Source organism: Faecalibacterium sp. Marseille-Q0746 (assembly GCF_017377595.1).
GTDB lineage: Bacteria > Bacillota > Clostridia > Oscillospirales > Ruminococcaceae > Faecalibacterium > Faecalibacterium duncaniae.
On record NZ_JAFREI010000009.1, the window covers coordinates 57672 to 113351 of the forward strand.

Here is a 55680-nt window from a genome sequence, read left to right on the forward strand (position 1 = left end):
GGTCCAGCAGGCAGCCCAGCCGGGCGCGCTCGCCCCGGATGTGGGCCTGGGTGATCTCAGGCATCAGCAGCACCGAAAGGCTTCCCAGCAGCCCAAAGGGAAAGGTGAGCAGAGGCAGGGCCATCCCCTTCAGGCTGCCGTACTGGGCCACCGCGGCACTGCGGCCCCCGGCATCCAGCAGGCAGACCGTCAGGCAGGCGGGCACCAGCATGTTCTCCGCCGTGTGCAGGGCGCTGGCAAGGCACCGCCCGCCCTCCACCGGCCACAGAATCTCCCAGAGCCGCCGGGCAGGGTCGGCAGGCCGTCGGGCCTTTTCTGCGCCGAACGCACGCACCGCCTCCCCACGGTAAAACAGCAGCAGGATGCAGGCCGACACCGCTTCGCTCACCGCCGTGGCGGCCAGCACCGCCGTGCAGCGGGCGCTCACGTCCTGCGCGTTCCCCCATTCCAGCGCGTACCAGATGATCCCGATGCGCACGCTCTGCTCCACCAGCTGGCTCAGCACGTTGGGTTCCACCCGCCGCCGGGCGATAAAGAACCCCCGCAGCACAGCCGAGAGGGCCATCCAGGGCATCCCGAAGGCCGACACCCGCAGTGCGCCCGCCGCCCGCACATCTCCCAGCCACCACCGGGCAGCGGCCCCGGCCAGCCCGTACTGCGCCGCCATGGCCGCCGCGCCCAGCAGCAGCCCCGTGCCCGCCAGCCGCACCAGCATCCCCCGCGCCTGTGCTCGGCCCCTGGCCAGTTCCTCAGCCATCAGCCGGGTGGCCGCCACCGAGACCCCCGCCGTTGCCAGCGTGACAAAGAGCGCGTAGACCGCCAGCACCAGCTGGTACAGCCCCATCCCCTCGCCGCCCAGGGCGTTGGCCAGATAGATGCGCAGGCCCATCCCGGCCAGCCGCAGCAGGACATCCGCCCCGGTCAGGAGGGCGGCGTTTTTCAGGTAGCTCTGCCCCATGGTATTCCTCCTTCCCCCGCACAGGCGTTCGGTTCAGTGTATGCGGCCTTTCCCGGGCAATATGCACTCTTGTGAAGATGAGCGCCCCTGTGGGTTGTTTCCCACCCGTTTTTATGGTATGATATGGAATGGTCAAGACGATCTGTCTAATTAAGATAAAGGAGAAAAGGTTAGAGTATGAGCGAAGAATGTACCCATGACTGTTCCACCTGCGGGGCAGCATGTTCTTCCCGCACCGCCGCACCTGAGCACGATGCCCCCAACCCCAACAGCAGCGTGAAAAAGGTCATCGGCGTTGTTTCGGGCAAAGGCGGTGTCGGCAAGAGCATGACCAGTGCCCTGCTGGCCTGCGCCATGGCCCGCCGTGGCTACCACTGCGGCATCCTGGATGCCGACATCACCGGCCCGTCCATCCCCAAGCTGTTCGGCATCCATGGCCGTGCCATGGCCGATGAAAAGGGCTGCTGGCCTATCCAGAGCCGGATGGGCATTGATGTGATGAGCATCAACCTGCTGGTTGAGAACGAGGAGGACCCCGTTGTATGGCGCGGCCCCGTGATCGCCGGTGCGGTCAAGCAGTTCTGGACCGATGTGGTCTGGAAGGACGTGGACTTCCTGTTTGTGGACATGCCTCCGGGAACCGGCGACGTGCCCCTGACCGTGTTCCAGAGCCTGCCCGTGGACGGCATCGTGGTCGTTGCCAGCCCTCAGGAGCTGGTCAGCATGATCGTGGCCAAGGCCGTGAACATGGCTGAGATGATGAAGGTACCCATGCTGGGCATCGTGGAGAACATGAGCTACATCGTCTGCCCCGACTGCGGCAAGAAGATCAGCGTGTTCGGCGAGAGCCATGTGGATGAGGTGGCCGCAAAGCACGGCCTGCCCGTGCTGGCCAAGTGCCCCATCGACCCCCAGCTGGCTGCCTGCTCCGATGCCGGCATGATCGAGGCCTACCCCGGCCAGTACCTTGAGGGTGCCGCCGATGCCTGCGAGAAGCTGCTGAAGAAGTAAATCATGCACCTGTCCCCCGCCAGCGCCAGCCGCCTGCGGGGGATTTTTGTTTGCATTTCCGGCATTCTATGGTACAATATTGGTAGAGAATTTCCGATTGGAGGTGTCCGCATGAACACGCTTTCCCGCACTGAGATCGAGCAGGTCATCCGGGAGCTGCTGCACAAATATCACGCCGAGTACGCCCTGCTGTTCGGCTCCTATGCCCGGGGAGAAGCCACTGCCGCTTCGGATATCGATGTGATCGTGGTGGGCGGTGCCAACTTCCGGCCAAGGGACATCTTTGCTTTTGGGGAGGAGCTGCGCCAGCGCACCCAGAAGGACGTGGATGCCTTTGAGATCCGGGAGGTCAACACCGGCACTCCCTTCTATGAAAGCATCATGCGGGAGGGGGTCAAGATCGCATGAAGAGATCGGACAAGGAGCGCCTGAAAAAGATCGTTGCCACATGGGAAAGCCTGAAAGCCGAGATGCACAAGCGCGGCATTACGCCGGAGCTTCTGCTCGAGGACGAGTTTTCCCAGTGGGCCGTCACGACCCCGCTCTATAACATCGGGGAACAGGTCTACCAGCTTAGTCCGGAGTTCAAGGCCTCTTATCCGGAGCAGCCCTGGAATATGGTCGCCGGGCTGCGCCATCGGCTGGTGCATGACTACGACGGTATCAACTGGAGCATCATCGTCGAAGTCCTGTTTGAGGATATGGAGCCCTTTGTGACTGCCGTGAATGCCATTTTAGCTGGAATGTAAAGGAGAACGCAAATGCCGAATGAACTCAAGATCGGCCGGGTGTACCGGCACTTCAAAGGCGACTTTTATCTGGTAGAGGCCATTGCCAACGATTCCGAAACGGGGGAGCCTTTTGTGGTCTACCGCAAGCTCTACGGGGACGGCGGGCTCTGGCTGCGGCCCCTTGCCATGTTCCTCAGCCCCGTGGACAGGGCAAAATACCCCGATGCCGCGCAGGAATATCGCTTTGAATTACAGGAGATCCCCAGCGCCGCCGGGCACTGACGCTGTGAAGCGGATTCATTTTTATTTTGGCTTCACTGAAACATTTTCCGATTTCCTCTATTGTAAATCGCTGCACAAAGCTTTATAATGATAAAGCGCTCTGTGATAGTGGGCAGAGCGAGTGTAAATAATGGGAAAAGGAGTATTCTATTATGCTGACGAATGAATACCTGAAGCGCGTTTACGATGGCCTTGCACAGCGCAATGCCAATGAGCCTGAGTTCCTGCAGGCTGTCCGCGAGGTGCTGGAGAGCATCCAGCCCGTGGTGGAGAAGCATCCCGAGTACGAGAAGGCTGGCCTGATCGAGCGTCTGGTCGAGCCCGAGCGCATCATCACCTTCCGTGTGCCCTGGGTCGATGATCAGGGCAAGGTCCAGGTGAACCGCGGCTACCGCGTCCAGTTCAACAGCGCCATCGGCCCCTACAAGGGCGGCCTGCGCTTCCATCCCTCTGTCAACCAGGGCATCCTGAAGTTCCTGGGCTTTGAGCAGACCTTCAAGAACAGCCTGACCACCCTGCCCATGGGCGGCGGCAAGGGCGGCTCTGACTTTGACCCCCATGGCAAGAGCGACATGGAAGTCATGCGCTTCTGCCAGAGCTTTATGACCGAGCTGTACCGCCACATCGGCCAGTTCGTGGACTGCCCCGCCGGTGATATCGGTGTCGGCGGCCGCGAGGTTGGCTACATGTTCGGCCAGTACAAGCGCCTGACCAACAGCTTCCAGGGCGGTATGCTCACCGGCAAGGGCCTGACCTTCGGCGGCTCTCTGGCCCGTACCGAGGCCACCGGCTACGGCCTGTGCTACTTCACCGCCGAGGCTCTGAAGTGTATGCGCAACGACAGCTTTGAGGGCAAGACCGTGGTCATCTCTGGTTCCGGCAATGTTGCCATCTATGCCTGCCAGAAGGCTCAGTCTCTGGGCGCAAAGGTCGTTACCATGTCCGATTCCAACGGCTACGTCTACGACCCCAACGGCATTGATCTGGCTTACGTCAAGGAGCTGAAGGAAGTCCGCCGCGGCCGCATCAAGGAGTATGCCGAGACCCACGCCGGTGTAACCTATGTTGCCGACTGCTCCAAGGTCTGGACTGTCCCCTGCGACATCGCCCTGCCCTGCGCGACCCAGAACGAGATCAACAAGGAGTCCGCTGAGGCTCTGGTCAAGAACGGCTGCACCGTTGTCTGCGAGGGCGCAAACATGCCCAGCACGCCCGAGGCCATCGAGGTCTACCTGTCCAACGGTGTCCTGTACGGACCCGCAAAGGCTGCCAACGCCGGCGGTGTGGCCACCTCCGGCCTGGAGATGAGCCAGAACTCCGAGCGTCTGAGCTGGAGCTTTGAGGAAGTGGATGCCAAGCTGAAGGGCATCATGGAGGGCATCTTCCACGCTTCCTATGACGCTTCCGTTGCCGCTGGTTCCGAGGGCAACCTGATGGTCGGTGCAAACTGCGCCGGTTTCCTGAAGGTGGCCACCGCCATGATGGCACAGGGCATCACCTACTAATTGTTCCAAAGCATTTTCAAGAGCTGCGTTCGCAAGAGCGCGGCTCTTTTTGTATCTATTCGCTGGCCGCATCTCCGGGAGCTTTTCCCGGCGGGTCAACGGACATTCCATGCCCGCCCCGCAAGCGGGGCCCCACCTCGGATACTCGCCGAGAAAACGCCCCTCGTGCGGCCTGTATAAAGTCCCGCCAACCCGTCCATACTGACCACATCAAGCGAAGAGAGGGTTCTGAAATGGACGAACAGATGTTTTGTTTTCAATGCGAGCAGGCGGCGCACTGCACTGCCTGTACCGGTAAGGCCGGTGTCTGCGGCAAAAGCGCGGACACGGCAGCGGCGCAGGACCGCCTGACCGGCGCACTCATCTCCTACGCCAGCCAGCTCATCGGCGAGGGGCGGGCCCCCGCCCCGGAACAGGCACTTCTGCTGATGGAAGGGCTGTTCACCACCATCACCAACGTGAACTTCGACCCGCAGACCGTGGACCAGCTGACCGAGAGCATCCATGCGGCCTGCCCCGGCATCGGGTTCGACTACGACATGGCAAACCTCTGGCACGAGCCGGACGAGGACATCCGCAGTCTGAAATCGTTCGTCCTGTTCAGCCTGCGCGGCATGGCAGCGTACAATTACCATGCGCGGGTGCTGGGCCGCATCGACCCGGAGCTGGACCGCTTCTTCTGCGAAGCATTGCAGGCCGTTGGCAGCGAATGCTCCATCGACACCCTCTGGACACTGGTGCAGAAGACCGGCAAGGCCAGCTACCGCTGCATGGAGCTGCTGGACGCCGCTAACACCGGGGCCTTCGGCCAGCCGGAGCCGGTGGAGGTGCCGCTCGTCATCGAGAAAGGGCCGTTCATCGTCATTTCCGGCCACGACCTCTACGACATGAAGTGCCTGCTGGAGCAGACGGCGGGCAAAGGCATCCACGTCTACACCCACTCAGAAATGCTCCCCGCCCACGGCTACCCGGAGCTGAAGCAGAAGTACCCGCATCTGAAGGGCAACTTCGGCACAGCCTGGCAGAACCAGCAGCGGGAGTTTGAGGACATCCCGGCCCCGATCCTCTTCACCACCAACTGCATCATGCCCCTGCGGGAGAGCTACGCCGACCGGGTGTTCACCACCTCGGTGGTGTCCTATCCCGGCGTCCCGCACATCGGGCCAGAGCGGGATTTCTCCCCCGTCATTGCCAAAGCACTGGAACTAGGGGGCTACCCGGAAGACACCGCCATGCCCGGCATCAACGGCGGGCGCAGCGTCGTGACCGGCTTTGCGCGGAGCGCTGTGCTCTCCCACGCCAATGAGATCGTTGCGGCCGTGAAAAGCGGGCAGATCCGCCATTTCTTCCTGGTGGGCGGCTGTGACGGCACCCGGCCTTCCCGCCGCTACTACACCGAGTTCGCCAAGCTCACCCCGCCCGACACCGTGATCCTGACGCTGGCCTGCGGCAAATTCCGCCTGAACGACCTGGATCTCGGCACCGTGGCGGGCCTGCCCCGCATCCTCGATGTGGGCCAGTGCAACGACGCATACAGCGCCATTCAGATCGCGCTGGCGCTGGCCGATGCGTTCCAGTGCAGCGTCAACGACCTGCCGCTCTCGCTGGTGCTCTGCTGGTTCGAGCAGAAGGCCGTCTGCATCCTCATCGCCCTGCTGGCGCTGGGCATCCAGAACATCCGGCTCGGCCCTACCCTGCCCGCCTTCCTCTCGCCGGGCGTGGTGCGCGTTTTGCAGGAAAAGTACAATCTGATGGCCGTCACGACACCGGAGCAGGACCTGAAAGCGATTTTGGGCGAAGGATGAATCCGTTTCATCTCATCATCAAACCGCACAAGAAGTTCAGGCTTTGGTGTACTAAAGTTTGTTGCACCTCCCACTTGAACAATCTTCACGAATCATTATAATAAAGCTAACGGAACAAAGGCGTTCCAGAAGGGTGAAGTCTACCCTTCTGGGGCGCTTTTTTTGTTTTCTGTGCAAGATTGGCTGCGGATCGTGCCGCGGCCCAGAGGATATTTTGAGAGATAAGGATGGGAAAGGCAATGGATCAATTTACGGAAAACGCCACGCCTCTTGGCCTGTATGACCCTCAGTTCGAACACGATGCCTGCGGCATCGGCGCTGTGGTGGACATCAAGGGCCGCAAGAGCCATCAGACGGTCAGCGATGCCCTGAGCATCGTGGAGCGTCTGGAGCACCGCGCCGGTAAGGATGCCGAGGGCAAGACCGGCGACGGCGTGGGCATCATGCTGCAGATCAGCCACAAGTTCTTCTCCAAGGTGGCCGACGAGCTGAATATCAGCCTGGGCAACGAGCGGGAATACGGTGTCGGCATGTTCTTCTTCCCCCAGAACGAGCACCTGCGGGCACAGGCCATGAAGCTGTTTGAGCTGGTCACCCGCAAGGAGGGGCTTGAGTTTCTGGCATGGCGCAGGGTGCCGGTAGACCCCGATGCCGTGGGCCAGAAGGCCCGGGACTGCATGCCCTCCATCTGGCAGTGCTTCATCAAAAAGCCTGCCCGTGTGAGCAAGGGCATTGATTTTGACCGCAGGCTCTACATCATCCGCCGGGTGTTCGAGCAGGCCAGCAACGGCACCTATGTGCCCAGCCTGTCCAGCCGCACCATCGTCTACAAGGGCATGTTCCTGGTGCACGATCTGCGCCTGTTCTACCTTGACCTGCAGGACGAGGATTACGAATCCGCCATCGGCATGGTGCACAGCCGCTTCTCCACCAACACCAACCCCAGCTGGATGCGTGCCCACCCCAACCGGTTCATCCTGCACAACGGCGAGATCAACACCATCAAGGGCAACACCGATGCCATGCTGGCCCGTGAGGAGAGCATCGAGAGCCCCATCCTGCAGGACGACATGAACAAGATCCTGCCCATCATCAACACCTCCGGCTCGGACTCCGCCATGCTGGACAACGCGCTGGAGTTCATGGTGATGAACGGCATGGATCTGCCCCTGGCGGTGATGATCACCATCCCCGAGCCCTGGGAGAACAACAAGAACATCAGCCAGAAAAAGCGCGATTTCTACCAGTATTACGCCACCATGCTGGAGCCCTGGGACGGCCCCGCCGCCATCCTCTTCTCCGACGGCGACGTGGTGGGCGCGGTGCTGGACCGCAACGGTCTGCGCCCCAGCCGCTACTATATCACCAAGGATGGCCGGATGATCCTGTCCTCTGAGGTGGGCGTGCTGCCCTGCGCACCCGACAACATCCTGATGAAAGACCGCCTGCGCCCCGGCAAGATGCTGCTGGTGGATACCGTCAAGGGCGAGGTCGTGGATGACGAGAAGCTGAAGGAATACTACGCCAGCCGCGAGCCCTACGGCGAGTGGATCGACCGGAATCTGGTCCGGCTGAAGGACCTGAAGATCCCCAACATCAAGGTCCCCAGCTACACCGGCGAGGAGCTGACCCGCCTGCAGAAGGTCTTTGGCTACAAATACGAGGAGATCAAGGAGCTGATCCTGCCCATGGCCCGGGCCGGTGCCGAGCCTTCCGGGGCCATGGGCACCGACACCCCGCTGGCTGTCCTGAGCGACCAGCATCCCCCGCTGTTCAACTACTTCAAGCAGCGGTTCGCACAGGTCACCAACCCGCCCATCGATGCCATCCGTGAGAAGGTGGTCACCTCCACCAGCGTCTATGTGGGTGCCCACGGCAACCTGCTGGAGGACAAGCCCGAGAACTGCAAGGTGCTCAAGGTGCAGAACCCCATCCTGACCAGCACGGATCTGCTCAAGATCAAGCACATGAACGTGCCCGGCTTCAAGACCGCCACGGTGTCCATCAATTACTATAAGAACACCAGCCTGGAAAAGGCCATCGACCGCGTGTTCCTGGAGGTGGACCGTGCCTACAAGGACGGTGCCAACATCATCATCCTCTCTGACCGCGACATCGACGAGTACCACGTCTCCATCCCCAGCCTGCTGGCTGTTTCTGCCGTGTCCCAGTACCTCATCCGCACCAAGAAGAGCACGGCCATGGCCCTCATCCTTGAGAGCGCCGAGCCCCACGAGGTGCACCACTTTGCCACCCTGCTGGGCTACGGTGCCTGCGCCGTCAACCCCTATCTGGCCCACGATACCATTGCCCAGCTCATCGACGAGGGTCTGCTGGACAAGGATTACTACGCCGCCGTGGATGACTACAACAAGGCTGTGCTGAACGGCATCGTGAAGATCGCCTCCAAGATGGGCATCTCCACCATCCAGAGCTACCAGAGCAGCCAGATCTTTGAGGCGGTCGGCATCTCCAAGGATGTCATCGACAAGTACTTCACCGGCACGGTCAGCCGTGTGGGCGGCATCGGCCTGGAGGACATTCAGGCGGATGTGGAAGCTGCCCACAACGCCGCCTTTGACCCGCTGGGTCTGGACATCAACATGGAGCTGGCCGACGGCGGTGCCCACAAGTTCCGCAGCGGCAAGGAAGAGCACCTCTTCACCCCGCAGACCATCCATCTGTTCCAGAAAGCCTGCTTCACGGGCGACTACAAGGCCTTCAAAGACTTCACCCGCACCGTGGACAACATGGGTGCCGAGGGCATGCACCTGCGCAGCCTGCTGGACTTCAGCTATGACCCCAACGGCGGCATCCCCCTTGAGGAGGTGGAGCCTGTCAGCTCCATCGTCAAGCGGTTCAAAGCCGCTGCCATGAGCTACGGTGCCCTGAGCAGCGAGGCCCACGAGACCATCGCCATCGCCCTGAATCGTCTGGGCGGCCGGAGCAACACCGGCGAGGGCGGTGAGCCCGAGGAGCGCTACCAGAGCGAGAGCAATTCCAAAATCAAGCAGGTAGCCTCGGCCCGCTTCGGCGTGACCAGCAAATATCTGGTCTCCGCCGAAGAGATCCAGATCAAGCTGGCACAGGGCGCAAAGCCCGGCGAGGGCGGCAACCTGCCCGGTGCCAAGGTCTACCCCTGGATCGCCAAGACCCGCCACAGCACCACCGGCGTGGGCCTGATCTCTCCCCCACCCCACCACGACATCTACTCCATCGAGGATCTGGCCGAGCTGATCTATGACCTGAAGAACGCCAACCGCCACGCCAACATCAACGTGAAGCTGGTCAGCGAGGCCGGTGTCGGCACCATTGCCGCCGGTGTTGCCAAGGGCGGCGCGCAGGTCATCCTCGTCTCCGGTTACGACGGCGGCACCGGTGCAGCCCCCCGCACCTCCATCAAGAATGCGGGCCTGCCCTGGGAGCTGGGCATCGCCGAGACCCACCAGACCCTGATCCTGAACGGCCTGCGCAGCCGCGTCCGCATTGAGAGCGACTCCAAGCTGCTCTCCGGCCGCGATGTTGCCATCAGCTGTATGCTGGGCGCTGAGGAGTTCGGCTTCGGCACCTCCCTGCTGATGTGCGAAGGCTGCGTGATGATGCGTGTCTGCAACCTGGACACCTGCCCCATGGGCATCTGCACCCAGAACCCCGAGCTGCGCAAGCGGTTCAAGGGCAAGCCCGAGTATATCATCAACTACCTGACCTTTGTGGCGCAGGAGCTGCGGGAGTACATGGCCAAGCTGGGCGTGCGCACCATCGACGAGCTGGTGGGCCGCACCGACCTGCTCCATGTCAAGCCTAGTGCTGCCGGCAGCCGTGCCGCCAAGATGAATCTGGACTGCATCCTGCACAACCCGGCCATTGCAAACAGCAACGTCCACTTTGTGCCTGCCGACACCTATGACTTCCACCTTGAGAACACCCTCGACATGAAGGTGCTGATGAAGAAGTTCAAGCTGGGCAGCAAGGCACCCCAGAGCGTCCGGCTGGAGGTCTCCAACACCGACCGCGCCCTGGGTGCCATCTTTGGCAGCGAGATCACCCGCAAGTACGGCAGCTCCCTGCCAGACGATGTCTACACCGCCGAGTGCATCGGCGCAGGCGGCCAGAGCTTTGGCGCGTTCATCCCCAAGGGCCTGACCCTCAGCCTGACCGGCGACTGCAACGACTACATGGGCAAGGGCCTGTCCGGCGGCAAGATCATCGTCCGCCCGCCCGAGGGCATCGGCTACAAGCCCGAGGAAAACATCATCACCGGCAATGTGGCCCTTTACGGTGCCACCAGCGGCAAGGCCTTCGTCTCCGGCGTGGCCGGTGAGCGCTTCTGCGTCCGCAACAGCGGCGCGACCGCCGTTGTCGAGGGCGTGGGCGACCACGGCTGTGAGTACATGACCGGCGGCACTGTCGTGGTCCTGGGCCAGACCGGCAAGAACTTCGCAGCCGGCATGACCGGCGGCGTGGCCTACGTTCTGGACGAGAACTGGGATTTCTACCAGCGGGTCAACAAGGAGACCGTGAGCCTGGAGCCTGTGGAGCACAAGTACGATGTTGCCGCCCTGAAGGAGCTCATCCGTGAGCATGTAGAAGCCACCGGCTCCCCCCGCGGCAAGGAGATCCTGGACAACTTCAGCGAGTACCTGCCCAAGTTCAAGAAAGTCCTCCCCTACGATTACGACCGGATGCTCCGGGTCATCGCTTCCATGGAGGAGCGCGGCCTGGACGGCGAACAGGCACAGATCGAAGCATTCTACGCTGTGCAGAAGAAGAAGTAAGGAGGGCTGGATCATGGGCAAGATCACTGGATTTATGGATTACACGCGCAAGACCAGCACGGATGTCCCGCCGCTGGAGCGCATTGAAAATTTCAACGAGTTTCACGTCTGGCTCTCCCGCGAGGAGCAGCAGACCCAGGCCGCCCGCTGCATGGACTGCGGCGTGCCCTTCTGCCAGGCCGGCATGATGATCGGCGGCATGGCATCGGGCTGTCCGCTGAATAACCTGATCCCCGAGTGGAACGACCTGGTCTATCAGGGCAAGTGGGAGCTGGCGCTCCACCGCCTGCGCGCCACCAACCGCTTCCCGGAGTTCACCAGCCGGGTCTGCCCCGCCCTGTGCGAGGCCGCCTGCACCTGCGGTGATGTGACCGGCAGCAGCGTGACCGTGCGCGAGAACGAGCACGCCATCGTGGAAACAGGCTACGCCAAGGGCTGGCTCCACGCCGCCCCTCCCCCGGCCCGCACCGGCAAGAGCGTGGCCGTCATCGGCAGCGGCCCGGCCGGTCTTTCGGTGGCCGAGTACCTGAACATCCGGGGCCACGCCGTCACCGTGTTTGAGCGCGCCGACCGCGTGGGCGGCCTGCTGATGTACGGCATCCCCAACATGAAGCTGGACAAAGCCGTCATCGAGCGCCGCATCAGGATCATGCAGGCCGAGGGCGTGGAGTTCCGCACCAGCATGGATGTGGGCGGTGCCGTGGATGCCGAGAGCATCCTGAACAGCTACGATGCCGTGGTGCTCTGCTGCGGTGCCAAACAGGCCCGTGACCTGAACGTTCCGGGCCGGGATGCCAACGGCGTGCACTTTGCCGTGGATTACCTCACTAGCGTGACAAAGAGCCTGCTGGACAGCAAATTTGCCGACGGCAGGGCCATTGATGCCAAGGGCAAGAACGTTCTGGTCATCGGCGGCGGCGACACCGGCAACGACTGCCAGGGCACGGCCCTGCGGCAGGGCTGCACTGATCTGGTGGCGCTGGAAATGATGCCGCAGCCCCCCAGGGAGCGTGCCGCCAGCAACCCCTGGCCTGAGTGGCCCCGGGTGCTCAAGGTGGACTACGGCCAGACCGAGTGCATGGCAAAGTTCGGCAAGGACCCCCGTGTCTACCAGACCACGGTCAAAGAATTCCTCAAGGACGATGCAGGCAACCTGACCGCTGCCGTCATCTCCTACCTCAAACCCGAGCGTGACCCCGAGACCGGCCGCACCAACATGGTGCCCACCGGCGAGGAGTTCACCTACAACTGCGAGCTGGCCTTCATTGCCGCCGGTTTCGTGGGCTGTGAGAGCTATGTGGCCGATGCCTTCGGTGTCAGCCTGACCGGCCGCGGCTGTGTGGACACCGACCACTTCCGCACCAATGTGGACAAGGTGTTCGCCTGCGGCGATATGCGCCGGGGCCAGAGCCTTGTGGTCTGGGGCCTGCGCGAGGGCCGCGACTGCGCCGCCGAGGTAGACCGCTACCTCATGGGCTACACCAACCTGTAAGCCCGCATCCCGGCCATTACTGAACCATTCTCTTTCCTATCCTAAACAAGCAGAAAGCCCCATCGGTATTTTTCGTACCGATGGGGCTTTCTGCGTTATTTTCTTGGGTTTTCTCTCTTCGTGAAGGGGAGCGGGCGAACCCTCTCCGGGCAGTTGCCTTGCCCTCTCAGTCAAAGCCTAACAGCTTTGCCAACTCCCCTAGTAGGGGAGCTGTCGCCGCAGGCGACTGAGAGGTTGTACGAAGGATCACTTCATCTCTTTCACCCTATTCCACCCCCGGATCACTTCCCACCGACCCACAGAAGCGTCTGCGGGCTTATCGGCGGAGATGAGCTGGCTTTCAACAGCCCAAGTCAGAGCCTTCTGCTCGTCGGTGGCATCCTCAGCCATCACAGCGGCAGGGGCGGGTTTGCCAGCTTCGGTCCAGAGGAGTTTTGCCAGTTCGGTGGTGTTCTGGGGGATAGCTGCACCGGCAGGCAGGACAGTGTTCAGGTACAGTTCCGTGCCGATCATGTAACCGGTATAACCCAGCACAGCCGTACCGGCACCGGCAACACCGATCATGGCAGCGGTACCCAGCACGCCGGGACCTTCGCTTTCAATGGTGGCATCCTGCGTCATGGCCTCGATGGTCACAGCCTGTGCAGGCATCTTGAAGGTCAGGGGGTTCTCCTTGACGTTCACATCCAGCTTCGCATCACTGTTAATGCTCCACAGGTCAAACACAATCGCATCGGTGGGGGCGGTGTATTTCACCGTCACTTCGGCATTTTCGGGAACTTTAGCCGTCAGGGTGCCATCCTCGGCCTTGGTAAATTCCACTGCCTTGCCGTCAGCATCCTTCACGGTCACTTCGGCGTTCTTGACGGTCAGGTCGTACCGCTTGACAACAGGAGCAACCGGTTCGGTATCTTCCTTCTTGTCATTGTCCTTGTTGGTGTCATCCGGCTTGTTGTCGCCCGGCTTCGGGGGCAGGGTGCCGCCGTTGTTGGTCAGCTTGCTTTCGTCAAACTTGCCGCCGGAGATCACACCGGCTTTCTCATTGGTCACAGCACCGGTAAAGTTGCCGTTGCCAATGGTTCCGTTGTTTGTCACCTTGCCGGAAAACGTACCATCGTTAATTGCGCCATTATTGGTCACTTCGCCGGAAAACGTACCATTCTCAATTTTACCATCGCTCTCGTTTGTCACGCCTCCAGAGAATTGGGTCGCCTTTTCTCCGGTCGTTGTGATTGTGCCCTTATTGGTCACTTCACCAGTTACGGTACCGCCGTTGGCGTTCAGGGTTCCGTCGTTTTCAATGGGAATGTTCAGGGTACCACCCGTACCACTGTCAATCAATGTCAGATTACCATAATTGATGATTTTCTTTTCGGCGTTTTCTCCAGCAACCTGCTTGCCCGTCAGATCAACAGTAACTGTAACGCCTTCGGGGATGGTCAATGTATTAGTCATGGCGTTCGGTGCCACATAGCTCAGGAATTTGAGCTGAGCATTCCCATGCGCTTTGTCTTGAATCGCTCTTAAGGTTGATTCATCCGGCCAACTGTAGTCAATCAGTTTGACATACGCCTCATATTCTACCTCATTGCGTACACCAGCAGTGGAAGCATCTTCAATTCTTTTGAATTTTCCGCTTTTAATCTCTCCCGCAGACTCATTTACGACTGTTCCGGTAAACTCAGCACTCCCCTCTCCGGTAATCGTGCCAAAGTTTCGGATTTTTCCGCTGACCGTAGCATTATCTACATGCAGCTGAACACCCTTATGAATGACCATATCATAGCTTTCACTGTTTGTAATGGTGCCGCCATTCAGTAAGATCTCTGTATTGCTACGAGCGGAAGTCCATAAACCATATCCTTTGTTGTTGTCGATGGTTCCTCCACTCATTGTGAACTTGGACGTTCCACTCGAAGCAATCGAAACACCATCATTGCTGCAATTTTTGATTTCAGCCGAGTCGCTCATGATAAAAGTACAGGTGTTCCCAGAGTCAGGATACATTTTTACGCCTGCACCTTCTGGTGCTGTACAATTTTCAATTGCGCCTCCGGTCATGTTGAAGGTGCCATCTCTCATGTACACACCGCCACCGCTTATGCTTGCGGTAAAGCCCTGAATGGTGCCGCCACTGATCGTCAGGGCACTGCCGGAGCCTTCCATATAGATTGCTCCGCCGTGACCTGTTACCGTACCATTGCCCTGAATGATACCTTTGCCCACACTATCCTTGATTTCCAGCGTGCCGCCATTCGAGATGTTAAACGCTCTCTGGTTATTTGCCGCTGTAATGGTGTGACCGTTCAGATCAATGCTCAGTTTTTTATTATTGATAGAGAGAGTGCCTGTTAACGCAATATCGCCGCTCAACTGGACATTTCCGCCGTCTCTAGCAGCATCTCTCAGCCCCGTCAAATCTGAAACCAGTGTAGCTGTACCGCTCGAAGTGCCGCCCGTTGCGTCCGACAGCGTTATCGCATCATCTCCCGGGGTTGTACCCCCCCTACTGTTGCCAGAGCGGGTGCAGGCATCATGCTGACTGCCATACTGACTGCCAGTGCCATACTAATCAATCGTTTTTTCATCTGCAAAAGCCCCCTTATAAAAATATGTTCCGCAGATCTGCCCCGGCAGGAAAGCCGGACACATCCGTTGCTTTTTTGTCCACGGTGGGCAAATCATCGGCATCATTATAACAAATTTTGGAGCATTTGGCAATGTTTTAAGGCAAATTGTCGAATATCCGGTAAAATGGCCTTTCAGCCTGCATTTCGTCCCGAGGAAGGCGGTGATTCTGTCAAGCCACTTGCAAATGACAAACCCACACAGAAACAGCAACAGCGGCCTGCCCTCTCCGGCAGGCCGCTTTGCGTCAATCTTCTCTCTTCAATTCTTCTTGCAGCAGCCGTTTGAACAAAACCGGGTAATTACTTGCACCATGCACGATATGGTAGACGAACACAGTATCCACAATCAGCCGATAGACGCAGAGATACTGCCCGGCGATCACATAGCGATAGCCGCTTTTCAGCAGTTCGGCATCTCTTGGAAGCGAACCCGACAGCGGGAAACGTTCCAACCGCGAAAGAGAATCCAAGATTCGATCCGTGATTTTTCGGGCAGAATTCGGCCCTACCAGATTCATGTGAAGCTCTGCGATTGCTTCCAGTTCCCGCTGTGCCGACTCCAGAATTTCGATCTTAGCCACGACGATAGATCTCCTCCAGCCGTTTTCTGGAATCCTCCAGTGTGTAAGCCGGAGCACCAGCAAGCCTTCCCTGTTCCGCTGCTTCCAGCTTTGCCCGGAGTTTCAACGCCTCTTCCCGCTGTTCAAATGCTTCAATGCTCATTACAACAAGGTCGCCCTCTCCATTCTTTGTAATGTAGATCGGCTCACCCGCTCCGTGCGCCAGATTTGAAATGGAACCGTAGTCATTGCGAAGCGCTGTAGACGACTTGATGATCATAGTGCACACCCCCATAAATGATTCTAATATAATTCTATCAGAATCATTCATTTTCTTCAAGCGTTCTCATCAAAAAAGCGGCCTGCCCTCTCCGGCAGGCCGCTTTGCGTTCAATCCGTATCGTATTCGGTACCGGCCCCACCGGTCGGCGGCTCCGTCTGCGCGGCAGACGGTGTGGCACCGGCAGAAGGGGTCGTGGTCTCGGGCGGGGTGGCGGGCACCTCGGCCTCGACCTCTGCCGCCATATAGACGATGATGGTCGAGCCGACCTCCACCATGGCACCGGGCTCCTCGCTGCAATAGGCCACACAGCCCGAGACATAGGAGCCATCGTTATAGATGGGATAAAAGCTCGCATTCAGCCCCACCTGCGCCAGCTGCTGCTCCGCGCCATCCCGGGTAAAGCCTGCCACGTTGGGCATCTCCACCATCTGCGGGCCGCGGCTGACCACCAGATCGATGGTGCTGCCCTTTTCGATGACCTCTCCGGCTTCGGGGGTCTGACGGATGATCTTGCCCTTTTCCACGGTATCACTGTATTCCATGGTCACATAGAACAGGTAATCCCCGGCATAGCTGTTGTTGTTGCGCACCTGCGAATCGTAGTCCATCCCCACAAAGTCAGGGGCCAGATTCACCGGCTCTGTCACCAGTGAGCTGGCCGGTTCGGAGGCCGGGGTGGATTCCGCAGGCTTTGCGGTGTGCAGCCCCTGATTTACCAGTCCCCACACGATGAGCAATGTCAGGATGGCCAGCAGGATCAGGATGGCCGCCAGCAGGTTGCGCAGGCTGAGGATATGCTTTTTCCGCTCCTCTTCCTCGGTGGACTGAGGGCGCGGCGCGGCCTGCTGCAGAGTCTGGGTGAGCTCCATGGTATACTCCTGGCTGCTCAGTGCCCGGAACAGCTGGGGCACGGTCTGGATGCGCTCGGCAGGCCTGAGCTGCAAGCCCATCCAGAGCACATCCGAAACATACTCCGGCACCGCCCGTTCCAGCGTGCGGGCGCGGGGGTTGGAGTCCGACACCAGACGCTGTGCCGCAGGAACAGGGCTCTGCCCGCAGACCATCCGGTAGACCACGGCGGCAAGGCTGTATTCGTCGGTGTAACGGCCCTCGAATTCGGTGGTGGAATACTGCTCCGGTGCCGAGTAGCCCTCGTACAGCTGCTCGTGCAGGCCGCTGCCTGCCGTGCGCAGCCCCACGGTGGCGTAGCCCGTCAGGCGTGCCCGGCCGTTTTCCAGCACCCGGATATTTTCCGGGCAGATGCCCCGGTGCACCAACCCTACCTGATGCATGGCCGCCACGCCGTCAAACACAGGCTGCAGCATATTGCGGGCCGTCTCGGCCGAAACCGGGCTGGGACGCTCATCCAGCCACTGCTGCAGCGGGATGCCGCCGGGGTTTTCCATCACGGCGTAGACGGTGTTGTTCTCCTCGAACACGTCCAGCACAGCCTCCAGACCGTTTGCGGGGGTGATGCGCTGGATGGAGCGGTAGAGATCGGCAAAGTCCATCCGGGTGGTCTTGAACAGCACCTCGCTGCCCAGCTTGGGCCGGAGCAGCGCATCCGTGCCCCGCTCCGCTGACAGCGTCAGGGGCATATACTCCTTGATGGTCACCCGGAACCGCCCGACGTTCTCCACGCCCCGGTACAGGATGCCCTCGCCGTCGATGCTCTGCATCTCGCCCACGGTATACCGCCCGGCCAGCAGCGTGCCCACTGGCAGGCTGCCCGCCGGGTTGCGCCCGGCCAGTACCCCGCCGCAGTGCGGGCAAACCGACACCCGGCTCTCCAGCTCGCCCATGCAGTACGGGCAGATGCGTTTTGCTTCCATGTGCGCCACCTCGTTTCTTCGTGGTCTGTTTCAAATTATTGTACCATATTTGCCCCCGCCGCGCAATCCGCAAAGCAAAAAAGCGCCGCCCTCTGAGTTTTTTCACAGGGGGCAGCGCTCAATTCGCACCAATATCAGCAGTAGAACTTCGATTCACCAAACACATCATTCCACTGTGCCACAATGTAGCTTGAACGGCTTTCCAGAACATCTACAATTGCGCTCAACGTTCTGGCAGGAATCTTCGAGTTATTGTTGGCCACGATACAGCCTCCCGCTTCCGTAATCCAGATCTTTGTTGCACTGGCATTCGGAACACCCTTTGCAACATGGACATGAACCGGTTCCAGCGGTGCACCTTCATTGCTCCAGAAGAAAATCACATAACCAAACAGCCGGAACAGACTAGGCACTTTCGATCCCCCCCTCATGCGAGAAGCGGATCAGAAGATGTGCCGTTGATTTGACCAACTCTTTCAGGCTCGCCATCTCCATTTCAGAATAGCCATTATTGGTCCACAAATACCCCGGCAGAATACAGGTCGCCGACTTAAAGCCATTTTCTACAGGTGTTTCAATCTGTACCTTTACCTGCTCCTGATTACCATTCTGAATTGGCGAGGAATAAACGATTTCCGTCCCATCATTCAAGGTCATAAAAGGATAAAGCATCCAAACACCCTCTTTCCTAAAAGAAGTATACCATGAAATCCAGAAAGTTTCAATTATCGATAAATATCATCGCCGAGGCTGGTTTTAAACACTTAAGGGCGGAGGAGATGATCGTGGTTGCCTGCTGATGCTTCTTCCGCCATGTAAAAAGCCGCTCTTTGTGCATCACAACACAAAAAGCGGCTTCATTACGTCCTTATTCAGACCTGCGGTGCATTATTCCGGCAGATCCTCTTCGTTCTCCAGGCTGTGCCAGACATTCTGGACATCGTCGTTGTCCTCCAGGGCATCCAGCAGCTTGCCCATTGCCTTGAGCTGATCGGGGTCGGTCAGGCGGGTGGTGGTCATGGGGACCATAGCCAGGTCGTCGCTCAGGATCTCGTAGCCCTTCTCTTCCATGGCCTTAACCACAGCGGAGTAGTTCTCGGGATCGGTGGTGATCTCAGCAGCCTCTTCGCCTGCATCAAAGTCCTCGGCACCGGCATCCAGAGCATCCATCATGGCCTCGTCGGCATCCTTATCCTCCAGAGAGATGTCAATGACACCCTTCTGGCTGAACAGGAAGGCCACACAGCCCATAGCGCCCAGGTTGCCGCCGTTCTTATCGAAGTAGTGGCGCAGGTCGGCAGCGGTACGGTTGCGGTTGTCGGTCAGGGTCTCGACCATGACAGCAACGCCGCCGGGGCCGTAGCCCTCGTAGGTGATGGCCTCGAACTCGGTCTTGTCGCCGCCCTCAGCCTTCTTGATGATGCGCTGGATGTTATCGTTGGGCACGCTCATGCGCTTTGCCTTGGCGATCAGGTCTGCCAGCTTGCTGTTGGAAGCCGGGTTGGGGCCGCCGTCACGGACGGCAACGCTGATCTCACGGCCGATCTTGGTAAAGACCTTTGCTCTTGCGCCATCGGTCTTTTCCTTCTTGCGCTTAATGTTGTTCCATTTGCTATGTCCAGACATGGGAACCTCCTAAAGTTTTATCGAAATCTCCGCCTGCGGGCAGACGGGCTGTGGTCGCCCGCTTGTGGCAGCACACAAAATCTAACTCTATTATTGTAGCACAATCACGAATCCCATTCAAGGGCTCCGGGCGTGTTTTTCGCTTGTTCGTGTTGGAAAACCGGCTTTTCAGGCCGGTTTACAGCAGCCGCAGGGCCTTGGGGTAATGGTTTTTGACCCGTCCGCCCGACACCTTGCCGCCGCCCATGGGGCAGCCATCCACGGTCACGCAGCACCAGCCATCAGCGGCAGTGTCCGCGGCGATCTCACGGCCGGAAAGGTACTCCGTTACCCGCGGGTCGGCAAGGGTCAGTGCTTCGCGGTTGGTGCAGAGCGCGCCGAATGCCGTGAACAGGTGGTGCTCCGGCACGAAGCGTCCCTTCTGCACGCTGCCCACGAACACCCCCGCCCGCAAGACATGCAGTCCCGTCTGTGGAAAGGGTACGGGCAGCAAAACGCTGCCGCCATGCACCACGGCAGGGCGGTCCGCCAGCGCCGGGAAATACTGCCGGGCAAACTCCTGCCATGCAGCAAGGCTCTGGGCCGGGGTGGCCTCCCCTGCCCCGGCATCCCGGCTGCGGGCGCTGCGGCCCTGCACAGCCTCCCGCAGGGCACGGCTGCTCTCCCGGCGGGCGCTGCGGGCATCCGGGGCCTTGGCAGGCTTGCCGCCCCTGCTTCCCTTCTGCTTTTTGCTCTGCTCTGCGGCAGCAGCCAGCCAGAGTTCTTCCTCTGCCGTATAGGTTCCGGGGGCAGGCAGCGCCCGCGGCGTGCCAGCCTTGACCAGACGGGCAATAAAATGCCCCTCGCCGCCCTGACAGGGCCAGATCCGGCGCACTTTGTTCACATCCAGCGGCAGGCCGCCGGTGCGGTTTGCCTCACCCGGGCTGCCAAAGCTGTAATCCACATTGCCGAACACATCGGCCAGCGTGAACTCCGGGTGGCGCTGCAAAAATGCCGCCACCTGTCCCTCGTCCTCTTCCGGGGCAAAGGTGCAGGTGGAGTAGATCATCTCGCCGCCGGGGGCCAGGCAGGCCGCCGCGTTGTCCAGGATCTGTGCCCCCAGTGCGGCGCACTGCTTTACCAGCGCTTCACAATGCTGGGTCACAGCCACGGCTTCCTTGCGGAACATCCCCTCGCCGGAGCAGGGTGCATCCACGAGAACACGGTCAAAAAACTCCGGCAGAGCGGCGGCAATGCGGCCAGTGTCCTCGTTCAGCACCACGGCGTTGGGCACGCCCATCCGCTCCAGATTGCTCCGGAGCACCTCGGCGCGGGCGGCAACGAACTCGTTGCTCACCAGCAGTCCCTGCCCGCCCAGCGCTGCCGCCAGCTGGCTGCTCTTGCCGCCGGGGGCCGCGCAGGTATCCAGCACCCGCATCCCGGGCCGGACCCCCAGCAGGGGCGCGGCACTGGAAGCGGAAGGCTCCTGCGAGTAGAACACGCCCGCATGGTGGTAGGGGTGCCGCCCGGGCTTGAAGGCGGGGTCCTGCACCACAAAGCCTGCCTTGCAGAAGGGCGAGGGCTCCACCGGAAAATCTGCCTGCGCGGCAAACTGCTCCGGCGCAGCACGCAGGGCCGAGACCGTTACGCCCCGGGCAGCAGTCTCCTGCGGGGCGGCATAGAGAGCATCGAACCGGTCGCCCAGCAGAGCGCGCTCCCGGCGCTCAAAATATTCCGTAGGCATGAAAGCTTATCCTCCCATGAATAAAGCCGCCGTTCGCGGCAAAACTAAGGCTGTGAGGGAAAGCCCCCTCACGAAAGGAGTAACGAACCATGAAGGACCACAGCGAGAATCGCACCGAAAACCGCACGAACAACTGCAAGAACCAGAGCCAGAACCGCACCACCAATCAGACCACCAACGAGCACAAGCACCCCAACCAGTATACCAAGGGTGCTGACGACGAGGGTGCCAAGAACAAGAAGTAACACCGCATAAGAAAGCCCGCTGCCTTCCCTGCACTGTTTTCCAGTGCGGAAAGCAGCGGGCTTTCGCGTTTTATTTCTGGTTCGGGTCAAACTGCTGCCACAGGGCATCGAACAGCTCTTCCACACGGGCCATCTGCCCGGTGAGGTAGAGCCAGCCCAACAGACACTCAAAGCCGGTGGAAGCGCGGTATTCCTCGGGGGAAGCGTGCTTGGCCACACTGGCCTTGCTGGCGTTGCGGCCCCGCTTGAACACAGCCAGCTCCTCCTCTGTGAAGAGCGGCTCCAGCAGCTGCTCCTCCCGGAACTGTGCCCGGGCCGAGACATACTTGACCTTTTCCACATTGAGCTTACCTGCCGACATCCGGTGGTGCCGTGCCAGACGGGTGCGCACCAGCAGTTCCAGCACGCTGTCTCCCACAAAGGCCAGCGCCAGCGGATTCAGCTCACGGGGGTCGATGGTTTCCGATTCGTTCATAAGAAAATCCCTTTTGTCAGCGCCCTCACCCTCTCCGTCAGTGCTTCGCACTGCCACCTCTCCCGAAGGGCGAGGCTTTGGCAATCCACGCAAAACAGCTTGTTTTTGCCAAGGGCTCCCCCTTTGGGGGAGCTGGACGCGAAGCGGCCTGAGAGGGCGAGCCAGTTAACCTCTTAGAAGATATAATCGAACTGATACTCACCAATGAGGATGGTGTCGTTCTCCTGCACGCCCTTTTCCACCAGTTCGGTCAGGATGCCGCTCTCATCCAGCTGACGCTGGAAATACTGCAGGCTCTCGTAGTCATCCACATTGCTGCCGGCCAGGATATACTCCAGCCAGGGCGCGTCGATGCTCCACACATGGGCCTCCATCCGCTGGATGGTATAAGCACGGTCGTTGGCCTTGGGCTCGGGCTTCTTGTACTCGGGGGTGAACACGGGCACCGGCGGGATATCCTTCAGGCGGTTGTAGACCAGGCCCGGCAGCTCCCACACGCCCTGCATGGTGGCGGCAGAGATGGGCACAAAGGTCAGGCCCTTGCCCTCCACATAGCTGCGGAAGCTCTCGATCTGCTCCTCGGTGGCCAGGTCGCACTTGTTGCCCACCACGATCTGGGGGCGCTGTGCCAGCTCGGGGCTGAACTTTGCCAGCTCCTCGTTGATCTTTTCAAAGTCCTCCACCGGCTCACGGCACTCGCTGCCGGAGACATCCACCACATGCAGCAGCAGGCGGCAGCGCTCCACATGGCGCAGGAAGTCGTGGCCCAGACCAATGCCCTCGCTGGCACCCTCGATCAGGCCGGGGATGTCGGCACAGACAAAGCTGGCACCCTCACCCACCGACACGACACCCAGGGTGGGCACCAGCGTGGTGAAGTGATAGTTCGCGATCTTGGGCTTGGCCGCGCTGATGGTAGAGATGAGGGTGGACTTGCCCACATTGGGGAAGCCGATCAGACCCACATCAGCAATCAGCTTCAGCTCCAGCGTCACCTGGATGTCCTCGCCGGGCATACCGGGCTTGGCAAACTTGGGGATCTGGCGGGTAGGCGTTGCAAAATGTGCGTTGCCGTAGCCGCCGCGGCCGCCCTTTGCGATGGTGACGGGGGTGTGGTCGGACAGGTCCGCGATGACCAGCCCGCTCTCCGCGTCCTTGATCACGGTGCCCAGCGGCACCTTGATGATGAGGTTTTCGGCATTCTTGCCGTGGCAGAGGCTTGCGCCGCCCTTGCCGCCCTCGGGGGCAGTGTACTTGCGCTTGTAGCGGAAGTCCATCAGGGTGGAAAGATGATCGTCCGCCACAAAGATGATGTCACCGCCGCGGCCGCCATCACCGCCGTCTGGGCCGCCAGCGGCCACGAACTTCTCACGATGGAAGCTCACTGCGCCATCGCCGCCCTTGCCCGCATGGAGCCAGATGGTGGCGATATCGATAAAATTGGTTTGTGCTGCCATACAGCCCCTCCTATTCTTAAAAAGCCTTTTCCCTATATTCAGCTCCCCTACTAGGGGAGCTGGCCGCGCCAAAGTGCGGACTGAGAGGTTTGATTTCCAAACAGAAAAGGCTTTTTCGTTACCTAAAAAGAGCCGGGCCACGAGGGTCCGGCTCTTCGGGTTGCAGTTTTTCAGGCAGAAGTTACTGCTTCACGCTGCACTTCTTGCCGCTCTTGCCCACGCGCTCAAAACGGACAGTACCGTCAACCAGAGCAAACAGGGTATCATCGCTGCCCTTGCCAACGTTCTCACCCGGCATGATGTGGGTGCCACGCTGACGAACCAGGATGTTGCCGGCCAGAACGAACTGACCGTCTGCACGCTTGGTGCCCAGACGCTGTGCTGCGGAATCGCGGCCGTTCTTGGTGCTGCCTACGCCCTTTTTATGTGCCATTGTAATTTACCTCCTTAGCCGTTGATCGCAGTGATCTCAACCTTGGTGTAGGGCTGACGATGGCCCATGCGGCGAGCACTGTGCTTCTTTGCGCGATAGGTGATGATGTTCAGCTTCTTGCCCTTGCCATTCTTGATGACCTTGGCAGAAACGGAAGCGCCCTCAACAACGGGAGCGCCAACCTTGACAGAACCCTCCTCGCCAATAGCGAGAACCTGATCAAACTTCACTTCGGAGTCGGCCTCAACGTCCAGCTTTTCGATGTAGACGATGTCGCCCTGCTCCACGCGGTACTGCTTACCGCCGGTAACAATGATTGCGTACATTTGTTTCATTCCTTTTCGTTGTACTCGCTGGTCGTAAAGGCAGGCCCTCACGGGGCCGTTTCCGGTGCCCACACCATGCGGCTAGAATATTATAGCAGAAAAAAGTCCGCTTTGCAAGGGCTTTTTGCACTTTACTCCGGATTTTTTTCGTTCTTTTCCGGGTGTTCGCGCCGGTCCAGCGCTTTCTTTACGGTTTCATTCCACGCTGCCGTTTTCTCAACGAACTCCGCGCGGGATGCAGAGGCCGGCAGAGCAGCGTCCGTCCCCGCAAAAGTGATGGGGCCGTCCAGCTTTTTCATCCGTGCCCGGTTCTCGCTGTTCAGGGGCAGCTCTACCATCAGGGGCTTGTCCCTGAACTTCCTTGTCAGGAGAATCTCGGCGATCACGCCGCCCACAACGGCAATACCTGCCACCAGCTGGGACACCCGCAGGCCGATGCTGGGCACCAGCAGCAGGCTGTCGGTGCGGAGGGCTTCGATCCAGAAGCGGCCCGCGCCGTACCAGACGAGGTACCGCAGGGCGATATCCCCTGCAAACCTGCGCTTTTTGAGGTAGCGCACCAGCAAGAACAGACCCACAAAGCACCAGATGCTCTCATATAAGAAGGTGGGATGCACCGGCAGGTTCGGGTCGATGGTCACGCCTTTGGGCACCGTAACCACGCTGCTCGTCAGGTAATCGTGGGTCGCCTGGCTGTACATGCCCCAGGGCAGAGTGGTGTTGCAGCCAAAGGCCTCCTGATTGAAGAAGTTGCCCCAGCGGCCGCAGCCCTGCCCGATGAGGAAGCCCATGGCCGCCAGATCGAACATGGGCAGCACGGGAACTTTCCGCCACTTACAGGCCAGACCTCCGAACAGAAAGGCTCCGATGATGCCGCCGTAGATGGCAAGACCGCCATCCCGGATGGCCAGCACATCTTTCAGGCTGTGGTACTGATAGGGCGAAAGGGCCACATAGTAGAGCCGGGCACACAGGATTCCCATGACCACACCGATGAGGATGACATCCACCATGGCATCGGCATCCACGCCGAACTCCACACTGTGCCGGAACGCGAACACCAGCGCCAGGCACATGCCCACGGCAATGCAGACACCGTACCAGTAAATGTTCATGCCTCCGATGGAAAAGGCCACGCGGTCAAGCTCAAAGCTCAGCCCCAGCCCCGGAAACTGCACCAGATTCGTCATTCTTCCATCTCCTCCTCATCGTCCGGCTCTTCCCCGGCCGTGCCGTCGGGCTGGATGTACATCACAGCCATCCGCTCCTCGCTCAGGATCTTCTGCAGCGCCGCGTCGGCATCCTCTGCCGTCAGCGCCGCCAGCGTGGCGATCTGCTGGGCCACGGTCTGGCCGCTGAGGGCAAAGTCTGCCATCTGGCTGGCCGAGTCCTCTACGTTCTCCAGATTTTCGATCAGCTGGCCGTATTTTTCATGCTTGCACAGGGTAAAGATCTCCCGATCCACGCCCTCAGCACGGATGCGCCGGATCTCCTCCAGCAGCAGCTGCTTCACGGTGTCGGGCACATCGCTCTCGCCGGTGAACAGGATGCAGCAGCAACCGTCCACCCGGAGCACCTCCCCGCCAAAGCCGGGGTTGGTCAAGCCCTCATCATAGAGCTTCCGGTAGAGCCTCGACATGCCGCCAGAGATGCAGCAGAGAATGAGGTCATACAGGATCTCGCTGCGCAGGTCGTCATGCTGCAGCGGCCGCTCCTTGAAGCCGATGCCGAAGCAGGGCTTGGACACCGGCATTGTAATGGTCTTTTCGGCAGCGGCCAGCGTCATGGGTTCCTCTGTCCAGAGCCGCTGTACCCGCTCCACCGGGCGCGCTTCCATCAGGCCGTGGCGCGCACAGGCCGCCAGGATCTGTTCCATGCTGGTGCTGCCTGCGGCGGCCAGCACCATGTTGTTGGGGGCATAGAACGCCTTGCAGCAGTCGTACAGCATCTCCGGCGTGATCTCTGCAATGCTTTCCACCGTGCCCGCAATGTCGCTGCGGATGGGGTGGCTGTGATACAGGCACTCACACAGGCCGGTGATGAGCCGCCAGTCGGCGCTGTCGTCATACATTTTGATCTCCTGCCCGATGATGCCCTGTTCCTTGGCGATGGTCTGCTCAGTAAAGTAGGGACGGCCCACCATGCCCAGCAGCACATCCAGGCTTTCGTCCAGCTGCTCGGTGGCGGTAAACAGGTAGCAGGTGCGGTCAAAGCTGGTAAAGGCATTGGCGTTGGCACCGGTCTTGGCGAACTTTGCAAAGGCATCGCCGTCCTCATCCTCAAACATCTTGTGTTCCAGAAAATGTGCCACACCGGCGGGCAGGTGCACTTCCCTGCCGTCCACCCGGAAATCCCGGTCAATGGAGCCAAAGCGGGTGGCATAGATGACATGAGTGCCAGAATAGCCCGGCATGGGCCGCACCAGCACCGTCAGGCCCGAGGGCAGCACCTTCCACTCATCGGCGGCGGCCTCGGTCAGGGCACGGTTCGTGTTCTGTTCAGGCATGGGCGCTCTCCTCCTCTCGGGTCAGAAGATAGCTGACTGAAAGGGTCAGCTGCCGCAGGACGGTGCGGACATCCTCCTCGGTCACAGCCTGCAGGGCCGCGCGGGCATCGTCCGGGGTCTGCACCGGGCCGCCCCGCAGCACCTCCATGTAATACCAGGTCTCAATGCCGCCCAGCGTATCCTCAATGCCCGCCATCCCGCTCAGCAGGGAGCGGCGGCAGTCCTCAAGCTCCTCAGCCGTGATGGGGCCGCTGCGCAGGTCATCCAGCTCCTTCAGGATCGCTTTTTCGGCCCGGGCCGCGTCGGCGTGCTCCACGCCGCTGTTCACAGCCATGCTTCCGGTAAAGCTCTGGAAGCTGGACGAGCAGTAATAGCACAGATGATCCCGTTCCCGCACGTTCAGGAACAGGCGGCTGGTCACACTGCCGCCATACAGCGCCATGGCAAGCCGCACCGCCGCCATCTGGTCGGGGCGCATGGGCACGCCCAGCGTGAACAGCATGCAGAGCTTGGCCTGCACCGTGTCAAAGCACTCTACCCTGCGCACGGCATCCTGCCGGGGCATGGCAAGGTTCTCGCACAATGGCAGCGGGGCCCGCCCGATGTGGGAAAGCTCTTCCAGCAGGGCCTGCTTCACCTGCTCGGTCTCCGCTTCCCCGCAGCCCAGCACCAGCAGCTCGATGCTGGCGGTGCGGAGCATCTCACGATAAGCCTCTGTCAGCGTTTCCGGGGTCAGGCCGTCCACCTCGTCCAGATAGCCCTCCTGCCGGATACCGGCAGGGCTGCTCCCAAAGAACTCCCGGTTGGCCTGCCGCTGGCAGTAGATGCGCTTTTCGTTGATCTCATCCTCCAGCGCCTTTTTCAGCATCTGCTTTTCGATGGTGACCGCCTCCGGGTCAAACACACCGCCCACAAAATAGGGATGGAACGCCGTGCCCAGCGCCAGCGCGGCATACTCCCGGGTCAGGGCCTCGCCCTCCAGTGCAAAGCGGTCCTTGATGCCGGTCACACTGACGCAGAGGTTGTGGTTTGCACCCAGCGGGCGGGCATCCACGGTCAGATCCGCGCCGTACAGCCGGGCAAGCTTTTTGGTCATCTGGGTCATATCCGGGCAATCCGCATAGCCCCGCTCCATCAACAGAGGCAGCAGAGCGTGGGCGGTTGCCGTCTCCCGCCGTGCCGGAAACGCAAAGTGGATGCTGATCCGGCAGCGGTTGAATTTCTGCGCCGGGTCCCAGGAAAGATGGACCCCGGGCGCGATCTCGGTTCGTCTCAACAGTCGTTCTCCTTTTTGTTACAGCTTTGTGCGCTCCAGCGCAAGGAACTCCTCCAGCGAGAGTCCGGACGCGCGGATGGCGAGGGCATTTTCCACCCCCACATAGCGCCAGTGCCAGGGCTCGTATACCATGCCGGTGGCGGCCTGCCGCTCCTCCGGCCAGCGGAGGACAAAGCCATACTCCGCAGCGTAGGCGGTCAGCCACTCGTAGGCGCGGGTATCGGCAAAGCGGGTGGTCTTTTCGGTGCAGTCCGGGCTGAGGATGTCCGCCGCATAGCCGGTGGCCTGCTCGCTGGCATTGGCCGGGGGGCAGACGCAGGCGGCATAGGCCGCAGCCTCCTCTTCGGAAAGCCCCTTTTCCAGATACACCTGCTTCCGGGCATCAAAGGCCGCTTCCCGTGCGGAAACATCCTGATAGCCCGTCACCAATTCCAGCGTGATACCGTCTGCCGCCGCAGCTGCCGCCATGGCGTGGTACTGCTCTGCGGCTTCCGCTTCCAGCTGCTGGCCCGTGGCATCATCCGCCACCGCAAGGGCCGGGGCAGGCTCTGCGTCCAGCGGCAGATTGCCGTTCACCAGCACCAGCCGGGCATCGGCAAGGTTCAGCTGGTATTCGGTGCCATCGTAATTTCTGGCCACAAAGTCCTCCGGCCCCGCGATCAGGGCGTGGGCCTTGGGCAGCAGCCATAAAATGCCGCTGGTCATCAGGGCAACAGCCGCGCCGCAGGCCGCCAGAAACACGGCCCAGTTCCGTGCCAGACGCAGGCAGCGCCGGATCCTCCACTCCCGCCGGGTCATCCGCCGCCGGGGCGCTTGCTTGTTTTGGTTCATCGATATCGGTTCCCTTCTCACATCATTTCGCAATGCACAGCCGCACAATTACATTATTTTATTATACACTTCTTTCGCCGGGGTGTAAACGGAAAGGGATGTTAAAAAATTGTGTCTTTCAAAAAAGGGAGTTCCGTTACGGACGAACGTCCGAGCAGAACTCCCTTTGGGGTTTATAAAAAATCCCGCGTTAAAGCGCTTTCCTCAATTCAGAATTTTCCCGTCAATGGAGAGGGTGACCGGCTACCGTGGCAGAGGACTCGTTCAGCATGGTATGGTCCAGCTCACATTTTGTAAAGGAGCAGTCCACAAATACGCAGTCTGCAAAATCGCAGCTCTCAAAAATTTCCCCGGCAAACGACAGGCCAGTAAACCGTTCCCCTTCACAATAACGTTCCGTCATGTAATTCTCCTATCAGCGCAGTTCTTCCAGCAGGGCAGTGCAGCCCTCCAGCACATCCTGAAATTCCGAGTTGTCGTTCTCAGTATACCATGATTTTTCTCTGCGGAAAAGATACCAGGAAATAAAAACGGCCCCGGAGGGCTTGTTACAGCTCTCCGGGGCCACTTTATGTGCGTGTGTGACTTAGCGCACACGACCGGCGTTTTACTCGATTGCAATCAGATTCGGGTTCTCAGGCAAAGCCTTCGTCTGCTGAGGAGCAGGCAGCTCGACGTGCAGGACACCATCCTCGAACTTTGCGTGGATGTCTTCCTTCTTCACATCGCCCACGTAGAAACTGCGCGCGCAGGTGCCGGAGAAGGATTCGCGCCGCAGATAGCGACCCTTCTTATCCTTTTCGTCGTTGCTGTGGCTGCGGGCTGCCACGCCTTTTTTCGTTGCCGCCTGGTTTGGCACTTTTCAACGGCCCCGTTCCGTGTTACAATAGGAAAAAACGAAACCGGGTGATTTTTTGGAATTTTATGGTACCATCGGCCCCGCCTGTGCCCAGCTGGAGACCTTGCAGCGCATGGTGGAAGCTGGCATGACGGGCATCCGCATGAACCTTTCCCACGGGCCCCTTTCGGCCCACAAAGACTGGCTGGATATCATCCACGCCGTGGGCATCCCCCAGCTGCTCATCGACCTGCAGGGGCCGGAGCTGCGCATTGGCACGCTGCCCCAGCCCCTTGTGCTGGAACCAGGCCAAAGCCTCCGGCTGGGGCAAGGGGGTATCCCCTGCCCGGCGGCGCTGGTGCATGCAGCCCGGCCGGGCCAGAACCTCCTGCTGGACGACGGCAGGCTCCTTGTGCAGGTGGCCGAAGCCGATGGCGCTGCCCTGCAGTGTACTGTGGTACGGGGCGGCACCCTGCAAAGCCGCAAAAGCCTTGCGGCACCGGGGCTGACGGTGGCCTCCCCCACGTTGACGGAGGAGGACCTGCAAAACCTGCAGCTGGCGGGAGCCTGCGGCGTTACCGGGGTGATGCTGCCCTTCGTGCGGGGGGCTGAGGACATCCGCACCCTGCGCCGGGCGCTGGAACAGGCCGGGGCCGGGCAGATCCGCATTTTTGCCAAGATCGAGAGCCTTGCGGGGGTACAGGCCCTGCCGGAGTTCCTACCCCTTGTGGATGAAGTGGTCATTGCCCGCGGGGACCTTGGCAACGCCATGCCCCTGTGGGAGCTGCCCCGGTGCCAGAAACAGCTTTCGGCAGTCTGCCGGACTGCCGGGGTGCCCTTTATGGTGGTGACCCAGATGCTGGACAGTATGTGCAGCCGGGCGGTCCCCACCCGCGCCGAGGTCAGCGACATCTACAACGCCGTAGCAGACGGCGCTTCCAGCGTGATGCTCACCGGGGAGACCGCCGCCGGGCAGTACCCGGTGGAGGCCATGGAGTATCTTGTGCGCACGGCCCGCACCGCCTTGGAATAATCCAAAGTCAAATACACTCGGTCGATCTGCGTTGCCGCATTTAGTCCAGAATTTTTCCGTCAATGGAAATGGTGACCACCTGCCACGGAATGAACTTTCCGCTGGTCTGCAGTGCCTTTTTTGCGGCCATCTCCAAGCCGCCGCAGCAGGGCACCTCCATGCGGAGAATGGTCACGCTCTGGATGTCGTTGCTGCGCAGGATCTCGGTGAGCTTTTCGCTGTAATCCACAGCATCCAGCTTCGGGCAGCCGATGAGGGTCACCTTGCCGCGCATAAATTCCTGATGGAAATTGGCGTAGGCGTATGCCGTGCAGTCCGCTGCAATCAGGAGCTTTGCGCCCTCAAAGTAGGGCGCATGGACAGGTGCCAGCTTGATCTGCACCGGCCAGTTGCGCAGGCGGGAAACTGGCTGCACGGGGGCAGAAGCTGCGCTTTCGGCAGCCTCCGGCTGTTCCAGCATCCGCATCCGGGAGCCGGGGCAGCCGCCCTCGTGGAGATGCTTCATCTTCTCCTGCAATTCCTTTTTCTTTTTGTTCTCCTGCACCGCCGCCTCGTCGTAGGCAGGAGCTTCCCGCTCCTCAAAGGTGATAGCACCGGTAGGGCAGCCCGGCAGGCAGTCGCCAAAGCCATCGCAGAAATTCTCCCGCATCAGCTTTGCCTTGCCGTTGATGATGTCGATGGCTCCCTCGTGGCAGGCGGTTGCACAAAGCCCGCAGCCGTTGCATTTTTCTTCGTCAATATGGATGATCTTCCGAATCATATCTATACTCTCCTGTTGTGGGTGTTTTTTGCATTTGCATCCTTATTATAGTATACTAAAGGCAACTTGTATGTTTGAATTCCAACAAGGAGGGCTTTTATGCAAAAATATCTGCCTGTTCTGCGGAACTGCCCCTTTTTTACCGGGCTTACCGACGATGAGATTTTGTCCATCCTGCACTGTGTCAGTGCAGTGAAAATCACCCGGCCCAGGGGCTCCTATATTTTCCGTGCCGGAGATTCCACGGAGGTCATGGGGCTGGTACTGTCCGGCTCCACCCTTGTGATACAGGAGGACCTTTGGGGACACCGTAATATCCTGTCCAAGTGCAATACCGGAGACTTTTTCGGCGAACCTTACGCCGCCACCCCCGGTGCCATCCTGAACATCAGCGTGGTGGCAGAGGAGAATTGCGAAATTCTGCTGCTGAACGTCAAGCGGTTGCTCACCTCCTGCCCCACCGCCTGCGACCATCACCAGAAACTCATCCGCAATCTGGTCAGCGTTCTGGCAAATAAAATACTGCTTTTTAACGATAAGATCACCCATGTCAGCAAGCGCACCACCCGGGAAAAGCTGCTATCCTACCTGTCTGCCGAATCCATCCGGCAGTCCTCCCTTTCCTTTGACATTCCCTTTGACCGTCAGCAGTTGGCGGATTTTCTCTGCGTGGAGCGTGCCGCTATGTCGGTGGAGCTTTCCAAGCTGCAAAGGGAAGGGCTGCTGGTCACCAAGCGGAACCATTTTGAGCTGTTGACCCGTTGACCGTTTCATGCGCCGCCCGCAGGCAATGTAGTAAAGTTGATCATCGCGTGCCATTATCCTTTATGAATTTCATAATGCAGCAGCCCATTGCAATAATAGCGAACAAAGTGTGCAGATCCAGCGTATCCGCACCCAAAAGACCCTCAAGGAAGCCGCCGACAAGCCATGCTCCCATAGTAAAAACCATCGCCCAGCCGTAGCCCATAGAAATTACTCCTTTGTAGAAATCGCTTTTATTGATTAAATGGAACCAGTTTGCCAGAAACGATTCCAATGAAATATAAAAGCCCGATCTCGATAGCCGCACAGATCACCAACAGAAGATTTGCAAGAGTTTTGCTGTTGCTCAACGTTTCAATACTTTTCCGGTATTGGGCAAAGACCCACATCTCAGAGGTAAAAAACAAAATGTAGAGAACGCTGCTCCGAAAAAGAGCCATCATATTCGATAGTGCATAATTGATTAGAAGAAGATTTATGGAATGAATAGCGACATCCAGAATTTTTGCAGCTTTTTGTTTCATACGCAATCGCTCCAAACTTACAGCTCAGTTTCCACTGCGAGCTGCTCCTGTCTTTCTTTTTCGTCGGCGATTTGGACATCAACATCCTCGTGCATCTTTTTCAGAAGCGTAAGGACACGCTTGATCTGGCCCTTGGTATTCTCTACACGGCTCTGTGCCTGATTGATGTGATCCAGAACCGCCCAGTCCGTAAACAGCCCATCAAAGAAGAAATCTGCAAATTTCAGAAAGCCATCCACCGTAATCTGAAGATCTGCGGTGATCTCAACATCGGCAAGCTCGGTTTTGAACCGCCGCAGTTCCACTTGAAGCTGTTCGATCTGCTCCTGTGCATTGTCCAGCTCCTCATACTTTGCAAGATCCACCCCAAGACCGCCGCCCATTACGTCCCATGTGCTCCAACCCTCGGCGTTGTCGAGGGTTTCCAGAACTTCGTTGACCGTATGCAATGCGGTCTTTCCGGCATTGATGGCCTCCAGCAGCTCCCGCTTTTGGACTTTCAGCGCTGCAATGCAGCTTTCGCTTTCAGCAACCTGCTGTGCGGCAGGGTGGGCGGAGACTTTGATAGTTTTGATCTTTTCAGAAAGAGCCGCCTGATACCGCCTTTCGCAATCGGACAGTTGCGCCAGCCTATTCTTAATCTGTTCCAGGTCGGCATCAACGGAAGAAAGATCATGGAGAGCAGCATCGTATTTCACACGGGCTGCATAGGCTTCCTGCCGTTCTTTGTCCAGCTTTTCATCCATCTTTCCGATCACCTGATAGAAAAATGCGGCAAGGCTGTGTCCTTCCAGACGATCAACATCGGCCTGTTCTGCCAGCTTGGATTTTTCCAGCTTTTTCAGGCGGTCAGCAAGCGTGTTCCGCTGAGAGGTCAGTTCTCTCTGCTTTGCTTCACAGCTTTTCTTTTCTGCAACCTGCTGCCAAAGCTCTTTCAAGGTAGAATCGCTCATAAATAATGTCCTTTCCCGGCATCCAATTTCCGTCCAGAAGCTGGTTTGCGAATTCTGTTATTGTTTCTCATCGTTTTCACCCAGAATAGCATCCGGCACAACCGTTTTAGGGATATCTGCCGAAGGGTGCAGAATGACTTATTTGCCTGACAGATCGGGAGATTTCAGATTCCCATTTCCGAATAAACCCCTTCGATGAAGGGAGATTTATATTCAATATAACGTTCAATATCGTCAGGGTATTTTTTCGCTCCCTCTTCTTTTATAAGAGAATATTTTCGCACAGCATCGGGATGTGTCCGAAGGTAATTTCTAAATGCGATGTGTCTTTTCAGCTCCGGTGAATCAGCCGGACACACATATAAATGATGTTTTTTCAGGTGATCTTTACCATCGTAGCGAAATGCCTCCCGGCCCGGAATACCGAGGTCTCCTTCATATTGATAACCAATTTTCTCCAAGGCAGAAATAGTATCTTTCAAAGCGTTGTAATCCTTAATAACTACATCTATATCAATAATCGGTTTTGCAGACAGCCCCTGCACGGAAGTACTCCCCACGTGTTCGATGCTAATTGCCAGCTGCCCAAGAGCATCCGTAAGTTCATTCTGTATTTTAAGAAAATCCAGTCTCCAATGTTCATCGAATGGTTCGACAACAATATGTTTCGTAATCATTTTACGCTCCCTCCTTGGCCTTCCAGTTGTTGCGTCCAGTATACCACACCAAATCCAATTGTAAAAGAGCTTATGTACGCCGCCCTTTACGGCATCCCGGTGGAGGACATTCTGGACGACTACACCCTGTTTCTGCGCCGGGGCGGCGGAGACTTCCTCCGCAGATACCGGGAGTCAAAAGGCTGGAACCGTCAGCAGCTTGCCGACCATGCAAAGGTCAGTTTGTTCTTATTTTATCTGCGGTGCATCCTTTTGCTGCCGGGTGGATTTCAGATATTCCAGCAGCGTCTGGCTCACCACCGAGCTGGCAGTTTTGGAAAACGCCAGCCCCAGCATCCGGCAACAGGCAGGCTTCAGCGGACGGGACACCACACCGGGGCAGCCAAATGCCTGCATCACCAGCTCCTGTGAGATGGTCACGCCCAGCCCGCTGCGCACGAACGCCATGATGAGGGTATCGTCCCGGAAGCTGTAAGAAATATTCGGCTTCACCGGGCATTTGAGCATCAGGTGCTGGATGTCATTATCACAGCCGGGCGTTTCAATGATGAGCGGATACTGAAACAGCTGCGACAGCGTTACGCTGGGTCGTGCAGCCAGTGGATGCCCCTCCGGGAACACGGCACACAACGGGTCGTCCCAGAGCGGGTAGAATTTCAGGTCGTCTGCCACAATGGATGAGAGAAAACCGCAATCCACCTGCCCATGGATGATCCATTCCCGGATCTCATCATAGTTGCCGTCCAGGATCTCTATACTCACCTTCGGGTAGTTCTCCTTGAAATAATGCACCACTTCCGGCATCCAGAGCGTTGTGATGCTGGAAAAGCTGCCCACCCGCAGCTTGCCCTCCACCTTGTGGTTGATATTGAACGCCGCCTGCCGCAGCCGGTTCTTCTGGTTGGCCAGTTCCCGGACGTAGGGCAAAAGACGTGTCCCGTTGTCGGTCAGGGTCACGCCCCGGTTGATGCGGGCGAACAGCTTCACGCCCAGTTCTTCTTCCAACCCCGCCATCATCTGGCTGATGCCGGATTGGGTATAGTTCAGTGCCTCCGCTGCTTTGGAAAAGCTGCCCGTTTCGCACACTTTCAAGAATATCTCGTATCGGTCTTTCTGTTCCCGCATCTCAAATGCTCCATAAGTAAAATTTATAGGTCGTAGTAATTTTATTCTGTTTACTGATATGATACTCCATGTTATCCTATATTACAATAGGAATTACGGATAGGAGTTTCAGAATCATGGAAAAGAAAGCAAGCAGTTTCTCCGGACAAATCGGATTTGTCCTTGCTGCCGCCGGAAGTGCGGTGGGTGTCGGCAACCTGTGGCGGTTCCCGTACCTTGCCGCAAAAGATGGCGGCGGTTTGTTTTTGCTGGTGTATCTGGTGCTGGTGCTGACCTTCGGTTTCACGCTGCTCACCTCGGATATCGCCATTGGCCGCCGCACCAAGCAGAGTGCCATCCGCGCCTACGAGACGATGCGCCCCAAGTGGAAATTCCTCGGCATCCTGACCTTTCTGGTGCCAGTTCTGATTATGACCTACTATGCCGTCATCGGCGGGTGGATCACAAAATATGCGGCAGTCTACCTGACCGGACAGTCTGCTGCCGCTGCTGAGGACGGTTATTTTACCAGCTTCATCACCTCGCCGGTCTCCCCTGTGGTGTTCGCTCTGCTGTTCATGGGCGTGACTGCTTTCATCGTGTACAACGGCGTGGAGGGAGGCATTGAGCGGGTGTCCCGCTACATGATGCCCATTCTGCTGGTTCTGGTGGTGGTGATTGCGGGTTACGCCCTCACCCTGCGCCACGAGGACGCCTCCGGCCAGATGCGCACCGGTCTGGAAGGTCTGCGCTACTACCTGACCCCGCACATGGAAGGGCTGACCGTCAGCCGCTTTTTGCAGATTTTGCTGGATGCCATGAGCCAGCTGTTCTTCTCCCTCAGCGTGTCCATGGGCATTATGATCACCTACGGTTCCTACGTCAAACCGGACGTAGACCTGAACAAAGCGGTGAATCAGATTGAGATCTTCGATACCGGCGTAGCCCTGCTGGCCGGTGCCATGATCATCCCCGCCGTGTATGTTTTCTCCGGCACCGAGGGCATGAGCGCAGGCCCCAGCCTGATGTTCGTCTCGCTGCCCAAGGTATTCAACGCCATGGGCAAGGCGGGCGTGTTCGTGGGCATCCTGTTCTTTGTCACCGCCATTTTTGCCACCCTGACCTCCTGCATCTCGGTGCTGGAATCCATCACCGCCAACTGCATGGAGATCTTCCACTCGGGCCGCAAAAAGACGGTGCTTGTGCTGGCGGTCATCTATCTGGCCGCCTCTGCCGTCATCGCACTGGGTTACAGCGTGTTCTACTTTGAGGTGCAGCTGCCCAACGGTTCTGCGGCTCAGCTGCTGGACATCATGGACTATGTCAGCAACAGCGTCATGATGCCTTTCATTGCCCTGCTGTCCACCATCCTGATTGGCTGGGTCATGACACCGGATTACGTCATTGACGAGATGCAGCGCAACGGCGAGACCTTCCGCCGCAAGAAACTCTACCGGGTGATGATCCGATACGTTGCTCCGGTGATGATGCTGGTGCTGTTTTTGCAGTCCACCGGGATCCTTGCTTAAGCCGTGAAGCTCCCGCTGGCTTTTGGGAAACCGGACGAGCAGAAAGGGATTTACCCCGACATGCTCGGTTCCGTTATCATCTGATCCACGCCATTGAGGGTGCATATAAGTATCGGAAAGACTGATGATACCAGTTTTAGCGGATGGTTCTGCGGAGCCATCCGTTTTTTCTTATTCAGATCGCATTTTTTCTGTTTTCTCTTGACGATGTCCCGCCAATGGAGTAGGATGGTGCTGCAAAAACGAATTGCAAAAGAGGAGATCCAAATGCAAATCAGCCTTTTATTGATGCAGCAGATCGCGCAGCTATTTCTGATTCTGCTGATGGGATATGCCGTTGTAAAAACCGGCTTGTTGAAGGCATCGGACAGTAAGGTGCTGTCTGTGGTCTTTGTCTATCTGGTCATGCCCTGTGTCGTTCTGAACGCCTTTCAGATCAAGGATACACCGGAGATCCGCACCGGGCTGCTTTATTCCATGGGCATCGCCGTTGGAATGCACGTTGTATTTCTGCTTCTGAATGCGCTGTTCCGCAAAGTTCTCAAGCTGGACGCCGTGGAGCAGGTCAATATCATTTACAGCAATGCCGCCGCCTGTGCAACGGTCACCTCCATGGCACAGCTCTATGACCGGGATGCTTCTCATTCCAGTGCGATCTATGTCCTGAGCACGCTGCTTTCCATCCTGACCATGCCGCTGATGATCGGGTTGTTTGAGCTGTTGCTCTGAAATACGAAAAAAGGCCGTCCGGCACCGTAGCAGGGCAGCCTTTACAACTACAAGGATGTGTCTCTATGAAACTCAAACAATTCATTCAGCAGGAAACGGTCCTCACCGCGGCCGCTGTGCTGGCCGTTGTCTCCGCCTTCTTTGTTCCACCGGATGTGCAGTATCTCGGCTACATCGACCTGCGCACGCTGGCGATCCTGTTTTCCCTGATGACGGTCATGGCCGGGCTGCGGCGGCAGGGCTTTTTTGATGGCCTGGGACGGGCATTGCTGTCCCGCACCCACAGCACCTTTCAGCTGACACTGGTACTGGTCGGGCTGTGCTTTTTCGGAAGCATGTTCATCACCAACGATGTTTCCCTGCTGACCTTCGTTCCCTTTACGTTCGTGGTCCTGAGCCGTCTGGGAGCGGATGTCCGCCGCTCCCTTCTGGTCCCGGTGGTCTGTATGCAGACCATTGCGGCAAACCTTGGCAGTATGCTGACCCCCATCGGCAACCCGCAGAACCTCTATCTTTACGGAAAAAGCGGCATGAGCATCGGGGGATTTGTGCTTCTTATGCTGCCCTACACACTGGTCTCTCTGCTCCTGCTGCTGGCTTGGGCAGCAATGGTCTGCCGGAAAGCCTCTGCCGCCCTCTCCGTGGACGAGATTGTTTCTTCCTCTGCGTCTCAGGGGGATCAGAAGATCATCCTGCTGTATCTGGTTCTGTTTGCCGTTTGCCTGCTGTCCGTGATCCGGGTGTTGCCCTATGGCATTGCCTTTGCCGCTGTACTCGTCTGCGCCCTTTTTGCAGACCCGCACACCTTACGGGCAGTGGACTATTCCCTGCTTTTGACCTTTGTGGCTTTTTTCATCTTCATTGGCAATCTGGGGCGCATTCCGGCCTTTTCCGGCTGGCTGCAGGAGTTTCTGACCGGCCGGGAAGTTCTGGTGGCGGTTCTTGCTTCGCAGGTCACCAGTAATGTTCCCGCCGCCCTGCTGCTGTCCGGGTTCACGGCAGAGACACAAGCCCTCATCATCGGCACCAATCTGGGAGGTCTTGGCACTTTGATCGCATCCATGGCCAGTCTTATTTCCTACCGGCAGATTGCACGGGAGCTGCCACAGGGGAAGAAGCAGTATTTTGGGCTGTTCACCCTGTCCAACCTGATTTTCCTTGCGATCTTGCTGGGTGTGTGGTTTTTGCTCCGCTGAGCGTAGCAGATGACTTATGGTTTTTCTATACCCTTTTTGTACCCGCAGTCGCAGTAGGGTCCGCCGGAGGCAAGGGTATACTGCCGCACAAAATTTGTCACACCGCCCGCTTCGCTCATGGTGTAGTCCAGATGGCACAGGGCGGGGGTCAGGTCGTACAGCCCCAGTTCCTTCATCAGCATCCACATCCCAAAGGGCATCCCGGCATATTTCATTGTCTGTCTCCAAATCCGATCTTCACGATCTGCATTTTCATCCCGTTGTCCCCGACCCTTGCAAGAAACCGGAAAAAGCCGCTGACGGAAGGATCTTTCAAATCGTTGTAACCCAGCATATAGCCCCGGCTGGACACTTGCAAACGGCTGTCCCATGGGGAAAGCTCGCCTTTTGCATCCGAAACCGCGAAATATGCTCCCACATCCTTGATTTTCGCCGTCCTGAGCCACGTTTTGGCAATCATCTTTACCGCCGTGCGGTTGGCGGCATCAAAGACCAGCACTCCGCCGGGGAAAGCGTCCGCCATCCCCTGCACCAGTTCCCGAACCTGCTCCGTCAGAAAGTAATAGAATACCCCGGAGACAAAGAACACCGCCCCGCCGGTGGCATCGATACGGTCAAACCATGCGGGGTCTTTCAGGTCGCAGGGGATGTTTTGCTCTCGCTCCCCGGCGGGCAGCAGCTGCTGCCGCAAGGTGATCACATCCGGGAAGTCCAGATTGTATATCTTGCATCTGCCGTTGTCGCAGGCTCTACCGGTGTTATCCAGCCCGCAGCCCAGATTGACCACTGCCGCACAGGGGTGTGTTTTCAGGTATGCCTGCACCTCAAAGGCAAGGTCATTCTGCCGCATAGCGACCTCCAGCGCACCGAAGCGCTGCATCATGCTGCGAGAATTTTTCTCTGCCTCTGAAAAGTCGTAGTCGATTTCATCGATCAGGCGCACCGCTGTTTCGTCCCGATAAAGGTTTGGATACAGCTCTGTGCACAGCTTCCGGGAATACAGTGGGAGAATCAGCGTCTCCTGCACGGTGTTTTTCTCGATTTTGTATTTCATAGCTTCCTCCCTGTTCTCCTCATTCTGCTTTCCGGCAGGCAAACCATGCCATGCTCTTCACTGTTCCAAGTGTTACGGTTGCACTACTTCACCGCTTTTGCGCCGTAACGCACAGCCAGCCCTTTTTATTTTTGTGGCTTTGGATCTGACAGAATCCTGCTTGTTCCAGATACTCTTTCAGTGCAGTATCCTTATAGATGGTCATCCCATTGATAATTTGTGTCCATCTGTCGTCTTTTGTTGTTTCGCCGTTCGCTTCGTTACAGATGAAAAAGATCCCGCCTGGCTTCAGCACTCGATAGACCTCTTTGAAATTCTGCGCAAGTTCCGGCCAGAAATAGACCGTTTCAAAGGCGGTCACCACATCAAACTGCTCCGCTTCAAACGGCAGCTCTGCCACACTTGCCTGTTGCACGGTACACCGTCCTGCCGCAATGGCTCTGGCATTGACTTTTTGCGCTTTTTCCACGCTGACGGCTGAGTAGTCGATGCCCTGCACCTTGCCGTTGGGGCACAGTTTTAACAGCGTTTTCATGTTCGCTCCACCGCCGCAGCCGCAGTCCAGCACCATAGCATCCGGGGCAGGCTGCAAAAAACGCAGCCCCCACGCTGCCATTGCGCTGTGGCCAAAGTTCATCATGGAAACCATGATCTTCCCGCCAAGACCTACGGGCTTGCGGGTGTTTTCAAAAAAGGACATAACACCACTCTCTTTCTATTTACAGTTCACAATGCAATGCTTTTCACGCAGTTCCTTGCGCTGTAGTTAGGTAAAGCTAACTTTTTTATTCTATAAAAAGCCGCATCTCAGCGGCCCTTCTGCTAAAATAATACGCCCTGCCGTCTCCTCTGTCAAGAAGTTTATGCATTTTCGGAGATTCCGAAATAGATTTCGTTTTCAAGACCCCCAACCGTCAACCCAGCGCCACATCCAGCACCATCATCACGCTGAAGCCTACCGCAAAAAACACGGTGCCAACGTTGGAGTGCTGCCCCTGCGACATTTCCGGGATCAGTTCCTCCACCACAACATACAGCATGGCTCCGGCGGCAAAGCTGAGCAGATAGGGCAAAGCGGGCACCACGATGCCTGCCGCCAGAATCGTCAGCACTGCCCCGATGGGCTCTACGATGCCGGACAGCACACCGCCCCAGAACGCCCGGCCTTTTTTCATTCCTTCCGCCCGCAGGGGCATGGAGATGATGGCCCCCTCCGGAAAGTTCTGGATGGCAATGCCAAGGGAAAGTGCCAGCGCCCCGGCGGCGGTGATCTGAGCAGTTCCGGCAAGATACCCGGCGTAGACTACGCCCACTGCCATACCCTCCGGGATGTTGTGCAGCGTCACCGCCAGAACCATCATGGTGGTGCGCTGGAGCTGGCTTTTTGGCCCTTCGGCCTGCAAGCTGTTCTGGTGCAGATGCGGGATGAGATGGTCCAGCAGCAGCAAAAACAGGATACCCAGCCAGAAACCCACCGCCGCCGGGAAAAACGCCAGCCTGCCCAGATCTGCTGCCTGCTCCATGGCCGGGATCAGCAAACTCCACACCGATGCCGCCACCATGACCCCGGCTGCAAAGCCGGTGAGGGCACGCTGGATGCCGTCGCTCAGGGAGTTTTTCAAAAAGAACACACAGCCTGCCCCAAGACTTGTGCCCAGAAAGGGGATTAAAATCCCCCAGAATGCGTCTTGTATCATGTAGTACCTCCTTGTGGTTAAGCGCAACTAACCACACAAGCAGTATACTGCGCTCCGACAAAAAGGTCAAGGGCTTTGCGGTATAGAGGATGCAGATCGTTTCCTGCATCGAAAAAATTTCGCCCCTGTAAACTTGTCTGTTTCTGCTTGACAACGCCCGGTGGGAGTGCTATTTTTACTTCGTGAATTTGTTTTAACTAACCATCTGAGGGGCTTTGCCCCTGCATTTTTTGCATCGATTGTTAGGTAAAGCTAACTGTTTTTTCAAAACTGAGATAGAGGTGTGTTACCATGAGATTGAAAAAAGTATTTGCAGGTGCACTTGCGGCCGCTATGCTGGTATGCGCTGTGGCAGTCCCGGCCTTCGCTGCGGAAGAGGTGGAACAGGAAAACTGCCTGACCTCCAGCTATGTCCAGATGAACATCCCCTACGCCGACTTCTACAAGGCTGCCGGTGTGGACAACGCATCTGAGATTGACGCTGTGACCAGCGCCACAAGGAACAAGACCCGTGCGGGCAACCTTGCCGTCGGTTCCTACCACGTCAACGCAGATGGCACCGACATCACCGGCGTTTCCTTCCCGGTCAAGGTGCTGACCCCGTGGGCGCTGAAGAACGCAAAGCAGGTCACCGATGCCGACAGCTACGATATTACCGTTACCCTGAAGGGCAAGGAATCCACCACCACCTACACCGGCGCAGATGCCCTGTTTGAGAACGAGAGCTACGCTTACTACACGCTCAGTGAGACCCCTGCCTACTACATCACCGCATGGTATAACCTGCTGAGCGGCAAGTGGGAGTTTGGCAAGGTCAACGCCACCGAGACCACCGTAGAGGGCACCACTGTGGAGCTGAATACCAACGGTCACCACACCACCTACGAGATGAAAATCTCCGGTTTTGATCTGGACTACAAGGCCAACAAGGTCTACGGCGTAGTTCTGACCACCGCCGATGGCAGTGAGTACGGCCTGCAACATGTGGCCAACATCTGGCATGGTACCAAGCTGGGCTTCAATGCCGATGATCCTTACTTTGCATCCATCATCGGCAAGACGATTACTCAGATCACCTACTACACCGCCAACGGTGTGTATGTCCTGCCGGTCAGCGTGGCGCTGTGAGTTTGCGGAAAACTGCCTAATTTATTGTAAAATATATCACAAAAGGGCAAGGTCGCTTGGCATCAGGCGGCCTTGCCCTTTTTATTGCAGATGGAGCCCAATCGCAGGGTCAACAGTTTTTACGTCTGCAATACGGAATCAATATTGCCGGCATTACTCTGCGAATCACAAAAGGGTCCATCCAGCAGCGTTTTGGCAATGCTGGCAGGCTCTACGCCCAGCCAGCTTGCGCCGGGCAGGCGGATAGACCGGGTTGCCGATTTCCTCGGTGCTTGTGGCCGCCGAGGCAATTTCAAACTGTGCGGAAATCCCCGCCTTTTCCACTAAGTCCTTCATCACAAATTCCGCCATAGGGCTGCGGCAGATATTCACATGATACTGATTTATTGATTTTACTGCAACATAATCTTGAAGTTTATGTAATGTATTTCGGTAACAAAGGTATTCAGCAAAGACCGTTTACGCTATATCATTTTTTGAGTAATTCCAACGCCCTGTCCATTGGTACGCAGTCTGCATATCGTTCAGGCCAGAGAAATTCATTATAGTAATGGTAAGCCTGTTCCCTAGTCATGTACTCATTGTCCTGCGTAGAATTTGCATAGGCAGGAACAATCATGTGTAAGCCATGCTCAAAACCAGCCTCTACCGTGGCATTGATACAGAAATCAGTCATAATGCCACAAATCATCACGTCTTTTTCTTCCTTTGCAGTCAGATACTCTAGCAGACCACTCTCTTTTTTGAACGCACTGCATACGGACTTGATAAACCGTTTTTCATCAGGCATCGGTTGAAACTCGGAATAAACCTCAAACTCATCATCCCCGATAGAGAATCCGGTATCAGGTCCATCATCATGCTGTACATAAATAACTTCTATGCCTTGTTCTCGAGCTGCTCCAATCAGCTTTTTGATATTACCAACAAACTTTCTGAACTCATATAAGCGTTCATCCACGATACCATTCTGTGCATCTACAACCAATAAAACCATGAATAATCTCTCCTTTTTGAGCTTTTTGCTTTGATTCAAAATAAACTAAATTCGTATATTATAATAGAGCGTAACTTCTGCTTCATACACCGATTCTGTATGAGAATCAAATCGCACCCATTCCACTAAATCAAACTGCCCCGGATATTCCATATCGGTCCCACAGTATGTATCACATAATGCCGTGGCAGATAAACAAGATCTTCTTCATCTTACTCTCCCAGCACCTCGCCCAGTGCCAGAACAGCGTTGCGGACGCACTCCGGGCACGGGCACAGCGGTGCGCCGTTCTCTATCCCCTTCAGATCCTTGCAGATGGTAGCACCGCACTTTTCCTGAAAGTTTTGCAGCAGCTCCTTGGAAATGCGGGGTGTGCCCTTGCCGTCGGTGACGATGCCCGCCACCATCACAGCGCCGATCAGTGCGCCGCAGGTGCTCTCCATGCAGCCCATGCCGGCGGCATAGCCTGCGCCCAGCTTCATCAGGGTGTCGGCATCCACCGGCAGCTTGTCCTCAAATGCCTTCAGCACCGCCTGTGCACAGTTGCACTGTCCAGTAGCTTTCCATGCGGCAGCCTGTGCCGCCCGTTCTTCGATGTTCATTTTACAGTCCTCTTTCTTTGATGAATCGTAGTTTATTCAACATTATCATAAAATTCCTGTAACACTGTTGCCAATTCCTCCGGAGATTCTATGTTTGCTTCATGACCTGCTTTCAGAAGTTCATGGAAGTGGGAATCGCTCAAATAACTGGCAAGTTCCTTTGAGGCTTTTTTGTTTGCGTTGTCCTTTTCCCCACAAACGATCAATGCCGGACAGGACACCTTACATAATGAATCCCTGAAATCCAATTCCGTCATCGTACCGCACAAACTGATCACATCAGCTTTTTTGAGGCCAAATTGCTTGAACATTGTATTCGGCATAAAGCGAAACAACATATTCTGGAACTTCAATAGCTTTTCAGGCATTTTATATTGTGCTGCAATTAGCACCAGTGCCTTTACTTTATTCGGATGGTCTATCGCATAATTAAGTGCCAGAACAGCACCCAAGGAAAGCCCGCACAAGACGATTTCATCATGTTCCTTATCACACTCTCCTGAAAATGCAGCATACAGTTCCCCATAAGTGGCCGCTTTGTCCTCCAGCATCTCTGCCAAACTCAAGCAGACGCTGCTGTCCGAGACCTTCGTTTCTTTTATTACTCTGTCCCAACTGTCTGGTTTTTGTCCCAACCCATGCAAGTATAAAAACTTCATCTAATTTCCGCTCTCCTTCACACGTCCCGCTTCCTTTCCAGCGCTTCAAAATGATACCGTGGCTTTCCCCTGCTCTTTTTGCCGTACTCGATGGCCTCTTTGGGGCAATAGCAGATGCACGCCATGCAGTGGGTGCAGTTCTTGCCCCAGAGCGGCTTTCCGTTTTCCAGACGGATGTTGCTCAGCGGGCACAGCTCCACGCACTTACCACAGCCGATACAGGCATCCGTTGCCCAGAAGGCCTCCGCTTTTACCAAAAAGCGATAGAACACCGGGTTCACCGGGCCGCTCATAAAACGGTCGTAGAGGTTCTCTCTCGGCGCAGGAAATTCCTGCCCGGCTTTGAGCTGGGTCAGCACCTTCTGAAGTTCAGGCTCTGCCTGCTCCACGATGCTCTTTGCCTGCTCTTTTTGGGGCGCATTGAACATGGCAATGTAGTTTTCCGGCATGATGATCTGAGCCGTACCCATGTACTGCAGCTGCTTTTGCGCCGCAAGCTGCCGGTTATAGCCTGCTGCATTGCCGATTTCGCTGCCGCAGTCCATCACAAACCAGATGCGCTCTGCACCGGTCAGCGCAGTCTTGCCCAGCCACTCCGACACCACCCGGGGGATGCGCCATGCGTAGGTAGGTGTGACCAGCACCACGTCACGCCCGGTCTGCACCGGGGCAGTATCCCCTGCCTTGATGCAGGCGTTCAGGTCGTAAAGCGGCATCTCCAACCCTTCGGCAATGCGCCGCGCCAGATACCGGCTGTTGCCGGTTCCCGTAAAATAAAGTACCATGGCTGCTCCTTCATTTTGTGTTTTTCAGTTACCTGTCTGCCCGGCAGACTGGAATTTGACTAATCCTACATGTGCATCATATTACACTCATGTAATTATCCTCTACATAAACAGCTTTTCCATCAGCAAGCTTAATCTCATCTTTGCCGTTCGGTAATACTGTTGTTTCAGAACCATTCCAATGGGGGATAATAGGATTGTCAATAATATGTAATCCATCTGTTAAATTTCCCGCCGCATACATACTTCCTGCACTGATTCCGACATATATAAGTCCGTTTTTAATTGCATTATTAAGTATTCTATCAAAACCAGTTCTAGACATTTCACGACAAAGCACAGATACATCACCACCACTGACAAAAACAGCATCAAATTGGTTTAATTCTTCAAAAGTTAATAGCCTTGTAAGCATAAACGGGGTTGTAACATACGAAGAATAGGTTCTTTGATAGTCTTTTGAAAGAATTAATTCCAGATTGTACACTAATATATTTTCGTACTGAATTCCCATTAGAAAGAGTTCATGAAAACATATTGCAAGCGACTCTCTTGCACCATCTGTTTCAATGCCAGCTGTTGGAATATAAAGCACTTTCACATCCTTCGGACACTTTCCAATAATATCAAAGAATTTCTCTTTCATCTTATCGGTCAACCCTGCAGATGTAAGAAATAGATGTTTTCCATTCATATTCTTTTACCTCGTCAAACTCCGAGTTGTCGCGCTCCGTATGCCATAGTCTCCGCACGCAAAAAAAGCCCTTTGCGGCAAGGTGTGTGCTTACACCTCGCCCGCAAACTTCATGCCCCAGCTCATGCGGGTGTCGTACATCAGGCGGGTCAGGGCAAGGCTGTCCTGCGGGGTGTAGCGGTCGCTGTCGGTACGCCCCAGTTTGACGCAGCGGCTTGCTTCCCGGATCTCGTACTCAAAGCCGTTGATGTCCACCGAGCAGCGGATGACCTCCGGGTCTGCGTCAAGGGCTTCGTAGGAGTCATAGCAGCGAGGAATGCCATACTGCTGTGCAAACGCCTGTGCGCTTTCCATGTGCCGTGACCCCACGGCAACAAGCCGCTCCCCCTCTGCGCCCATCTGTTCCACCGTAGACGCAAACTTTTTGGCAATGGTGCCGGTGGCTAAGATTCCCCACTTCATAACGGTACCTCCCGGTTTATTACTTTGGATTCGTTGCATCCAGTATACCATGGTTTTCCCCTGCGGAAAAGATAGTGAAAAGCAAAAATGCCCCCGGAGGGCTTGTTCCAACTCTCCGGGGACCGATTCTATGCACCGGTATCTTTCATCTTGTTCCAAACATTCTCATCCATTATAATAGAGATAGAAAGAAGGTGCCAACATGCAACATCGCATTGTGACGGCTGCGCAGATGAAGGAAATTGAACGTGCCGGGGATGCCCACGGTCTGCCCTACCTGCAAATGATGGAAAATGCCGGACTGGCGGCTTACGCTGAACTGCAAAAGCAGTTCCCACATTCCGGTAGGCTGCTGGTGGTCTGCGGAAAGGGCAACAACGGCGGCGATGGGTTCGTGATTGCCCGCACCGCCGCAAAAGACGGTTGGAATGTGACCGTTCTTCTGGCCGAGGGCGAGCCGAAAACTGCGGATGCCATCCTCAATTTTGAGCGTCTGCACTCCCTGCCGGTGCACATCTGCACTGACTGCTCTGTACTGGAAACCCAGCACTTTGATGCTGCTGTGGATGCTCTCTATGGCACCGGGTTCCATGGTGCACTTCGGCCTTCCGGTCTTGCTGCCTGCGGGCTGATACGCCGTCTGCACAAGAGCGGTGCCTTTGTGCTTGCCGTAGACCTGCCCAGCGGCATCAACACGGATACCGGGGAGGTTGCCGAGGGTGCTGCCCATGCAGATTTGACCGTAACCTTCGACAGCTATAAGCCTTTGCATATCGCAGAATCTTCTGCGCCGCTGTGCGGAAAAATCGTCTGTGCCGACATTGGCATCCGGGACGAATGGCACCCGGAGTTTTGACGAGGCTTGCCGCTGCGGAAAAGCACCTGCACGCAAAAGACCCCGGCAGCTTTCAAGGCACGCCGGGGTTCTTTTTGTCATTCTGCTGCAAAATGTCTGCACTTTCTTGGCAGAACGCAGAAAATGCGGAAACCGCTTGATTTAGCTCGGTTTCCGCACTAGAATGGAAACCAGAAAAGCAAGCACAGTTTCCACAAGGAGGACGCTCATGCAGGAAAAGCTCAGTGCCCTTGTGCGCACGCAGGCCATGCAGTTATTCCGTCAACAGGGGCTGCATTTCACCATGCAACAGGTGGCAGAGCCGCTGCACATCAGCAAAAAGACCATCTACACCGTTTACCCCTCCAAGGAGGCCCTTCTGCTGGACATGGTAGACCATGCCTTTGCGGACATCCACCGCTGCAAGCAGGAAATTCTGGCAGGCAGCGGTACCTTGCAGGAAAAGCTGCGGGCAGTCATCATTGCCATGCCGACGGAATACGCCGCGCTGGACCTGCGGCAGATGAAGGAGCTGGACGAGAAATACCCGGTGGTGGCGGCGCGGGTGCGCAGTCAATTGGAAAACGGGTGGGAACCCACCATGGCGCTGCTGGAACAGGCGGTGGCAGAGGGGGTCATGCGTCCGGTGTCCCTGCCGGTGCTGCGGCAGATGATCACCGCGTCCATTGAGAGCTTTCTGGCAGACCGCAGTCTGGCAGAAAGCGGGGTGCAGTATGTGGCTGTACTGGAGGAAATGATCTCGATCTTACTGGAAGGAGTGCTGCCGCGATGAAACACAGTTTTTGCGATGATTGGGAGTTTACCCACCACTGGACCGAAGCCTTTGGCAAGGGGCTGCCGGTGCCAAAACAACAAGCCGTCCGCTTGCCCCATACCTGCCGGGAGGTGCCGCTGCACTATGCCTCCCCCGCCGATTACGAGATGGTCTGCGGCTACCGCAAACGGTTCCGGGTGCCGCCGGTGCAGGCTGCGCCCCGGCTGTTCCTCCGCTTTGACGGAGCTGCTCATCAGGCGGTGGTGCGGGTCAACGGCAGGGTTGCCGGGCAGCACCGGGGCGGCTATACCGGCTTTACGGTGGAGATCACCGACCTTGTAGATCGGGAGGTTGAAAACCTGCTGACCGTGCAATTGGATACCCGTGAAGACCCGGCCATCCCGCCCTTTGGCTTTGTCATCGACTACCTGACCTACGGCGGGCTGTACCGGGAGGTCTGGCTGGAAGCTACGGCAGAGAGCCGCCTGACCGATTTGTTCGTCTACACGCCCACCCTGCAAGAGGCTGTGGTGCAGTGGACGGCAGAGCTCACACCCGCAGCCGTGGCGGTCCGCATCCGGCTGGAGACCGCAGACGGCACCCTGCTGGCAGAGCAGACCGCACAGGCGGCAGAAACCGGGAAGATGCAGTTTTCCGTCCCGGACGCACAGCCGTGGGATACCGAGCACCCGGTTTTGCATCATGCCGTGGCAGAGCTTTTGAACGCAGCCGGACAACCCATCGATCGCAAACAGGTGACGTTTGGCTTCCGCACCGCAGAGTTCCGGGCGGATGGCTTTTACCTCAACGGAAAAAAGACCTTTCTGCGGGGTCTGAACCGACACCAGAGCTACCCTTACATCGGCTACGCCGCACCGGAAAGCCTGCAGCGGGAGGATGCCCGCGTTTTGCAGGAGGAGCTGCACTGCACCGCCGTGCGCACCAGCCACTACCCCCAAAGTCCATATTTTCTGGACGAGTGCGACCGGCGGGGTCTGCTGGTGTTCACCGAACTGCCGGGCTGGCAGCACATCGGGGACGACAACTGGAAGGACGCCGCCTGCGAAATGCTGCGGGAGATGATCCTGCAAAACCGCAGCCACCCCAGCATCATCCTGTGGGGCGTGCGCATCAACGAGAGCGTGGACGACGATGCCTTCTACACCCGCACCAATCAAATTGCCCATCAGCTGGACCCCAGCCGCGCCACCTCCGGTGTGCGGTATCTGGAAAAAAGCCATCTGCTGGAGGACGTCTACGCCTACAACGATTTTTCCCACAACGGCGTAACGCCCGGCGCAAAGCCCAAAAAGGACGTAACCCCGGATATGGGCAGGGCGCTGCTCATCTCGGAGTGCAACGGTCACATGTACCCCACCAAGCCCTTTGACGATGGCCCTCATCGACAGGAGCACGCCCTGCGGCACGTCCGGGTGCAGAACGCCGCCTATGCCAGCGGAGAGCACGCCGGGTGCTTTGGCTGGTGCATGTTCGACTACCAGACCCACAAGGACTTTGGCTCCGGGGATCGCATCTGCTACCACGGTGTGCTGGACAGCTTCCGCAACCCCAAATTGGCGGCAGCGGTCTATGCCAGTCAGGGCGATACTGACCCGGTGCTGGCGGTCAGCTCCTCCATGGACATCGGCGATAACCCCGCCGGGCAGCTGGGCACAGCCTACGTTTTCAGCAATGCCCAGCAGGTAAAGCTTTACAAAAACGATGTGTTTGTCACCACCCTGCGCCAAAGCGAGTGGACGGCGCTGCCCCACCCTCCCTTTGTGATGGACGATCCCATTGGCGAGCTGCTGGAAACGCAGGAGCACTTTTCCCCCGCCAAGGCAGCCGCTGTGCGGGACTGCCTGCTGGCTGCCGGGAAATATGGGCTGCCGGGACTGCCGCTGGCCTACAAGGTCAAATTCGGCTGGTGTATGCTGCACTACAAAATGAGCTTTGAAGATGGCGTGGCGCTTTACGGCAAATATGTAGGCAACTGGGGCGGCGAAGCTACCCGCTGGCGGTTCGATGCCGTGCAGGACGGCAACGTGGTGCGCAGCGTGACCCTTTGCCCCAGCGCAAAGCTGCACTTGGAAGTCAAGGTCAGCCGGACGGCTCTTCGGGAAAAAGATACTTACGATATGGCGGCTGTCCGGGTGCGCATTCTGGACGAGAATGGCACCCCTGCCCCCTACGCACAGTTCCCGGTGCAATTTGCGGTGGAGGGCAGCGCCGCCCTTGTGGGTCCACAGACCGCTGTTGCCGAGGGCGGCATGACCGGAACCTATCTGCGCACCGTGGGCACTGCCGGAGAAGCCCTGCTGACCGTTTCTGCACCGCAGACCCAGCCCGTTGTGCTACGGTTCACCATTGAAAAGGAGGACGCTGTATGGAACTGACCCTGAAACAGAAAACCGCATTTGGTATTGGTGCCGTGGGCAAGGATATGGTATATGCCCTGTCGGCTTCTTACGTCATGTATTATTATCAGGATGTGCTGGGGCTTTCGGCCAGCTTTGTGGGCGTCGTGCTCATGGCTGCCCGGTTCTTTGATGCCTTCAACGACCCCTTTATGGGCGTTCTGGTGGCAAAGACCCGCACCCGCTGGGGGCGGTTCCGTCCGTGGATCTTTTCCGGCACGCTGCTCAATGCGCTGGTGCTCTACGCCCTGTTTGCCGCCCCGGTGCTGGACGAAGCAGCGCTGATGGTCTACTTCAGCGTGGTGTACATCCTGTGGGGCATCACCTATACCATGATGGATATCCCCTACTGGTCCATGATCCCGGCCGTGACCCGCACCCCAAAAGACCGGGAGAACCTTTCCATGGTGGGGCGCACCTGTGCAGGCGTTGGTTCGGCTCTTATCGCCATGTTCACCATGCTGCTGGTGGGAGCCCTTGGCGGCGACAGCGAGCGCGCTGGCTTCCGCTGGGTGGCATTGATCGTAGCGGCAATTTTTGCAGTGACCGAGCTGGTGTGCTGCATTTCCATGAAAGAAACTACCCCCAGTGAGATGAAGACCGCCACCGTAAAGGAGATGTTCTCCGCCCTGTTCCGCAACGATCAGGCTATGGTAGTGGTAGGCAGCATCGTGCTGATCAACTCGGCGCTGTACCTTACCTCCAACTTCATCATCTATTTCTTCAAATACGACCTTGGCGGTGCAGGCTGGAAAGCCACCTACACCCTGTTTTCCACCGTGGGCGGTGCGGCGCAGATCCTTGGCATGATGGTGCTTTACCCCTTGCTGCGCAAAAAGCTCAGCAGCACGCAGGTATTTCAGCTCAGCCTTGTGCTGGCGCTGTGCGGCTACGGCACGCTGCTGGTGTTCTGCCTGACCGGCCTGTCCCACAGCCTTGCCCTGCTGTGCATTCCGGGCGTGGTGGTGTTTGCCTGCAACGGAATGCTGACCGTGCTGACCACCCTGTTCCTTTCCAACAGCGTGGATTACGGCGAGCTTAAGACCGGACGCCGGGAGGAGAGCGTTATCTTTTCCATGCAGACCTTTGTGGTCAAGGCTGCCTCCGGTGTGGCGGTATTCCTGACCGGCATCGGGCTGGACCTCATCGGTCTTGTGGGCAACACGGAGGAGACCGGTCCGGTGGCAGTACAAAGCGCCGGAACCCTGCTGGGTCTGCGCCTGATGATGACCGTTCTGCCCATGCTGGTGCTGGCTGGTGCGCTGGTGCTGTTCCGCCGCAAGTTTGTTCTGACCGATGCCCGCGCTGCCGAGATCAGCGCACAGCTCCACGGGGAGGAAACGCACCATGACTGAAACGCTGCACTGGTACGCGGAAACTTCCGGCGGCGTACAGACAGGCAACTGCACGGTCACGGAGAATGGCGGTGCGCTGCATCTGACGGCAGACCTGCCCGCCGGGACGCTGAAGGCGGTGCGTGCCGAGATGCCGTGGACGATGGAAGCAGACGAGCGTCTGTTCATGAACGGCTACCAGACATGGACCTACAGCCCGGAGCTGGACCGGAACGGCAAGCTGCGCGGCACCGACCACATCCCCGGCTTTCTGCGCAAAAAATACGCCTTTGACCGCTACGGCGATTATCATTTTGCGCCTTACGGACATCAAAAGGGGCAGAGCCACGGCTTTTCCTACTGCTATTTCCGCAAGGGCGGGCAGTTCCAGCTGGTGGCATCGCTGGACGAGAAGCCGGGCTACACCATCCTCCGCTACGACAGCGGCAAAGCCCTGCTGACGCTGGAGCGTGACTGCTCCGGAGTGGAGCATCCCGGCGGCAGTTTCCCACTCCTTGACCTGTTTTTTGCCGAGGGCGGCGAGACGGAGGTGTTCGACAGCTGGTTTCAGGCTATGGGCATCAAGCCCCGGACTGAAAAGAAGCTGGCAGGCTATTCCAGTTGGTACAACCGCTATCAGGACATCACCGAGGATACCATTCGGGAGGATCTGACCGGATGTCGCAGCCTGCTTTGCCCGGGAGACCTGTTCCAGATCGATGATGGCTGGGAGCCGAAGGTGGGCGACTGGCTGGAAACAGATGCACAGAAATTCCCCCACGGGCTGAAAGGCATGGTGGAGGAAATTCATGCCACTGGCTTTCAGGCTGGGCTATGGCTTGCGCCCTTTGTGTGCGAAAAGAACTCCGCCCTTTTCCGGCAGCACCCGGACTGGCTGCTGAAGGTGAACGGTGCACCGTGGTGCTGCGGCTGCAACTGGAGCAGCTTTTATGCGCTGGATATCGACAACCCGGCCGTGCTGGATTATCTGCGCCGGGTATTTGACCGGGTGCTGAACGGCTGGGGCTTCGACCTTGTCAAGCTGGATTTTCTGTACGGTGCTGCCCCCTTTGGCAACGCCCGCGAGAGCCGGGCAGCCCGGATGTACCGTGCTATGGAGCTTTTGCGCACATGGTGCGGGCAAAAGCAGATTCTCGGCTGCGGCGTACCGGTGATGCCGGCTTTCGGGCTGGTGGATTACTGCCGTGTCAGCTGTGACGTAGGGCTGGACTGGGACGATGTGTGGTATATGCGCCTGTTCCACCGGGAGCGGGTGTCCACAAAGCAGGCCATCAACAACACGCTATTCCGGCGGCAGCTCAATGGCCGTGCCTATGGCAGCGACCCGGATGTCTTCTTCCTCCGGGAGGAAAACTGCAAGTTGACGGCAGAGCAAAAACGCACCCTTGCCACGGTCAATGCCCTGCTGGGCAATGTGTTCCTCACCTCGGATATGCCGTCTCACTACACGGATGCGCAGCGGGCAGAATACCGCCGTCTGCGCGATATATTTGAACATGCAGAACAGGTGAAGGTGAAAACGGAAGAGGGGGCGGTTTGTATTCAGTATCTTCTGTACGGCAGACCGCAAAAGTTGCTTTGCAGCCCTTTTTAGAAAGCAGCCGAATATGTGCTTGTACTGTGGAGAGATTTAAGCGGTATCTGGAAACTGATTTGCTTCCCCATCTGAACGGCAATTCTGTCCTCGCAATGGATATAATATGAAATCGCACCATGCAAAGGCAGTGAAAGAGCTACTGGACAGTTCCGGTGTTCGATACATTTATCTTCCTTTGAAATACCAAACGAACATTGCCGGCATATCCAAGATACGTTTTACCCGCCCTGCAATTTCCCTTATAATAGCACCGCAGTCTTGAAACGGCTGCAACATTCCCATATCACAAAGGAGGCTTTCCGGTATGGGACAACGGCAAAGTGAGATCATCAAAAATCACATGGAAGTCTACTGGCACGACTATGCGTCGGCCAGCAAGGGCGTTCCCATTACCGAGGCGGGGCTTGTGGAAAAAGCCTCCGTCATTGGACGCACCGGGCTGATGCTGCTGGAATGCGGCACCGGCGCATGGCGTGTCCGAAGCTCCATGAACACCCTTTCGCGGGAGCTGGGAGTCACAACAACAGCGGACATCGGCCTGTTGTCCATTGAGTTCACCTGCTTTGATGGTGACCAGTGTTATACCCAGTCACTCTGTCTGACAAACACGGGCGTGAATACCTCCCGGCTGAACCGGCTGGAGCATTTCGTCAACGACTTCGACCGGGAAGGAAAATTTATGACCGGCGAAGAGCTGCACAGCCACCTCGATGAGATCGAGCGCATCCACGGCTTGTATTCGCCCATCGCACTGGGCTTTGCAGCTGCACTGGCCTGCGGCTGCTTCACCTTTCTGCTTGGCGGCGGCATTGTGGAAATGCTGTGTGCCTTCTGCGGTGCAGGCATCGGCAACTTTGTACGGTGCAAGCTGACAAAACACCATTTCACCCTGTTTCTGGGCATTACGGCGTCGGTCTGTTCAGCAAGCCTCGTGTATGCCATCCTGCTGAAGCTGGCAGAGGTGCTGTTTGCCGTATCGGCGCAGCACGAGGCGGGGTATATCTGCTCCATGCTCTTCATCATTCCGGGCTTTCCGTTCATTACCAGCGGCATCGACCTTGCCAAGCTGGATATGCGCTCCGGGCTGGAACGTCTGGCCTACGCCGTCCTCATCATTCTGGTGGCAACCATGACGGCTTGGATCATGGCACTGCTGCTGCATTTGCAGCCGGTGCAGTTCCCTGCCCTGAGCCTGACACTCCCGGAAGAGATCGTGTTCCGGCTGCTGGCAAGTTTTGGCGGTGTGTTCGGCTTTTCGCTCATGTTCAACAGTCCCCGGAACCTGGCAGTCTGCGCCGCCCTTATCGGTGCGGTAACGAACACGTTCCGGCTGGAGCTGGTGAGCCTTGCGGGCTTTCCGCCCGCTATTGCAGCGTTTCTGGGCGCACTGCTGTCCGGATTGCTGGCCTCCTGCCTGAAGAGCGCCGTCGGTTATCCCCGCATCTCCGTCACCGTGCCGTCCATCGTTATCATGGTACCGGGACTGTATTTCTACCGTGCCATCTATAATCTGGGCATCCTGTCTCTGATGGACTCCGCCACATGGTTTGCAGATGCCATTCTCATCATCGTGGCACTGCCGTTAGGGCTGATCTTCGCCCGTATTGTCACTGACAAGACTTTCCGTTATTGCACCTGATGTGCAGCATTTCCATTCTCCCTTATAAGGCAAAACGCAGCGAATCTTTTAACGGTTCGCTGCGTTTTGTTTTGCTGTAATGCACTTATAAAGGGAGTTCGTTTACAGGGCGTT

56 protein-coding genes and 2 pseudogenes (2 of these 58 running past the window's edge) are annotated in these 55680 nt (G+C 57.5%); 21 read left to right on the top strand and 37 right to left on the bottom strand.

The window, feature by feature from the left end:
• Positions 1 to 958 carry the 5' portion of a polysaccharide biosynthesis C-terminal domain-containing protein gene (locus J3351_RS06885; protein WP_207697397.1) on the bottom strand. The gene continues 653 nt to the left of window position 1, outside the view, so 958 of the gene's 1611 nt are visible here — the first part of the coding sequence; the start codon lies at positions 956 to 958; its stop codon lies off the left edge, out of view.
• A gap of 177 nt (positions 959 to 1135) precedes the next feature.
• On the opposite strand from J3351_RS06885, the gene J3351_RS06890 reads away from it, so the two are divergent.
• The 8 genes from J3351_RS06890 (at position 1136) to J3351_RS06925 (ending at position 12559) form a co-directional block, all read left to right on the top strand.
• Positions 1136 to 1969, top strand: coding sequence for an Mrp/NBP35 family ATP-binding protein (locus J3351_RS06890; RefSeq protein ID WP_154276326.1), 834 nt, complete (start codon positions 1136 to 1138; stop codon positions 1967 to 1969).
• Positions 1970 to 2080: 111 nt separating this feature from the next.
• Positions 2081 to 2377, top strand: coding sequence for a nucleotidyltransferase family protein (locus tag J3351_RS06895; RefSeq protein ID WP_098922630.1), 297 nt, complete (start codon positions 2081 to 2083; stop codon positions 2375 to 2377).
• Complete coding sequence (locus J3351_RS06900) at positions 2374 to 2718, top strand: DUF86 domain-containing protein (RefSeq protein ID WP_098922632.1); 345 nt, start codon at positions 2374 to 2376, stop codon at positions 2716 to 2718. The genes J3351_RS06895 and J3351_RS06900 overlap by 4 nt, the downstream gene beginning before the upstream one ends.
• A 12-nt stretch (positions 2719 to 2730) precedes the next feature.
• A complete protein-coding gene (locus J3351_RS06905; RefSeq protein ID WP_207697398.1) occupies positions 2731 to 2982 on the top strand; it encodes a DUF1653 domain-containing protein in 252 nt (83 codons plus the stop codon).
• Between the two features lie 152 nt (positions 2983 to 3134).
• Positions 3135 to 4487 (top strand): NADP-specific glutamate dehydrogenase, encoded by a 1353-nt coding sequence (gdhA, locus tag J3351_RS06910; RefSeq protein WP_005933898.1) that lies wholly within the window; start codon positions 3135 to 3137, stop codon positions 4485 to 4487.
• Positions 4488 to 4720: 233 nt separating this feature from the next.
• Entirely contained in the window at positions 4721 to 6292 is a 1572-nt protein-coding gene (gene hcp / locus J3351_RS06915; RefSeq protein WP_207697399.1) for a hydroxylamine reductase, read from the top strand.
• Positions 6293 to 6531: 239 nt separating this feature from the next.
• Positions 6532 to 11067, top strand: coding sequence for a glutamate synthase large subunit (gene gltB / locus J3351_RS06920; protein ID WP_156061380.1), 4536 nt, complete (start codon positions 6532 to 6534; stop codon positions 11065 to 11067).
• Between the two features lie 13 nt (positions 11068 to 11080).
• Positions 11081 to 12559, top strand: a complete 1479-nt coding sequence (locus J3351_RS06925) for a glutamate synthase subunit beta (RefSeq protein WP_207697400.1) — start codon at positions 11081 to 11083, stop codon at positions 12557 to 12559.
• 246 nt (positions 12560 to 12805) lie between these two features.
• Here J3351_RS06925 and J3351_RS06930 read toward each other — a convergent pair whose 3' ends face one another.
• The 8 genes from J3351_RS06930 to J3351_RS06965 form a co-directional block, all read right to left on the bottom strand.
• Positions 12806 to 14932, bottom strand: a complete 2127-nt coding sequence (locus J3351_RS06930) for a right-handed parallel beta-helix repeat-containing protein (protein ID WP_207697401.1) — start codon at positions 14930 to 14932, stop codon at positions 12806 to 12808.
• A 502-nt stretch (positions 14933 to 15434) separates the two neighbouring features.
• Entirely contained in the window at positions 15435 to 15770 is a 336-nt protein-coding gene (locus tag J3351_RS06935; protein ID WP_005933915.1) for a type II toxin-antitoxin system RelE/ParE family toxin, read from the bottom strand.
• The gene (locus tag J3351_RS06940) at positions 15763 to 16029 is read right to left on the bottom strand and encodes a type II toxin-antitoxin system Phd/YefM family antitoxin (RefSeq protein WP_005933918.1); all 267 of its coding nucleotides are present in this window, start codon (positions 16027 to 16029) and stop codon (positions 15763 to 15765) included. Before J3351_RS06940 ends, J3351_RS06935 begins: the two co-directional genes overlap by 8 nt.
• 110 nt (positions 16030 to 16139) lie before the next feature.
• Entirely contained in the window at positions 16140 to 17864 is a 1725-nt protein-coding gene (locus J3351_RS06945) for a PASTA domain-containing protein (protein ID WP_242699339.1), read from the bottom strand.
• A 134-nt stretch (positions 17865 to 17998) separates the two neighbouring features.
• Positions 17999 to 18277: a DUF4160 domain-containing protein gene (locus tag J3351_RS06950; RefSeq protein ID WP_117503854.1), complete on the bottom strand. Its 279-nt coding sequence runs from the start codon at positions 18275 to 18277 to the stop codon at positions 17999 to 18001.
• Complete coding sequence (locus J3351_RS06955) at positions 18270 to 18536, bottom strand: hypothetical protein (RefSeq protein WP_154276333.1); 267 nt, start codon at positions 18534 to 18536, stop codon at positions 18270 to 18272. The genes J3351_RS06950 and J3351_RS06955 overlap by 8 nt, the downstream gene beginning before the upstream one ends.
• A gap of 216 nt (positions 18537 to 18752) precedes the next feature.
• Positions 18753 to 19490 carry a YebC/PmpR family DNA-binding transcriptional regulator gene (locus J3351_RS06960; protein WP_005933929.1) on the bottom strand — a complete coding sequence of 246 codons (738 nt, stop codon included), beginning with the start codon at positions 19488 to 19490 and terminating at the stop codon, positions 18753 to 18755.
• A gap of 178 nt (positions 19491 to 19668) precedes the next feature.
• A complete protein-coding gene (locus J3351_RS06965) occupies positions 19669 to 21213 on the bottom strand; it encodes an RsmB/NOP family class I SAM-dependent RNA methyltransferase (RefSeq protein WP_207697402.1) in 1545 nt (514 codons plus the stop codon).
• Between the two features lie 89 nt (positions 21214 to 21302).
• On the opposite strand from J3351_RS06965, the gene J3351_RS06970 reads away from it, so the two are divergent.
• Positions 21303 to 21458: a hypothetical protein gene (locus J3351_RS06970; RefSeq protein ID WP_005933941.1), complete on the top strand. Its 156-nt coding sequence runs from the start codon at positions 21303 to 21305 to the stop codon at positions 21456 to 21458.
• 70 nt (positions 21459 to 21528) lie between these two features.
• Here J3351_RS06970 and J3351_RS06975 read toward each other — a convergent pair whose 3' ends face one another.
• From J3351_RS06975 to J3351_RS07020, 10 genes are all read right to left on the bottom strand, one after another.
• Positions 21529 to 21933, bottom strand: a complete 405-nt coding sequence (locus tag J3351_RS06975; protein ID WP_035394406.1) for a Mini-ribonuclease 3 — start codon at positions 21931 to 21933, stop codon at positions 21529 to 21531.
• A 173-nt stretch (positions 21934 to 22106) separates the two neighbouring features.
• Positions 22107 to 23390, bottom strand: a complete 1284-nt coding sequence (gene obgE, locus J3351_RS06980) for a GTPase ObgE (protein WP_207697403.1) — start codon at positions 23388 to 23390, stop codon at positions 22107 to 22109.
• A 181-nt stretch (positions 23391 to 23571) separates the two neighbouring features.
• Positions 23572 to 23823 carry a 50S ribosomal protein L27 gene (rpmA, locus tag J3351_RS06985; protein WP_005923362.1) on the bottom strand — a complete coding sequence of 84 codons (252 nt, stop codon included), beginning with the start codon at positions 23821 to 23823 and terminating at the stop codon, positions 23572 to 23574.
• A gap of 14 nt (positions 23824 to 23837) precedes the next feature.
• Positions 23838 to 24149, bottom strand: a complete 312-nt coding sequence (gene rplU / locus J3351_RS06990) for a 50S ribosomal protein L21 (RefSeq protein WP_035394408.1) — start codon at positions 24147 to 24149, stop codon at positions 23838 to 23840.
• A 131-nt stretch (positions 24150 to 24280) separates the two neighbouring features.
• Positions 24281 to 25339, bottom strand: a complete 1059-nt coding sequence (gene lgt / locus J3351_RS06995) for a prolipoprotein diacylglyceryl transferase (protein WP_207697404.1) — start codon at positions 25337 to 25339, stop codon at positions 24281 to 24283.
• On the bottom strand, positions 25336 to 26655 hold the full coding sequence (yfmH, locus tag J3351_RS07000) for an EF-P 5-aminopentanol modification-associated protein YfmH (RefSeq protein WP_207697405.1): 1320 nt from the start codon (positions 26653 to 26655) through the stop codon (positions 25336 to 25338). Before yfmH ends, lgt begins: the two co-directional genes overlap by 4 nt.
• On the bottom strand, positions 26648 to 27931 hold the full coding sequence (locus J3351_RS07005) for a pitrilysin family protein (RefSeq protein WP_117503836.1): 1284 nt from the start codon (positions 27929 to 27931) through the stop codon (positions 26648 to 26650). Before J3351_RS07005 ends, yfmH begins: the two co-directional genes overlap by 8 nt.
• An 18-nt stretch (positions 27932 to 27949) precedes the next feature.
• Entirely contained in the window at positions 27950 to 28762 is an 813-nt protein-coding gene (locus tag J3351_RS07010; RefSeq protein ID WP_207697406.1) for a D-alanyl-D-alanine carboxypeptidase family protein, read from the bottom strand.
• A gap of 223 nt (positions 28763 to 28985) precedes the next feature.
• A complete protein-coding gene (locus tag J3351_RS07015; protein WP_223453957.1) occupies positions 28986 to 29165 on the bottom strand; it encodes a pentapeptide repeat-containing protein in 180 nt (59 codons plus the stop codon).
• Positions 29166 to 29369: 204 nt separating this feature from the next.
• Positions 29370 to 29621, bottom strand: a complete 252-nt coding sequence (locus J3351_RS07020) for an Hsp20 family protein (RefSeq protein ID WP_374222236.1) — start codon at positions 29619 to 29621, stop codon at positions 29370 to 29372.
• 55 nt (positions 29622 to 29676) lie between these two features.
• Between J3351_RS07020 and J3351_RS07025 the strand changes: the two genes are divergently transcribed.
• Complete coding sequence (locus tag J3351_RS07025; RefSeq protein ID WP_207697407.1) at positions 29677 to 30633, top strand: pyruvate kinase; 957 nt, start codon at positions 29677 to 29679, stop codon at positions 30631 to 30633.
• Positions 30634 to 30673: 40 nt separating this feature from the next.
• Here the strand turns inward: J3351_RS07025 and J3351_RS07030 are convergent, their stop codons facing one another.
• Positions 30674 to 31393 carry an ATP-binding protein gene (locus tag J3351_RS07030; protein ID WP_207697408.1) on the bottom strand — a complete coding sequence of 240 codons (720 nt, stop codon included), beginning with the start codon at positions 31391 to 31393 and terminating at the stop codon, positions 30674 to 30676.
• Positions 31394 to 31492: 99 nt separating this feature from the next.
• Between J3351_RS07030 and J3351_RS07035 the strand changes: the two genes are divergently transcribed.
• Positions 31493 to 32158, top strand: a complete 666-nt coding sequence (locus J3351_RS07035; protein ID WP_207697409.1) for a Crp/Fnr family transcriptional regulator — start codon at positions 31493 to 31495, stop codon at positions 32156 to 32158.
• A 40-nt stretch (positions 32159 to 32198) separates the two neighbouring features.
• Here the strand turns inward: J3351_RS07035 and J3351_RS07040 are convergent, their stop codons facing one another.
• The 5 genes from J3351_RS07040 to J3351_RS07060 form a co-directional block, all read right to left on the bottom strand.
• Positions 32199 to 32363 (bottom strand): hypothetical protein, encoded by a 165-nt coding sequence (locus J3351_RS07040; protein ID WP_207697410.1) that lies wholly within the window; start codon positions 32361 to 32363, stop codon positions 32199 to 32201.
• 28 nt (positions 32364 to 32391) lie between these two features.
• Positions 32392 to 32682: a hypothetical protein gene (locus J3351_RS07045; protein ID WP_156061404.1), complete on the bottom strand. Its 291-nt coding sequence runs from the start codon at positions 32680 to 32682 to the stop codon at positions 32392 to 32394.
• Between the two features lie 17 nt (positions 32683 to 32699).
• The gene (locus tag J3351_RS07050; RefSeq protein WP_207697411.1) at positions 32700 to 33635 is read right to left on the bottom strand and encodes a hypothetical protein; all 936 of its coding nucleotides are present in this window, start codon (positions 33633 to 33635) and stop codon (positions 32700 to 32702) included.
• A 164-nt stretch (positions 33636 to 33799) separates the two neighbouring features.
• Positions 33800 to 34312, bottom strand: coding sequence for a GrpB family protein (locus J3351_RS07055; RefSeq protein ID WP_207697412.1), 513 nt, complete (start codon positions 34310 to 34312; stop codon positions 33800 to 33802).
• Positions 34313 to 34540: 228 nt separating this feature from the next.
• The gene (locus J3351_RS07060; protein WP_207697413.1) at positions 34541 to 35437 is read right to left on the bottom strand and encodes a LysR family transcriptional regulator; all 897 of its coding nucleotides are present in this window, start codon (positions 35435 to 35437) and stop codon (positions 34541 to 34543) included.
• A 116-nt stretch (positions 35438 to 35553) separates the two neighbouring features.
• On the opposite strand from J3351_RS07060, the gene J3351_RS07065 reads away from it, so the two are divergent.
• The 3 genes from J3351_RS07065 (at position 35554) to J3351_RS07075 (ending at position 38870) form a co-directional block, all read left to right on the top strand.
• The gene (locus J3351_RS07065) at positions 35554 to 36945 is read left to right on the top strand and encodes a sodium-dependent transporter (RefSeq protein WP_156061409.1); all 1392 of its coding nucleotides are present in this window, start codon (positions 35554 to 35556) and stop codon (positions 36943 to 36945) included.
• 267 nt (positions 36946 to 37212) lie between these two features.
• Positions 37213 to 37674, top strand: coding sequence for an AEC family transporter (locus J3351_RS07070; protein WP_156057676.1), 462 nt, complete (start codon positions 37213 to 37215; stop codon positions 37672 to 37674).
• 65 nt (positions 37675 to 37739) lie between these two features.
• Positions 37740 to 38870 carry an SLC13 family permease gene (locus J3351_RS07075; protein WP_156061411.1) on the top strand — a complete coding sequence of 377 codons (1131 nt, stop codon included), beginning with the start codon at positions 37740 to 37742 and terminating at the stop codon, positions 38868 to 38870.
• 14 nt (positions 38871 to 38884) lie between these two features.
• Here J3351_RS07075 and J3351_RS07080 read toward each other — a convergent pair.
• The 4 genes and pseudogenes from J3351_RS07080 to J3351_RS07095 all read right to left on the bottom strand — a co-directional run.
• Positions 38885 to 39061: pseudogene (locus J3351_RS07080) on the bottom strand (L-2-amino-thiazoline-4-carboxylic acid hydrolase); the annotation flags it as partial.
• Positions 39062 to 39081: 20 nt separating this feature from the next.
• Positions 39082 to 39924, bottom strand: a complete 843-nt coding sequence (locus J3351_RS07085; protein WP_156061413.1) for a class I SAM-dependent methyltransferase — start codon at positions 39922 to 39924, stop codon at positions 39082 to 39084.
• An 88-nt stretch (positions 39925 to 40012) separates the two neighbouring features.
• Positions 40013 to 40624 carry a class I SAM-dependent methyltransferase gene (locus tag J3351_RS07090; RefSeq protein ID WP_156061415.1) on the bottom strand — a complete coding sequence of 204 codons (612 nt, stop codon included), beginning with the start codon at positions 40622 to 40624 and terminating at the stop codon, positions 40013 to 40015.
• 214 nt (positions 40625 to 40838) lie between these two features.
• On the bottom strand, positions 40839 to 41621 hold the full coding sequence (locus J3351_RS07095; protein WP_207697414.1) for a ZIP family metal transporter: 783 nt from the start codon (positions 41619 to 41621) through the stop codon (positions 40839 to 40841).
• A gap of 291 nt (positions 41622 to 41912) precedes the next feature.
• Here J3351_RS07095 and J3351_RS07100 point away from each other — a divergent pair, with 291 nt between their 5' ends.
• Positions 41913 to 42749 (top strand): hypothetical protein, encoded by an 837-nt coding sequence (locus tag J3351_RS07100; RefSeq protein ID WP_207697415.1) that lies wholly within the window; start codon positions 41913 to 41915, stop codon positions 42747 to 42749.
• 219 nt (positions 42750 to 42968) lie between these two features.
• Here J3351_RS07100 and J3351_RS07105 read toward each other — a convergent pair.
• The 7 genes and pseudogenes from J3351_RS07105 to J3351_RS07135 all read right to left on the bottom strand — a co-directional run.
• A pseudogene (locus J3351_RS07105) lies at positions 42969 to 43136 on the bottom strand (low molecular weight phosphotyrosine protein phosphatase); the annotation flags it as partial.
• Positions 43137 to 43218: 82 nt separating this feature from the next.
• Positions 43219 to 43746: an isochorismatase family protein gene (locus J3351_RS07110; protein ID WP_156057662.1), complete on the bottom strand. Its 528-nt coding sequence runs from the start codon at positions 43744 to 43746 to the stop codon at positions 43219 to 43221.
• 212 nt (positions 43747 to 43958) lie between these two features.
• Positions 43959 to 44348: a C-GCAxxG-C-C family protein gene (locus tag J3351_RS07115; protein ID WP_005934047.1), complete on the bottom strand. Its 390-nt coding sequence runs from the start codon at positions 44346 to 44348 to the stop codon at positions 43959 to 43961.
• 32 nt (positions 44349 to 44380) lie between these two features.
• Positions 44381 to 45007, bottom strand: coding sequence for an alpha/beta fold hydrolase (locus tag J3351_RS07120; protein ID WP_154277487.1), 627 nt, complete (start codon positions 45005 to 45007; stop codon positions 44381 to 44383).
• Positions 45008 to 45024: 17 nt separating this feature from the next.
• Positions 45025 to 45792: an EFR1 family ferrodoxin gene (locus J3351_RS07125; protein ID WP_207697416.1), complete on the bottom strand. Its 768-nt coding sequence runs from the start codon at positions 45790 to 45792 to the stop codon at positions 45025 to 45027.
• A 76-nt stretch (positions 45793 to 45868) separates the two neighbouring features.
• On the bottom strand, positions 45869 to 46486 hold the full coding sequence (locus J3351_RS07130; RefSeq protein WP_005930833.1) for a Type 1 glutamine amidotransferase-like domain-containing protein: 618 nt from the start codon (positions 46484 to 46486) through the stop codon (positions 45869 to 45871).
• Positions 46487 to 46576: 90 nt separating this feature from the next.
• Positions 46577 to 46948, bottom strand: a complete 372-nt coding sequence (locus J3351_RS07135) for a Gfo/Idh/MocA family oxidoreductase (protein WP_005934061.1) — start codon at positions 46946 to 46948, stop codon at positions 46577 to 46579.
• A 202-nt stretch (positions 46949 to 47150) separates the two neighbouring features.
• On the opposite strand from J3351_RS07135, the gene J3351_RS07140 reads away from it, so the two are divergent.
• From J3351_RS07140 to J3351_RS07165, 6 genes are all read left to right on the top strand, one after another.
• Positions 47151 to 47804: an NAD(P)H-hydrate epimerase gene (locus J3351_RS07140; protein ID WP_207697417.1), complete on the top strand. Its 654-nt coding sequence runs from the start codon at positions 47151 to 47153 to the stop codon at positions 47802 to 47804.
• 208 nt (positions 47805 to 48012) lie between these two features.
• Entirely contained in the window at positions 48013 to 48576 is a 564-nt protein-coding gene (locus J3351_RS07145) for a TetR/AcrR family transcriptional regulator (RefSeq protein WP_207697418.1), read from the top strand.
• On the top strand, positions 48573 to 50954 hold the full coding sequence (locus J3351_RS07150; protein ID WP_207697419.1) for a glycoside hydrolase family 2 TIM barrel-domain containing protein: 2382 nt from the start codon (positions 48573 to 48575) through the stop codon (positions 50952 to 50954). The genes J3351_RS07145 and J3351_RS07150 overlap by 4 nt, the downstream gene beginning before the upstream one ends.
• Positions 50945 to 52330: a glycoside-pentoside-hexuronide (GPH):cation symporter gene (locus J3351_RS07155; RefSeq protein WP_207697420.1), complete on the top strand. Its 1386-nt coding sequence runs from the start codon at positions 50945 to 50947 to the stop codon at positions 52328 to 52330. Before J3351_RS07150 ends, J3351_RS07155 begins: the two co-directional genes overlap by 10 nt.
• Positions 52323 to 53924 carry a glycoside hydrolase family 36 protein gene (locus tag J3351_RS07160; RefSeq protein ID WP_207697421.1) on the top strand — a complete coding sequence of 534 codons (1602 nt, stop codon included), beginning with the start codon at positions 52323 to 52325 and terminating at the stop codon, positions 53922 to 53924. Before J3351_RS07155 ends, J3351_RS07160 begins: the two co-directional genes overlap by 8 nt.
• Before the next feature lie 307 nt (positions 53925 to 54231).
• Complete coding sequence (locus J3351_RS07165; RefSeq protein ID WP_097793325.1) at positions 54232 to 55566, top strand: threonine/serine exporter ThrE family protein; 1335 nt, start codon at positions 54232 to 54234, stop codon at positions 55564 to 55566.
• A 113-nt stretch (positions 55567 to 55679) separates the two neighbouring features.
• Here the strand turns inward: J3351_RS07165 and J3351_RS07170 are convergent, their stop codons facing one another.
• Position 55680 carries a 1-nt sliver of a DUF4866 domain-containing protein gene (locus J3351_RS07170; protein ID WP_154259461.1) on the bottom strand. 752 nt of this gene lie beyond the right edge of the window, so a 1-nt sliver of its 753-nt coding sequence is all that appears in the window; its start codon lies off the right edge, out of view — the gene reads right to left on this strand; its stop codon straddles the right edge of the window (only 1 of its three bases is visible, at position 55680).

What these genes read in the sequence shown, in the direction of transcription:
- J3351_RS06890 (WP_154276326.1), top strand. Translation starts at nt 1,136, where the DNA reads ATGAGCGAAGAATGTACCCATGACTGTTCCACCTGCGGGGCAGCATGT.
- J3351_RS06895 (WP_098922630.1), top strand. Translation starts at nt 2,081, where the DNA reads ATGAACACGCTTTCCCGCACTGAGATCGAGCAGGTCATCCGGGAGCTG.
- J3351_RS06900 (WP_098922632.1), top strand. Translation starts at nt 2,374, where the DNA reads ATGAAGAGATCGGACAAGGAGCGCCTGAAAAAGATCGTTGCCACATGG.
- J3351_RS06905 (WP_207697398.1), top strand. Translation starts at nt 2,731, where the DNA reads ATGCCGAATGAACTCAAGATCGGCCGGGTGTACCGGCACTTCAAAGGC.
- gdhA (WP_005933898.1), top strand. Translation starts at nt 3,135, where the DNA reads ATGCTGACGAATGAATACCTGAAGCGCGTTTACGATGGCCTTGCACAG.
- hcp (WP_207697399.1), top strand. Translation starts at nt 4,721, where the DNA reads ATGGACGAACAGATGTTTTGTTTTCAATGCGAGCAGGCGGCGCACTGC.
- gltB (WP_156061380.1), top strand. Translation starts at nt 6,532, where the DNA reads ATGGATCAATTTACGGAAAACGCCACGCCTCTTGGCCTGTATGACCCT.
- J3351_RS06925 (WP_207697400.1), top strand. Translation starts at nt 11,081, where the DNA reads ATGGGCAAGATCACTGGATTTATGGATTACACGCGCAAGACCAGCACG.
- J3351_RS06940 (WP_005933918.1), bottom strand. Translation starts at nt 16,029, where the DNA reads ATGATCATCAAGTCGTCTACAGCGCTTCGCAATGACTACGGTTCCATT.
- J3351_RS06945 (WP_242699339.1), bottom strand. Translation starts at nt 17,864, where the DNA reads ATGGAAGCAAAACGCATCTGCCCGTACTGCATGGGCGAGCTGGAGAGC.
- J3351_RS06955 (WP_154276333.1), bottom strand. Translation starts at nt 18,536, where the DNA reads ATGCTTTATCCTTTTATGACCTTGAATGATGGGACGGAAATCGTTTAT.
- J3351_RS06960 (WP_005933929.1), bottom strand. Translation starts at nt 19,490, where the DNA reads ATGTCTGGACATAGCAAATGGAACAACATTAAGCGCAAGAAGGAAAAG.
- J3351_RS06965 (WP_207697402.1), bottom strand. Translation starts at nt 21,213, where the DNA reads ATGCCTACGGAATATTTTGAGCGCCGGGAGCGCGCTCTGCTGGGCGAC.
- J3351_RS06970 (WP_005933941.1), top strand. Translation starts at nt 21,303, where the DNA reads ATGAAGGACCACAGCGAGAATCGCACCGAAAACCGCACGAACAACTGC.
- J3351_RS06975 (WP_035394406.1), bottom strand. Translation starts at nt 21,933, where the DNA reads ATGAACGAATCGGAAACCATCGACCCCCGTGAGCTGAATCCGCTGGCG.
- obgE (WP_207697403.1), bottom strand. Translation starts at nt 23,390, where the DNA reads ATGGCAGCACAAACCAATTTTATCGATATCGCCACCATCTGGCTCCAT.
- rpmA (WP_005923362.1), bottom strand. Translation starts at nt 23,823, where the DNA reads ATGGCACATAAAAAGGGCGTAGGCAGCACCAAGAACGGCCGCGATTCC.
- rplU (WP_035394408.1), bottom strand. Translation starts at nt 24,149, where the DNA reads ATGTACGCAATCATTGTTACCGGCGGTAAGCAGTACCGCGTGGAGCAG.
- lgt (WP_207697404.1), bottom strand. Translation starts at nt 25,339, where the DNA reads ATGACGAATCTGGTGCAGTTTCCGGGGCTGGGGCTGAGCTTTGAGCTT.
- yfmH (WP_207697405.1), bottom strand. Translation starts at nt 26,655, where the DNA reads ATGCCTGAACAGAACACGAACCGTGCCCTGACCGAGGCCGCCGCCGAT.
- J3351_RS07010 (WP_207697406.1), bottom strand. Translation starts at nt 28,762, where the DNA reads ATGAACCAAAACAAGCAAGCGCCCCGGCGGCGGATGACCCGGCGGGAG.
- J3351_RS07015 (WP_223453957.1), bottom strand. Translation starts at nt 29,165, where the DNA reads ATGACGGAACGTTATTGTGAAGGGGAACGGTTTACTGGCCTGTCGTTT.
- J3351_RS07030 (WP_207697408.1), bottom strand. Translation starts at nt 31,393, where the DNA reads ATGATTCGGAAGATCATCCATATTGACGAAGAAAAATGCAACGGCTGC.
- J3351_RS07035 (WP_207697409.1), top strand. Translation starts at nt 31,493, where the DNA reads ATGCAAAAATATCTGCCTGTTCTGCGGAACTGCCCCTTTTTTACCGGG.
- J3351_RS07040 (WP_207697410.1), bottom strand. Translation starts at nt 32,363, where the DNA reads ATGGGCTACGGCTGGGCGATGGTTTTTACTATGGGAGCATGGCTTGTC.
- J3351_RS07045 (WP_156061404.1), bottom strand. Translation starts at nt 32,682, where the DNA reads ATGAAACAAAAAGCTGCAAAAATTCTGGATGTCGCTATTCATTCCATA.
- J3351_RS07050 (WP_207697411.1), bottom strand. Translation starts at nt 33,635, where the DNA reads ATGAGCGATTCTACCTTGAAAGAGCTTTGGCAGCAGGTTGCAGAAAAG.
- J3351_RS07055 (WP_207697412.1), bottom strand. Translation starts at nt 34,312, where the DNA reads ATGATTACGAAACATATTGTTGTCGAACCATTCGATGAACATTGGAGA.
- J3351_RS07060 (WP_207697413.1), bottom strand. Translation starts at nt 35,437, where the DNA reads ATGCGGGAACAGAAAGACCGATACGAGATATTCTTGAAAGTGTGCGAA.
- J3351_RS07065 (WP_156061409.1), top strand. Translation starts at nt 35,554, where the DNA reads ATGGAAAAGAAAGCAAGCAGTTTCTCCGGACAAATCGGATTTGTCCTT.
- J3351_RS07070 (WP_156057676.1), top strand. Translation starts at nt 37,213, where the DNA reads ATGCAAATCAGCCTTTTATTGATGCAGCAGATCGCGCAGCTATTTCTG.
- J3351_RS07075 (WP_156061411.1), top strand. Translation starts at nt 37,740, where the DNA reads ATGAAACTCAAACAATTCATTCAGCAGGAAACGGTCCTCACCGCGGCC.
- J3351_RS07085 (WP_156061413.1), bottom strand. Translation starts at nt 39,924, where the DNA reads ATGAAATACAAAATCGAGAAAAACACCGTGCAGGAGACGCTGATTCTC.
- J3351_RS07090 (WP_156061415.1), bottom strand. Translation starts at nt 40,624, where the DNA reads ATGTCCTTTTTTGAAAACACCCGCAAGCCCGTAGGTCTTGGCGGGAAG.
- J3351_RS07095 (WP_207697414.1), bottom strand. Translation starts at nt 41,621, where the DNA reads ATGATACAAGACGCATTCTGGGGGATTTTAATCCCCTTTCTGGGCACA.
- J3351_RS07100 (WP_207697415.1), top strand. Translation starts at nt 41,913, where the DNA reads ATGAGATTGAAAAAAGTATTTGCAGGTGCACTTGCGGCCGCTATGCTG.
- J3351_RS07110 (WP_156057662.1), bottom strand. Translation starts at nt 43,746, where the DNA reads ATGGTTTTATTGGTTGTAGATGCACAGAATGGTATCGTGGATGAACGC.
- J3351_RS07115 (WP_005934047.1), bottom strand. Translation starts at nt 44,348, where the DNA reads ATGAACATCGAAGAACGGGCGGCACAGGCTGCCGCATGGAAAGCTACT.
- J3351_RS07120 (WP_154277487.1), bottom strand. Translation starts at nt 45,007, where the DNA reads ATGAAGTTTTTATACTTGCATGGGTTGGGACAAAAACCAGACAGTTGG.
- J3351_RS07125 (WP_207697416.1), bottom strand. Translation starts at nt 45,792, where the DNA reads ATGGTACTTTATTTTACGGGAACCGGCAACAGCCGGTATCTGGCGCGG.
- J3351_RS07130 (WP_005930833.1), bottom strand. Translation starts at nt 46,486, where the DNA reads ATGAATGGAAAACATCTATTTCTTACATCTGCAGGGTTGACCGATAAG.
- J3351_RS07135 (WP_005934061.1), bottom strand. Translation starts at nt 46,948, where the DNA reads ATGAAGTGGGGAATCTTAGCCACCGGCACCATTGCCAAAAAGTTTGCG.
- J3351_RS07140 (WP_207697417.1), top strand. Translation starts at nt 47,151, where the DNA reads ATGCAACATCGCATTGTGACGGCTGCGCAGATGAAGGAAATTGAACGT.
- J3351_RS07145 (WP_207697418.1), top strand. Translation starts at nt 48,013, where the DNA reads ATGCAGGAAAAGCTCAGTGCCCTTGTGCGCACGCAGGCCATGCAGTTA.
- J3351_RS07150 (WP_207697419.1), top strand. Translation starts at nt 48,573, where the DNA reads ATGAAACACAGTTTTTGCGATGATTGGGAGTTTACCCACCACTGGACC.
- J3351_RS07155 (WP_207697420.1), top strand. Translation starts at nt 50,945, where the DNA reads ATGGAACTGACCCTGAAACAGAAAACCGCATTTGGTATTGGTGCCGTG.
- J3351_RS07160 (WP_207697421.1), top strand. Translation starts at nt 52,323, where the DNA reads ATGACTGAAACGCTGCACTGGTACGCGGAAACTTCCGGCGGCGTACAG.
- J3351_RS07165 (WP_097793325.1), top strand. Translation starts at nt 54,232, where the DNA reads ATGGGACAACGGCAAAGTGAGATCATCAAAAATCACATGGAAGTCTAC.